We start from the raw sequence: 57,671 nt of genomic DNA, 5'->3' as shown, positions 1-57,671 counted from the left end.
CAGCGCCGGGTAATGGCGCATCGATTGGCGGCCTGAAGGTAATGACCGATAACGGCTGGTTCGCCGCGCGTCCATCCGGTACGGAAGACGCTTACAAGATCTATTGCGAAAGCTTCCTGGGGGAAGAACATCGCAAGCAGATTGAGAAAGAAGCCGTTGAAATCGTTAGCGAAGTATTGAAAAACGCCTGATGGGCGATATGGAAGAAAAAGGAGCCTTACGGCTCCTTTTTTGTATTAACGGCGCTGCGCTTATCAGGCCTGTAAACCGCCTCCAGGCCGGATAAGGCGCTTGTGATATCTGACTTATTCGCTCTGAGTCGCCAGATGTCGGCGGCAGGTGAGGGCGTCGCATTCAATACGCACCACGCAAACCGCTTTCATCATATCTTCCCGATAACTGAAGGTTTTTCCCGGATCGGTCTGACGCATAATGACGTCCAGGCCGTAGCGCATCTCCTCGCGTGTTTGCAATATCGATGCCAGTCCGGTGGCGAAAACGCTGGTGTAGGCGTAGCTATAATCACAGGGGTCATCGGCACGTAGTAATGCATGGTCGCCGTCCATTTCAATGCATACTGCCGGGTTCTTACGTAACAGACGCATCTTTTTCCCGGTGCGTGCGCCGTGAAAATAAAATATCCAGCGTCCGTTCTGATACTCGTAGCCAAAATTTACGGGGACAACATACGGACAGAGATTGTCGTTAAACCCTATCCGACACACTTCGTGTTTACTGAGAATAGCCAGTATTTCTGCTATATCAGTGAGTTCCCGTTCTGGATTACTCATTTCTATTATCTTATTCAAAGTGTGAAAATGCCCGGACTACCGTTACCGCAGCCCGGGCGCGCCATCAGCCGTGTTTATTTTTCAATTCAAAACGCGGTGAGACCAGGCCGTATAACGTCCAGCCGAGGAAGGTCACAATTGAGCCGTACAGCATGGCTTCTTCACCGGAGGAATAGAGCGCGTAGAAGCTATACATGGCACCAACGAAGGCCACGAAGTTAGCGACTTTCGCTTTTGATGACGGCACATTCGCCATTTTCTGAATGATAACCAACGCGGCCATCGACAGAATATACGGAATAATGTTCGTCACCACCGCCAGGTTAACCAGGACGTTAAACTGACTATTCAGCGACGGGCTAATGGTCATCAGCGACAGGCCAGTCTGAATAATCACAATAATCAGCATCCCCTGTACCGGCGCGTCGACTTTCGTTACACGAGAGAAGACTTTCGGGAAATAGCCTTCGTCAGCGGAGGATTTAAAGACCTGGGCGATAGTGAACTGCCAGCCCAGCAGCGAGCCGCAGCAGGACATTACCATCAGCGCCATGATCACTTTACCTACCGCAGGCGTGAACATCTGTGCAAACGCCAGACCAAACGGCGCCGTGGAGTTCGCCAGATCCATGTTCGGCACAATCCCGGCAATCACGTTAGTCGAAACGATATAGATGACCGCCGCGCCCAGCGTACCGCCCAGTACCGCAATGGGGACGTTCTTTTCCGGATTCTCGACCACGTCTGCGTTGGCGCAGGCGGATTCTAGTCCAAGAAATGCCCACAACGTCATGGCGATGGAAGAACCGACCGCGCTAAAGAACGGAACATGGTGCGGGTTCCATGACGCTACGTACATGCTGGGGCTAAACCAGAACCAGCCAATGATGCACAGGCCGACAACCGGAATGATGACGCCCCAAACGGTAACGCTACTGATCTGTCCGGTAATACGCGCGCCGCCAAAGTTTGCGATGGTACAAACCCACAATACGGCGATAGTCGCCAGACCGATCTGGAGCGGCGTCAGCGCGGCGCCGAACAGTTCGGTACCATAGCCGACAGCGGAGATGGCGATAGCCACGTTGGCGATCAGCAGCGAGACGCCGTAGGTATAGTTCGCCATAAAGTTGCCGGATTTACCGAAGGCATATTCGGCGTAACCGCCCATGCCGCCGGATTTACGGCTAAACATACCGCATTTCGCAAACGCCCAGGCCAGTGCCATCGAGCCGACGGCGGTGACCAGCCAGGAGATAATGGATATCGTGCCGACTTCAGACAGTTTGGTCGGTAGCATGATGATCCCGGAGCCCATCATGTTGACCATAGTCAGAATTGTGAGCTGCACGACACCCATTTTATTGGATTTAGGTTTACTCATAATTTTTCCTCCTTCAGCAGGGAGCGCTGCGCGTCACGAGGTTTAATGACGTAGCACCAGACCTGCTTACGGCCGTCGTGTTCTTCGATATAAACGCCCTGCAGTTCAGGCGCAAAGCCCGGCAGCAGGTTGATCCCTTCTTCCAGGGCGCTGAAGTAACGCAGGACAGAACCGCCCCAGATTTCACCCGGAACTACACACAGCACTCCCGGCGGGTAAGGCAGAGCGCCTTCAGCCGCGATACGACCTTCCGCTTCCGGCAGGCGAACCAGTTCGACCTCGCCGCGCAGATAGGCATAGTTGGCCTCTTGCGGATTCATACTGACTTTCGGGAAATGCGATTTACGGAACATCTCTTTTTGCAGCTGTTTCACGTTGTGCCGCGCATAGAGATCGTGCATCTCCTGGCAAAGCTGACGCAGGGTATAGCCGGCATAACGCGCTTCATGCTGTTTGTAGATGGACGGTAATACTTCCGCTAACGGCGCATCAGCTTCCAGCAGTTTTTCGAAACGAGCCAGCAGGGCGACAAGCTGTTGTAACTTCGCCATGTCTTCTGCCGGCGTCAGCAGGAACAGAATGGAGTTGAGGTCGCATTTTTCCGGCACAACGCCGTTCTCGCGCAGGAAGTTGGCGAGGATCGTGGCAGGAACGCCAAAGTCTTCATATTCGCCGCTCGCTGCATTAATGCCCGGTGTGGTGAGCAGCAGTTTGCAAGGGTCGACAAAGTACTGATGTTCGGCATAGCCTTCAAACGCATGCCAGTGTTCTCCCGGAACGAAGTGGAAGAAGCGCAGATCGCTGGCGATCTCTGACGTCGGGTATGACTGCCACGGCTTACCATCAATCAGTTCCGGTACGAACGGACGGATGTGATGACAGTTTTCGAGGATCAATTTACGGGCATCGATGCCGTTAACCACGCAATCCATCCACATATTGCGACCGCTGACGCCTTCGTGCATTTTGGCGTTAACGTCCAGCGCGGCGAACAGCGGATAGAACGGGCTGGTGGAGGCGTGCATCATAAAGGCGTTGTTCATGCGCTTATGCGGAACGTAGCGCGATTGCCCTTTGATATGGCTATCTTTTTTATGGATCTGCGAGGTCTGGGAGAAACCGGCTTGTTGTTTATGAACGGACTGCGTCACCAGAATACCCGGATCGTTTTCGTTCAGTTCCAGCAGCAGCGGCGAACAATCGGCCATCATCGGAATAAATTGTTCATAGCCGACCCAGGCGGAGTCAAACAGGATGTAGTCGCACAGATGACCAATTTTATCAACGACCTGACGGGCGTTATAAATGGTACCGTCGTAGGTGCCTAACTGGATGACGGCCAGACGGAATGGACGTGCTTCGCGGGCACGCTGCGGCGCGACTTCGCTAATCAGCTCGCGCAGGTAATCTTCTTCGAAGCAGTGAGCGTCGATCCCGCCGATAAAACCATACGGGTTACGCGCGGTTTCCAGATAAACTGGCGTTGCGCCCGCCTGCAATAATGCGCCGTGGTGGTTAGATTTGTGGTTGTTACGGTCAAACAGTACCAGATCGCCCGGCGTTAACAGCGCGTTGAGTACGACTTTGTTAGAGGAGGAGGTCCCGTTCAGCACAAAGTAGGTCTTATCGGCGTTAAAGACTTTCGCCGCATGTTGCTGCGCAATGCAAGGCGCGCCTTCGTGAATCAGCAGATCGCCCATCGCCACGTCCGCGTTGCATAGGTCGGAGCGGAAGAGCGTTTCGCCAAAGTATTCCACGAACTGATTACCGGCAGGATGACGGCGGAAGAATTCGCCGCCCTGATGCCCCGGGCAGTCAAATGCGCTGTTGCCCTGGTTGACATAATCCACCAGCGCGCGGAAAAACGGCGGACGTAACTGCGTTTCGTAGTGGCTTGCTGCGGTTTCCAACTGGCGACCATAGAAGGCAGTACGGGATTCATTATATTCGAATACACCAGAGATACGCGGCAAATACTCAGGCGGTACGCGCCCTTCGTCATGAGTCGCGACAAACACGGGAATACCGTAACCCGTTGCGTCGATTTCATCGAGTTTTCCGTGTTCAATGTCGTCAATGGATAACACGATGGCAGCCACGTCGATGAAACGACTCTCATCAACATTTACAATATTACGGTGTGTAGAAAAACAATCCGGGCAATGACGGCTAACGGCAATTTTTAATTCTGACATTTTTCATCTCTTTATTTCAGGTAATAGCAGGCCCTCAATTTCTCGCATGAGAAACTGATTCTTCCGGAAAAAATCAAAGCTATCCCGCTGATAAAAAAATCAGTAAATTAGCTTTATTTTAGATGTAATAAATCCCAACCCGTCCGGTTGCAGGAAATTCAGGATTTAAGGAGTTGAGTACTACGATATACAGGCAGAAACCGTGATAACTAAAATTGCGCTGAGTCGGAATTTCTTCTGTCAAACCACATAGTTAGCTGGCTGGACGTAAAGGAATTACCGTACTGTCGCTTTTAACAATTCGAGTTATTTAGGCAATAGACCTGAATGACATAAGGGTCGGAAAGACCTGTATGCTGAAGTACCCGTAGCAGAAAAACTACCGGGCATTAAAGAAATGAAAGTCGAAACTATTACGGTGGGCAAACATCATAATATGCGTTGTCCGCCTTATATGGGGCATAAAACGATTATTATTTTCCATTTTGAGGTCCTTTCATTGATTTATTGAAAGCATGGATATTTTATCCAGGAAGCGCCAGCAATCTGTGAACCAGATCAACAAAAAACGATCATTTGAAAAATAATTAGTCGGCGATTATGCATATCGTGCTGTGAAATAACGGATTGTTTCTTAAATGTTAATTATATGTTTTTTATATTCTCCATAAAATATAATATCGCCGCGAAAATAATTATTCGCGACGCCGAAAATAAATGACATAAAAATTAGAAGTTATTTAAAAATAATGAATAGCTATTCACGGCATAAAGCGATAGCCAATTCCGGTTTCGGTAATAAAATGGCGTGGGCGGGTGGGATCTTGTTCCAGTTTCTGGCGTAAATGGCCCATATAGATGCGCAAATAGTGGCTATGCTCCACGGCGTTAGGGCCCCAGACCTGGTTTAATAACTGCCGTTGGGTTAATACCTTGCCGGCATTATTGAGTAATACCGCCAGCAGGCGGAACTCAATGGGCGTCAGATGGATTTCTTCGTCGCCACGGTGGATCAACCGTGCGGCGAGATCGACCGTCACGCCGGAAAAGCGGACGATCGGATCGGCGCAAGGGCTGGCGGCGTGCCGTCGCAGCGCGACACGCAAACGCGCCTGCAACTCGCCAATGCCGAATGGCTTGCTCAGGTAATCATCAGCTCCGGCGTCAAGCGCGGCAATCTTATCGCTTTCTTCGCTGCGGGCGGAAAGGACAATCACCGGTATTGCGCTCCACTGACGCAGGTCGCGAATAAAATCGATTCCGTCGCCGTCCGGCAGGCCGAGATCGAGAATAATCAGATCGGGCTTTCGCGTGGCGGCTTCCAGTAAACCACGTTGTAATGTTTCAGCTTCATACACGCGCAGGCCGTCGCCCTCCAGCGCAGCGCGCAGAAAGCGGCGGATGGCCTGTTCATCTTCAACAATCAGAACGTTTGTCACATATCCTCATGAAAATCATCAAGTTCAGGTGGCTTTCCTTGCGGCAGCGTCACACGGAAACAGGCGCCGCCCTGCGGTCGATTATAGGCGGTAAGCGTGCCGCCGTGTACCTCTACGATAGCATGGCAAATCGCCAGCCCCAGCCCCACGCCGGGGACGGCGGACTCTTTGTTGCCGCGGGCGAACTTATCGAAAATCTTCTGTTCTTGCCCCGCAGGAATACCCGGCCCGTTATCCCAGACATCCAGTTGTAAACGATCGTCCTTAACCGCAGCATCAATGCCGATACTGGCCTGCGGCCCGGCGTACTTAACGGCGTTTTCCAGCAAGTTGATCAGGACGCGCTCAAATAAGGGGCCATCGACATGGATAAGCGTTAACTGTTGCGGCAGCGACAATGTAATCGGATGCAATAAACCCGGCTCTAACATCTGTAACGCGCTACCGACGACCTCTTCCAGCGTCAGCCACTCTTTTCTAAGATTAAACCCGCCGGACTGAATACGCGCCATATCCAGCAAATTATTCACCAGCCGGGTGGTGTTGAGAATATGCTGGCGGATTTCACTGGCCTGACGCGCGTGGGGCGATCCTGCGCTGGCTAAATCCAGCGTCAAAATTTCCGCCTGGCCGAACAATACCGTCAGTGGCGTGCGTAAATCATGCGACAGCGCCGCCAGCAGAGCGTTGCGAATACTTTCTCGCTCGCTGGCGAGACGCGCCTGTTCTTCGCTGGCGGTCAGCGTCAGTCGTTCCAGCGCGTTGGCGACAAGCAGAGTGAATGTTTCCAGCAGGCGTTGCTGCTCCGGCACCATTAACTGACGCAAATTACCCGGTTCGACGATAGCCAGACCGTACGTTTTATCGGCGCTTTTCAGCGGCAGGATTTGATAAGGTACGCCAGGGAGGGTATCGGTGCCTGCGCCGGCAGGCTGGCCTTTATCAAAACTCCAGCGCGCAATTGCGTCGTCCCACGGCGTCATGCCTTGCTGGTGGGTGAGAGGCAGCAACTTACCGTTAGTATCAGGTAATAAAATTTGGCTGCGCGCCTGAAACGTCGAGGCGATAAACCGCTCGCTGGTCGCGGCGATATCATGTTCGCTACGCCCGACGGCCAGCGCTTTAGACATTTCATATAAATGGCGGGTACGCTGTTCCCGATAACGGGCGACGCGCGCCTGATAGCGCACCCCGGCAGTAAGATTGCCAATCACCAGACCAACCGTCAGCATCACGGCAAAGGTCAGCAAATACTGCACGTCCGAAACGGCGAGCGTACCGCGTGGCGCGATAAAAAAGAGATCGAAACTCGCCACGTTAATCACCGTCGCCACCACCGACGGCCAGCGTCCGTAAAGCAGCGCAATCACCACTACGCCCAGCAAATAGAGCATCACCAGATTGGCGGCGTCAAAGGTGACAAGCCACTGCATAGCGATAAGCGTGGTGATGGCGCAAAGCGCTACGGCGACCAGACAGCCCTGAATCTGCCCACGCCATTTCTCTTTAAAAGGTCGGTTATCAGGCGTTTGCGCCAACGCGCGGGCAGGCGGCTCTTCCAGCGCGACGATCACCTGATCGAGATCCGGCGCGCGCCTGGCAAGACGGTCGGCGAAAGCGTCACGTCGCCACCAGCGTCGCGACGCCGGGCGGCCCATGACGATTTTCCCCAGATTATGCTCGCGGGCATAGCGCACGACCGCTTTCTCTTCGGCGGGATCGGACAGGGTGGCGGTTTCCGCGCCAAGCTCCTGCGCCAGGCGCAGCGCGCTTAAAATAGCCCGCCGTTGTTTTTCCGGTAAGCGGTGTAACGTTGGCGTTTCGACATAGACGGCGTGCCAGACGCTGCCAAGCCGGGAGGCCAGACGCGCCGCGGTACGCACCAGTTTTTCGCTGCCGGTGTTATGCCCGATACACAGCAAAATCGCATCGCGGGTATGCCATACTTTTTCTTCGCCCGGATGCGCGCGCCAGGCGCGCATCTGATCGTCCACGCGATCGGCTGTCCGGCGTAACGCCAGCTCGCGGAGGGCGATCAGATTGCCCTTGCGGAAAAAATGTTCAATAGCGCGTTCCGCCTGGCCGGCGATATACACTTTACCTTCGTTGAGCCGTTGGCGCAGATCGTCGGGCGGCAGATCGACCAGTACGACTTCATCAGCGGCATCAAAAAAGGGATCGGGGACGGTTTCGCGCACCTGAATTCCCGTGACGCCGCTCACCACATCATTCAGACTTTCCAGATGTTGTACGTTCACGGTGGTGAAAACGTCGATTCCCGCTTCCAGCAGCTCTTCAATATCCTGCCAGCGCTTAGGATGGCGTGAGCCAGGCGCGTTACTGTGCGCCAGCTCATCCATTAAAATCAGCGCCGGACGCCGGGCGAGGGCGGCATCCAGGTCAAATTCGCGGATTTGCCGCCCCCGGTGCGAGTGACGTTTTGGCGGCAGAATGGTCAGCCCGTCAAGTAGTGCGGCGGTCTCTTTACGGCCATGCGTCTCTACCACGCCGATCACCACATCCAGCCCCTGCGCTCGCAGCCGCTGCGCTTGCGCCAGCATCGCCCAGGTTTTTCCGACACCTGCGCAGGCGCCGAAGAAAATTTTCAACTTCCCCCGGTGGGGCGGGGGCGTTTGTTCCAACAAGCGATCCGGATCAGGACGCAAGGGTTCGTCGTTCATTTCGCTCTGTGTCCCTGTAGCGCATCCAGCGCCAGATTAAGCTCAACAATATTCACCACCGGTTGCCCAAGAAAGCGCGCCAGCGGCCTGTGCGTATATTCTGCAACCAGTTGCGCGACCTGTTCAACGGGAAGCTGGCGAGCCGCCGCTACGCGGGGGATTTGCCATGCCGCGGCGCCGGGCGTCAGATTATTATCCAGCCCGCTTGCCGAGGCCGTCGCCAGCTCAACCGGAACCGCGGAACTCGCCTGGGGGTTAGCGGCGCGTAGCGCGGCGACGCGGGCCTGTATTTGCGCATCCAGTTCGGGATTGCTGGCGGCCAGGTTGCTTCCGCCCGACGCCAGTGGATTATAAGGCGTATCGGCGGTGGCGGAGGGCCGGCCATGAAAATAGCCCGCGGCGGTAAACGATTGTCCGATAAGCGCTGAGCCGCGTATCACATTGTCTTTATGAATCAGCGAGCCATTAGCCTGCCAGGGAAACCACCACTGCCCCAGCGCCGTGGTCAGAAGCGGATACACGCCGCCAGTCAATAACAGCAGAAATAACATTGTCGAAAAAGCAGGACGTAAACCGATCATCATACACCTCACGCCAGACCCAGCAGGGTCAGCAGCACATCAATCACTTTGATGCCAATAAACGGCACCACCAGACCACCCAGACCATAGATCCATAAATTACGGCGCAGCATGGCCGATGCGGAAAGCGGCTTATAACTCACGCCTTTTAATGCCAGCGGGATCAGAAAAATAATAATCAGGGCGTTAAAGATTACCGCGCTCAGAATGGCGGAGTTCGGCGAATGCAGCCCCATCACGTTGAGCGCGTTTAGCTGCGGATAGGTAGCGGCAAACGCGGCGGGAATAATGGCGAAATATTTCGCTACATCATTCGCGATACTGAAGGTGGTGAGCGAGCCGCGCGTCATCAGCATCTGCTTACCGATATGCACCACTTCAATCAACTTGGTTGGGTTAGAGTCCAGATCCACCATATTACCGGCTTCTTTCGCCGCCTGGGTGCCGGAGTTCATCGCCACCGCGACGTCAGCCTGCGCCAGCGCCGGGGCATCGTTAGTGCCGTCGCCGGTCATGGCGACCAGCCGTCCTTCCGCCTGATATTGGCGGATCAGCGCCAGCTTGGCTTCCGGCGTGGCTTCGGCAAGAAAATCGTCCACACCGGCCTCGGCGGCAATCGCTGCCGCCGTCAGGCGGTTATCGCCAGTGATCATCACCGTTTTAATGCCCATCTTTCGTAGCTGGGCGAAACGTTCTTTAATGCCGCCTTTAACGATATCCTTGAGGGCGATAACACCCAGTACGCGCGCGCCTTCCACTACCACCAGCGGCGTCGCGCCCAGACGCGCCACGTTCTCGACGTTTTGCTCGACATCGGCGGGAAAATGGCCGCCATTGCTCTCGACATGACGCCGAATCGCGTCCACCGAGCCTTTACGGATCATCCGGTTATCGATATTAATCCCGCTCATACGGCTTTGTGCGGTAAACGGAACAAAGGTGGCATGAAGCGACTGCACATCGCGTTCACGCAGGTTAAAGCGCTGTTTGGCGAGGATCACAATGCTGCGACCTTCCGGCGTTTCGTCGGCCAGCGAAGCGAGCTGCGCGGCGTCAGCCAGCGTGCGTTCGTCCACCCCTCGGGCGGGTATAAAATCGGACGCCTGGCGGTTGCCGAGCGTGATAGTGCCGGTTTTATCCAGCAGCAGCACGTCGACATCGCCCGCGGCTTCTACGGCGCGGCCGCTGGTGGCGATGACGTTCGCGCCCAACATTCGGCTCATTCCGGCTACGCCAATGGCGGAGAGTAGCCCGCCGATGGTGGTGGGGATCAGGCACACCAGCAACGCCACCAACACGGTGACGCTGACCGCGTTACCGCCCCAGGCGGAGAAGGGCCACAGGGTGGCGGTCGCCAGTAAAAAGACAATGGTCAGGGCGATGAGCAAAATCGTCAGGGCAATCTCGTTAGGCGTTTTCCGCCGCTGCGCGCCTTCCACCATCGCGATCATCCGGTCAAGAAAGGTTTCGCCAGGATTGACGCTACAGGCAATCACCAGCCAGTCGGAAAGAATTCGCGTGCCGCCGGTGACAGAGGCGAAATCGCCGCCGGACTCGCGGATCACGGGCGCGGATTCGCCGGTAATCGCACTTTCATCCACCGAGGCGCCGCCTTCGATGACCTCGCCGTCGCAGGGAATAATATCGCCCGCTTTGACCAGGACAATGTCGCCTTTTCGCAGTTCAGCGGCGGGCACGTTATCGGCCTGCGCATCATGGCGCGGGGCGCGCAGGCGGCGAGCGAACGCGGTCTTTTTCACTCCTTTCAGACTGTTTGCCTGGGCTTTGCTGCGGCCTTCCGCCAGCGCTTCGGCAAAATTGGCGAACAGTACGGTGAACCATAACCACAGACTGATAATCCCTGTAAACAGGGCGCTTCCCGCTATTTGTCCTGTTACCATAGCGAGCGTTAACAGAGTGGTTAGCACGCTGCCGGCCCAGACCACAAACATCACCGGGTTACGCCACTGGGCGCGTGGGCTTAATTTTTTTACGGCATCCGTTAGCGCCTGTACGAGTAAAACAGGTTCAAACAGCGCCAGTTGCTTGCGACTCATATCAATGTACTCCACATCGCTCAAGGTAAAGAGAAATGTTCCGCTACCGGGCCAAGCGCCAGGGCAGGAATAAACGTCAGCGCGCCGACCAGCAGTACCGTGCCGATGAGCAGTCCAATAAATAGCGCGCCGTGGGTCGCCAGCGTTCCCTGACTGGCCGGCTGTACTTTTTTACTGACCAGCGATCCGGCGATGGCCATGACAGGAATAATCACGCCGAAACGTCCGACGAACATGCAGAACGCCAGCAAACAGTTCCAGAAAGGCGAGTTAGCGCTCAGACCCGCAAAGGCGCTACCGTTGTTGTTGGCGGCAGAGGAGACGGCATATAGCACTTCGCTAAAACCGTGCGGGCCAGGGTTCAGCATTGCGCTGCGTCCGGCATCCGTCATCATCGCCAGCGCCGAACCCAACAAGACCAGCATCGGCGTGACCAGAATCGCCAGCGCGGTCATTTTCATTTCGCGCACGTCGATTTTTTTCCCCAGATACTCCGGCGTGCGACCGATCATCAGCCCCGCGATAAACACCGCCAGCAGGACAAACAGCAACATGCCGTACAGGCCTGAACCGACGCCGCCAAAGACCACTTCGCCAATTTGCATCAGCCACATCGGCACCATACCGCCCAGAGCGGTAAACGAGTCGTGCATGGCATTTACCGCCCCGCAGGACGCCGCGGTCGTGACGACGGCAAACAGGCTGCTGGCCAGCACGCCAAAGCGTGTTTCTTTACCCTCCATGTTGACGCTACTGTCCGCGCCTGCCGCCAACAGATGTGGATTTCCCTGAACTTCCGCCCACATCACTACCGCTACGCAGACCACAAAAATGAATGACATTGCCCACAGTAGCGCGCGTCCCTGACGGCGATCGCCCGCCGCTTCGCCAAAGGCAAAACAGAGCGCGGCTGGAATCAAAAATATCGCCAGCATCTGCGCCAGATTAGTGAGCGCGGTGGGGTTTTCGAACGGATGCGAAGAGTTGGCGTTAAAGAAACCGCCGCCGTTGGTGCCAAGCATTTTGATCGCCTCCTGCGAAGCAACCGGCCCCATCGGCAAGAGTTGTTTAGCGCCTTCAAGGGTGGTGATGGGCTGATAAGCCGACAGGTTTTGCGGTACGCCTTGTTGGATAAAAAACAGCGCGATAATTAACGCGACAGGAAATAATATCCATAGCGTAATGCGTACCAGATCCTGCCAGGCATTACCCAGCGTGTGCACATTCTGGCGCGTAAAGGCGCGGATAAGCGCAAAAACCACCGCAATCCCGGTTGCCGCCGACAGGAAATTTTGCACCGTCAGCCCGGCCATCTGGCTAAAGTAGCTCAGCGTGCTTTCGCCGCTGTAGGCTTGCCAGTTGGTATTGGTGACAAAGCTGACGGCGGTATTCAGCGCCAGATCCCAGGACAGCCCCGGTAGCCGCTGCGGATTTAAGGGCAGCCACTCCTGCCAGAACAACAGGCAAAACAGGATGCCCAGTCCCAGCAGATTGAGCGTCAGTAGCGCCAGTAAATACTGACGCCAGTTCATTTCGTGGTCGGTAATGCCAAGAGTCCGCCAGAGGATACGCTCAACGCCAGCCACGCCCGGCAACGGAACGGCGGCGATGAGCCTTGCCAGGCCCGAACCCAACGGTTTCGCCAGTACCAATAAAATCAGTAAAAAACTGGCGATCAGTAAAAATCCTTGCGCGGCCATCAGAACGCCTCCGCATTAATCAGGGCATAGACCAGATAACCTAAAAGTAAGAAAACCAGCACGATGCCGGTTATCACGCCTGCACTCACAGAGCACCTCCAGTGGCATTGTTTTACTCCTGAGAAAGGTAATTTTTTGGCTGCAAAGATTTCGCAAAAATTGGCGGGCGGAGTGTAAAAAAAGTATAAAAATGGCAAAGACCATTATTTAACTAATGGTTAGTATTAATTTAACCTTTTTGTAACTAATTTACGCTTTGAATGTAAATCTGCTGGAAAAGCGTGAAAATAAGTGGTCGGATGAGTAGTAAAATTACACCGAAAGCGGTACTATTTTAATCAGGTAACGAGGTTCAATTTTTCGGTGCTATTCACCGATTCAATCTATACCGGGGCGGATAGCGTCGGTATAAAGGGGGGAAACGTATGGAACACTATAAAGACTATCCGGCGCATGTCATTTTTGCCCGTCGTGCTTTCGCGGTGATCGCAGGCGTGCTGGCGTTGCCGGTGATGCTCTTCTGGAAAGACCGCGCGCGTTTTTATAGTTATCTGCACCGTGTCTGGTCGAAAACCAGTGATAAACCGGTATGGATGGCGCAGGCTGAAAAAGCCACCTGCGACTTTTATTAATCGCGACCAGCCTGAAAAACCGTCAGCTGCCACGCTGGCGGTTTTTTTATGCGCCAGGGTCTACACTGTTTAACGCTATTCGCCGTGACGTTTCATCTTTCAGGAGTTGTATGCCCACCCATTTAGTCTGGTTCAGGCGCGATCTGCGTTTACAGGATAACCTTGCGCTGGCCGCCGCCTGCCGCGATGCATCCGCGCGGGTGCTGGCGCTTTATATTTCCACCCCCGCGCAGTGGCAGGCCCATGATATGGCGCCGCGGCAGGCGGCATTCATCAGCGCGCAGCTCAATGCGCTACAGGCGGCCCTTGCAGAGAAAGGCATTCCGCTGCTGTTTCATGAAGTGGCGGATTTTAACGCCAGTATTGAAACGGTCAAAAACGTTTGCCGACAGCATGACGTCAGCCATCTGTTTTATAACTATCAGTATGAGTTTAACGAGCGTCAGCGTGATGCGGCGGTGGAAAAAATGCTGCCCTCTGTCATCTGCGAAGGCTTTGACGATAGCGTGATTCTGGCGCCCGGCGCGGTGATGACCGGCAATCATGAAATGTATAAAGTTTTTACGCCGTTTAAAAATGCCTGGTTGAAACGGCTAAAAGAAGATATCCCGCCGTGCGTTCCGGCCCCGAAGATCCGGGTGAGCGGCGCGCTTTCTACACCCTTAACGCCAGTCTCGCTTAACTACCCGCAACAGGCGTTTGACGCCGAGCTTTTCCCGGTGGAAGAAAACGCGGTCATCGCGCAGCTACGTCAGTTTTGCGCGCAGGGCGCAGACGAGTACGCGTTACGGCGCGATTTCCCTGCGGTTGACGGCACCAGTCGGCTTTCCGCCAGCCTGGCGACGGGCGGCCTGTCGCCGCGACAGTGCCTGCACCGATTACTGGCGGAGCAGCCGCAGGCGCTGGACGGCGGGCCGGGAAGCGTCTGGTTGAATGAGCTCATCTGGCGGGAATTTTACCGTCATTTAATGACCTGGTATCCGGCATTATGCAAACACCAGCCGTTTATCCGCTGGACAAAACGCGTCGCGTGGCAGGAAAACCCGCACTATTTTCAGGCATGGCAGAAAGGCGAAACCGGTTATCCCATTGTCGATGCGGCGATGCGCCAGCTTAATGCGACGGGCTGGATGCATAACCGTTTACGCATGATTACCGCCAGCTTTCTGGTAAAAGATCTGTTGATTGACTGGCGGTTGGGGGAGCGCTATTTCATGTCGCAGCTTATTGACGGCGATCTTGCCGCCAATAATGGCGGCTGGCAGTGGGCCGCCTCAACCGGTACTGACGCCGCGCCTTATTTTCGTATTTTTAATCCCACGACTCAGGGAGAGAGGTTCGATCGCGACGGCGAATTTATCCGCCAGTGGCTACCGGCATTACGCGATATCCCTGGAAAAGCGATTCACGAGCCGTGGCGGTGGGCGGAAAAAGCGGGAGTCGTGCTTGATTATCCTCGGCCTATTATGGAGCACAAACAGGCGAGAATCGCAACGCTTTCCGCCTATGAGGCGGCGAGAAAAGGGGCGTGATACAGGCCCGGTAGCGCAAACTACCGGGCCTTCTGCTATCAGGATTCGACGGCCAGCGCGCGGCTTTTGAATTTGAAGGACTGATACAGCCAAATCAGCAGGACAACCCCTACGCAGGCTAACGCGCCCCAGGTGATCTGTTCAAAAACATCCACATAGGCGTTGATGGCGTAATTAACCGCGCCGCTGGCGTCGAAGGCGCTTTGCGAGGTCTGGTCAGCGATGACGCCTGCCAGATAGTTAGCTATCGCGCCGGACAGCAGCATATAAATTCCGGTTAATACGCCGGTGACGCCGGGGATATCAATGCGCGTAATTTGCGACATGGCGACCGGGTCGATAAACAGCTCGGCAAAGCCCATTACCGCCAGTCCCAGCACCATTAGCGGCATTGAAGAGTGTCCGTAAGCGGCGGACCAGCGTGCGCTCAGGGTCAGAATACAGAATCCGGCGCTCATCAGACCGAGACCCAGCGCGAATTTGCCCCAGATACGCACGGTGCGATTACCGCTTACGCTCTCTTTAACCAGCCAGGCCAGGACGACCCCACACAGCATCACGGCAAAGGCGTTCACCGACTGGAACATGGCGGTAGGAACGGAATAGCCCAGAATATCGCGGTTCACAAAGCGGTCGATATACAGGCTGATAGAACTGCCGCCCTGCTGGGCAAACGCCCAGAACAGCATACTGAACAGGGTCAGGGTGACAATCAGCCCCAGTTCTTTGCGCTGTTTGGCCGTTTGCGCCTGACGATAAATTTTTGCTAGCACGACCAGGCCGATCGCGGTCGCCACGATTAAGGCATAGACAGACCATTCTTTCCAGAACAGAACGGTAATCAGCAACGGCGCCGCTACCAGCAAAATTAACAGCCAGCCCCAGTTCGGCAGCAGGTAGTTTCTGGCGCACAACACGGCTTTATTAACGCCGGTGGTGTGGGTGAAATGACGATTTCCACACAGGAAGATCACTAACCCCGCAAGCATACCAATGGCAGCGAGCGCAAAGCCCATCGCCCAACTGTACTCCTCTTGCACATAGCCGCAGGCGATAGGCGCCACGATCGAACCAATATTGCCCGCTGCGTAAAGCAGCGAGAACCCGCCGTCGCGGCGCGGATCTTCCGGCTGGTACAGTTCGCCCAGCAGGCAGCTAATATTCGATTTAAACAGGCCGTAGCCGCAGACAATGATCGCCAGCGACAGATAAAGGAATGTCGGCGCGATCTCACTGGCGCCCAGCACTAAATGACCTATAGCCATTAAAAATGCGCCCAGCATGACTGCCATTCGGTTGCCAAGCACCTTATCCGCCAGATAGCCGCCAAGAATCGGCGTTACGTAGACCAGCGAACAATAAGCGCTGAATAACTCATAGGCGTGGTTATCGTCGTATTTTAGCTGATTGGTGAGATAAAGAATCAGTAGGGCGCGCATACCATAAAAGCTGAAGTACTCCCAAATTTGCAGGGCGACAACGTAGTAAATAGCGCGGGGTTGAGATGCTTGTTTATTCATCGTATTTCCGGGATAGAGGCGCTGCGGCAAGAAAGCGGCATTCTCAGATAATGCCTTTCTTTGTGGGCTTATTAAGCCTGCCGTATCGCCGTGTTTCCTTAAAGTTACCAACATGATACAGAACTGATTTTTTCTGCAATATGCGTTCTGATTGCATAAATATACATGAAACCGATCGTGTTTTGCTAAGTAATTTGCGCCAAACCCGGGGGGATTGTTTCTTGATGTGTCAAACAAATGTTTATCGACGAACGGCTAACGGGAGGCTATGTTAACGGAGGCTGAACCCGTAACGGGAAAGTAGAACGTGGGTTAAAGGGAGCGATGATGAAAAACACCGAGCTGGAACAACTGATTAACGACAAGCTGAACAGTGCGGCAATAAGCGATTATGCGCCGAATGGTTTACAGGTCGAAGGAAAAGAGACGGTACAGAAAATCGTTACCGGCGTGACCGCAAGTCAGGCGCTGCTCGATGAGGCGGTGCGTTTGCAGGCCGATGCGGTCATTGTTCATCATGGTTACTTCTGGAAAGGCGAGTCTCCGGTTATTCGCGGTATGAAACGCCGTCGCTTAAAAACGTTACTGGCAAATGATATTAACCTTTACGGTTGGCATCTGCCGCTGGATGCGCACCCTGAGCTGGGCAACAATGCGCAGTTGGCGGCGCTATTAGGCATTACCGTGAAAGGAGAAATTGAGCCGCTGGTGCCGTGGGGAGAGCTCTCAATGCCGGTGCCGGGGCTGGAACTGGCCTCATGGATTGAAGCGCGTCTGGGGCGTAAACCGCTATGGTGCGGCGATACCGGGCCAGAGAATGTGCAGCGTGTCGCCTGGTGTACCGGCGGCGGGCAAAGTTTTATTGATAGCGCCGCCCGCTTCGGCGTGGATGCTTTCATTACCGGCGAGGTGTCTGAACAGACCATTCATTCCGCGCGCGAACAGGGGCTGCATTTTTATGCCGCCGGGCACCATGCCACTGAACGCGGCGGTATTCGCGCCCTGAGCGAATGGTTGAACGAAAACACAGCGTTGGATGTGACGTTTATTGATATCCCTAACCCGGCATAACTGAGAGGTAATAAAGTGCAGCGAGCGCGTTGTTATCTGTTAGGCGAAACGGCGGTCGTCCTGGAACTTGAACCGCCGATTACGCTGGCGAGCCAGAAACGCATCTGGCGTCTGACGCAGCGTCTGGTCGATATGCCGAACGTGGTGGAAGCCATTCCCGGGATGAACAATATCACCGTGATCTTGCGGGAACCGCAAACCCTGGCGCTGGATGCGATTGAGCGTCTGCAGCGCTGGTGGGAAGAGAGCGAGGCGCTGGAGCCGGACTCGCGTTCGGTTGAGATCCCGGTGATCTATGGCGGCGCAGGCGGGCCGGATCTGGCGGCGGTGGCACGGCACAGCGGTTTGAGTGAAAAGCAGGTCGTGGAGCTACATGCCTCCGTTGAGTATGTCGTCTGGTTTTTAGGCTTTCAGCCCGGCTTTCCCTATCTTGGGAATTTACCAGAACCGCTCCATATGCCCAGACGCGCGGAGCCGCGCCTGCAGGTTCCGGCCGGTTCTGTCGGCATCGGTGGCGCGCAGACGGGTATTTATCCATTATCCACGCCGGGCGGCTGGCAGCTGATCGGCCTCACGCCGTTGAAGTTATTCGATCCGATGCGGGAGCCCCCGGTTCTGCTACGCCCTGGCGACAGCGTACGCTTTGTGCCGCAAAAGGAGGGAATATGCTGAATATTATTCGCGCGGGGATTTACACCTCCGTGCAGGATAGCGGGCGTCACGGCTTTCGTCAGTCGGGGCTGAGTCACTGCGGTGCGCTGGATAAACCCGCCTTTCAGACCGCTAATCTCCTGGTCGGGAACGATGCGAATGCCCCGGCGCTGGAAATCACTCTCGGTCAACTGGTTGTCGAATTTGAAAATGAGACCTGGTTCGCTCTTACCGGCGCAGGCTGCGAGGCGCAGTTGGATGATCAACCGGTCTGGACCGGCTGGCGATTGCCGGTAAAAGCGGGTCAGCGTCTTACGCTGCATCGACCGCTTCACGGGATGCGTAGCTATCTGGCGGTGGCGGGCGGTATTGCTGTGCCGGAGGTGATGGGATCGTGTAGTACCGATCTGAAGTCCGGCATCGGTGGGCTGGAAGGACGGCTGCTAAAAGATGGCGATCGGCTGGCGACGGGTAAACCACCGCGACAGTTTAGCGGGCCGCAGGGCGTGAAGCAGTTACTGTGGGGGAATCGCATCCGTGCGCTACCGGGGCCGGAATACCGTGAGTTCGATCGCGCCTCGCAAGAAGCGTTCTGGCGTTCGCCATGGCAGCTCAGTCCGCAAAGTAATCGCATGGGCTATCGTTTGCAGGGACAATCGTTAACGCGGACAACGGATCGCGAACTGCTGTCGCACGGTTTGCTGCCCGGTGTCGTGCAGGTGCCTTACAACGGCCAACCTATTGTGCTAATGAATGATGCCCAGACAACTGGCGGCTATCCGCGCATTGCCTGCATCATCGAGTCAGATATGTACCATCTGGCGCAGATCCCGCTAGGACAACCGATCCATTTTGTGCAATGTTCGCTGGAGGAGGCGCTCAACGCGCGCCGCGAGCGTCGGCGCTATCTGGAACAGCTTACCTGGCGACTTCAGCATGAACATTGATTTAAATGCGGATTTGGGCGAAGGTTGCGCCAGCGACAGCGAATTATTAACGCTGGTCTCCTCCGCCAATATCGCCTGTGGTTTTCACGCCGGTGATGCGCAAACCATGCTGACCTGCGTGCGCGAGGCGCTGAAAAACGGCGTGGCGATCGGCGCGCATCCCAGCTTTCCGGATCGGGATAATTTTGGGCGGACGGCGATGGTTTTGCCGCCGGAAACGGTATACGCCCAGACGCTGTACCAAATCGGCGCGCTGGGGGCGATTGTCCAGGCGCAAGGCGGCGTGATGCGCCATGTCAAACCGCACGGTATGCTCTATAACCAGGCGGCGAAAGATCCCCATCTGGCACAGGCGATTGCGAAAGCGGTACACGACTATGATCCGTCACTGATACTGGTTGGACTGGCGGGAAGTGAGCTGATCCGGGCCGGTGAACGCCATCGCCTGGTGACGCGGCAGGAGGTGTTTGCCGATCGCGGCTATCAGGCCGACGGTAGCCTGGTGCCGCGCATGCAACCTGGCGCGCTGATTCACGACGAAGAGCAGGCGCTGGCGCAAACGCTGGATATGGTACAAGCCGGGAGAGTGAAAAGCGTTACTGGCGTGTGGACGACTGTCACGGCGCAAACGGTGTGCATTCATGGCGACGGCGAGTATGCGCTTGCATTCGCTCGCAGGTTACGCGCCGCGTTCAATGCGCGTAATATACACGTTATTGCCTGAGAGCCCGACGATTGAAGCTATTATATTACGGCTGCTAAAAATTATCGTGTTCTGTTCTCTTAATGTCAGGAAGAGGGATTTATTCAATACTATATAAATCCCCTTATAATATATTATTTTAAAAATAACCAAGTGATGCTGTAATAGCCAGTATGATGAGCTTATTGCTGTTAGCAGCAGAGTTTTTGAAAATCACTATGATATTGTTAGCTATCGCCATCTAATCAAACCTCCGGGGCGGGTAAACTACCTGACTCTCTATTACCCCTTTCTGATTGATTTACCTCACGATAGCCTCATTTTTAGCATTTATATTCCTCGTCATGACAACTTATCAGGAGATTGAAGCCAGATTGATTCGCTGTTTCACTATCACGTCATGGATAGCGTGCCAGATTGCCAGCTATATGGATTTTAAGCTGTTTACGCATAGCAACTTTTTTAGCGAAAATTAAACTCATCTGATCAGTGATTTTTTAGTATATTACTCATTTTGTTATGATGGATTTGTTTTGTGAAAAGAAAATATCTTACGCAAGAAGAGATTGAAAAACTGCTGTCAGCGACCGACAGAATGCCCTTCCCGGAAAGAAACCGCTGCTTAATCCTGATGGCGTTTATTCACGGCTTCCGGGCCAGTGAGCTGCTGGGGCTGCGCTTGTCGGATATTGATCTTGCAGGAAGACAGCTTTATATCCGGCGCCTCAAAAATGGCTTTTCAACGTGTCACCCCCTCCTTCCCGATGAGTATAACGTACTGAAAAGCTGGCTCAGGGCCAGGAAGTATCTTGAGAAAGGGGCTGACGGAGACTGGCTGTTCCTGTCGCTACGACGGCATCCGCTCAGCAGGCAACAATTTTTTTACATACTTCGTGAGGCAGGGCGGTTGGCCGAATTAACGATAGCGCCACATCCTCATATGCTGCGACATGCCTGCGGCTACGCCCTTGCTGATAAAGGGATTGATACACGACTCATACAGGACTATCTGGGGCACAGGAATATCCAGCACACCGTAAGATACACCGCAAGTAACGCCGGGCGTTTTCATGGAATATGGCGAAAAAAACGTCGAGTATAACCGTACGTTCTGATTCAAAAAGTTAAGTCCGCTTCGCGCTTTCATCATCCTCTCAGATTTACCCCTTCCACACAAGAGTCATACAATCGTAATCTATTGCTTATTAAGGAGTTATCCATATAACAATAAAAAAACTAAGGGAAAATTTACCTGGTCCAACCAGCACTATGCTGTATCCATTTTTGTCCTGCCTGCACAAAATGTTAATTTTAAGTGTTAAAAAAACGTATTAAATAATACTTAATGCTGATTAATTATCATATCAAAGAATTAAATCCTTTATTTTACCTTTTGAATCATATTGTTAAATCACAGAGAAGTCTGTTCAGGGAAAGCTGATTTACATAATCAACATATAAATCAATAGATTACTGTGTTTTCTATTTGTCATTTTGTACTCCGCACAGGGCAGAATTACCCTGCGGCAGGAGCATGTACTACTAGGGGGACTGACGGCCTGTGCAGCCGAAAAGCAGAACCGGACAGGGTGTCAGAGAGCAGTGTTTAGATAGGGCCAGACGTCATTTTTCATACAGACATGGAATGGCTCCCGGTCCACGAAAGGGTGCGGACATGTTGTTTCCACAACACGAAGCTGCCGTTGCTGGCGCAGTGCCGGGTCGGCAATGGCCAGAGGAGAACAATCTGATGACGCAAGAATATGCGGAAATGTCCACCGGAAGGGGGGGGACCAGTAAGTGCCGGTACAGTATGGGCGCAAAAATATTTTTGCTCCTGCTGGCGGTCTCCACCGTCGCAGCGTTGTTCAGCCTGTACCAGGTTCTGACGTACTGATATGCAGACGTTAACCAGAGTACTGCCGCCTCTCCGGCTGATTATGTTTTGTCAGTCAGGCGAAAATCCTACGCAGTTTCCGGATACCGGCGGCCTTTGCGTGGAGGACTGCGTTCGTCTCAGGACACCAGAAGGGCTGCTGGATCGGTTGCGTCGGTGGCCCGGCGCGATGGTGATATCCGCCGGACGGCCATCAACCCAGCTTCTGCTGTGGCAACAGGTTTTTCTGCGTTATCCGCGGACAGTGGTTTTTTGCAGCAGTAACGCGTTTTTACCGGTTGACGTCAGCGTGGAAGGTTACTTCCGCCATCTGAGGCTGATTAAACGCGCCATGTCGGTAAGGGTTCTGGCCAGAATGGCTGAGCTTGCCATATGGTCATCACTACAGACATCGCCTTACGAGGAGGAGATGAAAAGCGCGTTGAGCGTGCCGGAGCTGGTGATGGAGATAAACAGCCGCACGCTGGTCAGGTTACTGTCAGAGCGTCTGCCAAAACAGGGACGGCGGGTGCTGGGATTACTGTTGTCAGGCTGTAGCCCGGAAATGACGGCCCGTATGCTGGGAACCGGCGTGAGGCAGGTCTGGCTCGCGGAGCAGACGCTGAAACAACGCTGGGATATCCCGACAGGAGTACCGCTATCTGATGCGGTAAGAATAAGGATACCGGACGTCGGTCCGGACATCAGTCAACAGAGTGGGTTGGTAAAAACTGGGGCCGGTAACGCACCGGATTTATGCTGACAGCATATTTACATCATGCCGCGCGGTATTCAGACCCATAATGTTGCGTTCTGAATGAGTTATCTTCACAAAATAAATATGGCAATCATCGTTGTCCGGAAATACCGCATAACGTGTGACATTAATGAATCTGTAATCAGTGCGAGGGTTTACGCGCTGTGGCGGTAGCGTGGAATTATCTGGATGCGTTGAGTAAATTTCACTTTACCCTTCTGATATAAATGAAAATGGTTCTGGATAAACTATCTAATATTATCTGTGTCTGCGAACAGAGTGACAAAAATAATGCAACGTAAAAAGATACTAATTGTAGGTGCGGGCCTTTCAGGCGCAGTAATAGCACGCCAGTTAGCCGAGCAGGGACATGTAGTCAATATTATTGATCAACGTTCGCATATCGGTGGTAACGCTTATGATGCCCGAGATGAGCACACGGGTATTATGGTGCACGTTTATGGTCCTCATATTTTTCATACTGATAATGAAACTGTATGGAATTATGTAAATAAATACGCTGAGATGATGCCTTATATCAATAAAGTTAAGGCCACAGTAAATGGTCAGGTATTTTCTTTACCTATCAATCTTCATACCATCAATCAATTTTTTGGTGTCGCCTGCTCACCTGATGATGCCAGGAAATTACTGCTTCAAAAATGTGATAGCACCATTCTGGAACCACAAAATTTTGAGCAACAGGCCTTGCGTTTCATTGGTGAAGAGTTATATGAAGCCTTTTTTAAAGGTTATACCATTAAACAATGGGGGCTTCATCCTTCCGCGTTACCCGCTTCTGTATTGAAACGTATCCCTGTTCGCTTTAATTATGATGATAACTATTTCAATCATAAGTTTCAGGGAATACCAAAATTTGGTTATACACAAATGGTCAAGTCCATTGTCGAACACGAAAATATCGCTGTTGAACTATGTCGCTCCTTCACTCAGGAAATGCGGACAGATTATGATCATGTTTTTTTTAGTGGCGCGCTGGATGCCTTTTACTCCTGTCAATATGGCCGACTGGAATATCGTACATTAGACTTTAAAAAAATAATTTGCCAGAGTGATTATCAAGGATGCGCAGTAATGAATTATTGTTCAATAGATACTCCTTATACTCGGATTACTGAGCATAAATATTTTTCTCCGTGGGAGAGACATGAAGCTTCAATATGTTATCAAGAATATAGTCGGGAATGTGAAGCTGGTGATATACCCTACTATCCTGTTCGCAGGGCAGATAAAATGGATTTACTGAATAAATATCTGTCGCGGGCTAAAAAAGAAAAAAATATTACTTTCATTGGTCGTCTTGGCACTTATCGTTATCTCGATATGGACATCACGATAGCTGAAGCATTACAGACGGCGGATGTATACTTAACGTCGCTATATGAACAAAAAGAAATGCCAGCTTTTACAGTTACCGTTTGATGAAGTGTACAGCGCTAATCGTAACTTTTAACCGTCTTGAAAAATTAAAAAAAAGTGTGCGAGAGACTGTTAAGGCGGGTTTTTCCTCTATTGTTATCGTTAATAATGGCTCAAGCGACGGTACCAGGGAATGGCTTTCTTCATTAAGTGAACCTGGCATCACGATACTTAATCTTAAAGATAATCTTGGTGGTGCTGGCGGATTTAAAGTAGGTAGTCAATATATATGCTCATATAGTAATGCCGATTGGGTATTTTTCTATGATGATGATGCTTACCCGGAAATTAATATTTTAAAGCATTTCTCGTTATTAGATACCTCAAGATACCGTATATTTGCGTCGCGAGTTCAGGACACCTATGGGCGGTCTTGTCGGATGAATTTGCCTTTCATTAGGGTCCCATCTACGGTGTTTGAGACTATTTATTATGCGATGCGCCCAGAGAGGTTTTCTCCAGTAAGAACTCAGGTTACTGATGTTCAAACTGTGTCATTCGTTGGTATGATTATTGATCGAAAGGTATTGAATAACCATCTTAACGATATCCATGATGAACTTTTCCTTTATTATGATGATTTTTTCTTTGGTTATAAGCTAGTATTGTCCGGGCAGAAAATTCGTTACTCCCCAGAAATTAAATTTATTCATGATATCTCTATTCATGGAAAGTGTATCTGCCCCGAATGGAAAGTATATTATCTTTGTAGAAATTTGTTGCTGCTGAGAAAACTTTTACCCGTTCCCAGGATATTCAGTGTTCTTTCTATAGTGTTACGCCTCTCTAAATATCTCGCCATATTACCATGGCAGCGTAAGAAATTTCGTTATCTATATTTTATCTGGCAGGGAATACTTCATGGACTTAAAGGTATTAGTGGGAAATATCATTAGCAGGACGAAGAGATGAAAAGGTTATGTTATTTTGTAAATTCAGACTGGTACTTTGATTTACATTGGACAGAACGTGCGATAGCGGCAAGGGATGCGGGTTATGAAATTCATATCATAAGTCATTTTATTGGTGAAGAGATTATAAAAAAATTCAAAACGCTTGGTTTTATTTGTCACAATGTGTCTCTTGTTGCTCAGTCATTTAATATGTTTGTTTTTTTTAGAGCATTCCTTAACGCTCGGAAAATTATTAAAGAGATTAATCCTGACTTATTGCATTGTATTACGCTCAAACCTTGCCTGATTGGTGGGGTTAGCGCCAGGAGAAGTAATAGTCCAGTTGTTATCAGCTTTGTCGGACTTGGTCGAATCTTTTTATATAATACCGTGCCAATGAGAATATTGCGTGCGTTAACCGTTTTGGTTTACAAATATATTGCCGGTAATAAGCGTGGTGTTTTTATTTTTGAACATGATAAAGATCGACGAAAAATATCGCGTTTAGTAGGTATTGATTATCATAAAACTATCGTTATCGAAGGTGCTGGAATTAACCCGGATATTTATAAATTCTCTATAGAGAAAAAACATGAGATACCGATAGTCCTTTTTGCAAGCCGAATGTTATGGAGTAAAGGTCTTGGCGATCTCATTGAAGCAAAAAAGATCCTCAGACAAAAAAATATTCATTTTGTTTTAAATGTTGCAGGTATATTGGCCGAGGACGATAAAGATGCTATCCCTTTGGAGCTCATTCATCACTGGCATAATGAAGGACTAATTAACTGGCTGGGACGCTCTTCGAATGTATATGAGCTTATTCAGAAATCGAATATCGTTGCATTACCATCTATTTATCCGGAAGGAGTACCACGGCTTTTATTAGAGGCATCATCTGTAGGACGTGCATGTATTGCTTATGATACCGGCGGATGTGATAGCTTAATTATTCATAACTATAATGGGTTGATCGTGAAAAGTAATTCAGCTCAGGAGTTAGCGGTAGAATTAGAGTATTTGTTAAAAAATCCACAGATTCGCTTAGAGATGGGGGCGAATGGAAGAAAACGTGTAAAGGAATTGTTTTCCAGCATATTAGTCATTAATAAGACATTGCAAATTTATAAAGACACTATTGGTTGCTAACACCATAAAGTGCTTATGAAGTAGGTCAGTGTTTAGATAAATAGTATGTAAATATTATAGAAAATAAATAAGTTATATTTTCATATCGTTAAAGAATAAGTTCTTCAGGTAAAGGTGACACGGAAACAATGAATGATTTGAAAGAAGCTCTGGCCAGGCACCAACTTTGGATTTCGCTAGGTTGGAATGATGTCCTGGGACGATACCGGCGATCGGTGTTAGGGCCTTTTTGGATAACGATTTCGATGGGGGTCACCATATCAGCGATGGGACCTCTTTACGGTTCGCTGTTCAGTTCTGGTTCCGAAAATTTTATCATGCATCTTACTTTAGGTATGATCTTTTGGGCCTTTCTATCAGCAACTATTAATGAGTCATGCGGAATATTTAATGAGTCCGCATCAATTATTAAACAATCTGACCTTCCGCTATATTTATATATATTACGTGTTTTCTATCGGCAGTTTATGATTATGTTGCATAATTTTATCATTATACCTTTCGTGATTTTTTTTACCAATACATCGGTAAATCTTGATATTCTCCTTTTTATACCTGCAATTGTAATAACATCCATCTCATTAATTTCTACAGGTATGATTCTCGCCATTTTTTGCACAAGATATCGTGATATGGGACCGGTTGTTCAAAGTGTGGTAACGTTGTGTTTTTTTATAACTCCCATCATTTGGACATCGGAACAATTACCAAAGGGAAGAAAGGAATTTGTTGATTATAATATTTTTTATTACTTTATGGAGATGCTCAGGAAACCATTAATGGGAACTGTACCAGATGTAACTATATGGTTTTACACAATAATAACCTCTATTATTATGTTGATGGTCTCAACCTTAGTGTTGACTAAATATCGCTCAAGAATCGTATACTGGTTATAATTAATGAAAATCTCTTGCAAAAACGTTGGCGTAATACTCCCTATATTTAACTCCAGCCACCGTTCATTTAAAAAAACTTTTCTACAGGCTGCTTCAGGTGGACGAATTGGCTCATCGAATACCGGGATTATTGAAGTAGAGGCATTAAAAAAAATTGATTTTACGCTTACCGAAGGTAACCGTCTTGCGCTTATCGGACACAATGGTTCGGGCAAAACAACTCTTCTGAGAGTACTTGCAGGGGCCTATAAACCAACTTCAGGGAAATATGAATGTATTGGTCGAGTCACCAGCCTCATTGATCCCATGATGGGAATGGATGGTGAGCTTACCGGCCTGGAAAATATAAAACTGAGGGGACTATTTCTCGGTCTGTCAAAAAATGAAATAAAAAATATTACAGAAGATGTCATCGAGTTCAGCGAGTTAGGTGATTTTATTAAAATCCCCGTTAGAACGTATTCTAGTGGTATGGTTCTGAGGCTTGGTTTTTCTATTTCTACTGCAATTAATCCTGAAATTTTACTGATGGATGAATGGATGAGCGTGGGTGATAGTGATTTTAAAAGAAAAGCAGAGATGAGATTAAATAGCTTTATCTCTAAAGCGGGCATTATGGTAATGGCCACTCACGATGATGAACTGGCTAAATCTGTATGTAATAAGTTCATCAGGCTTGAGCACGGTGAGATAGTTAGCAAAGGCGGATTTTAATATTCTTATTGCAGTATTTATATCACTACGCGGTGAGAAATTTACTATTTTATAATAGCGTTACCCCAGATAATATAAATTTATAGGTTCGTTATGTATTTTTTACTTCAAAAAGTAATTTTACCAAACATTGATCTATGCACGGAAGAGCAGCTTTATTTCAGAACTCAGGGCGGGAAGTATAACTATACCTCACGTAACTTACTTGTTCCGCGTCATAAGGTTGCATATTTTGATACTTTTTTTAATGCATTCTCAATTAAGAAATGGAAAAAATATACAACCTTAACATCACTTTTTTTGCGGGTTAATATAATTGGTCGCGGAACTATAACTGTAAGGCATAAAGAGAATGGTGTCATTAGAGTATTAAAGCAAATTGATTTTAAATCGTCATGTAATATTAGTGATGAGATTGAGATTGATATATCAAAAATAAATTTTGGATATATCTATGTGGAGTGGCAATCAGACGAAGACTCTGTTTTAAATGGATTTGAATTTCTGACTAAAGATCATGTTAGTAAATCATCTATGGCTTTAGTTATAACAACTTATAATAGAAAAGAAGCTGTTACTAAAACAATCAATAGAATTAATAAAACACTCTTAACCCAGAGCGAATTTAAAGATCGTTTTAAATTGATTGTCGTTAATAATGGCGAGGCGATTAATCACCCGTCAGGAAACGGCATTATAGTTATCAATAATGAAAACCTCGGTGGGTCAGGCGGGTTTATGAGAGGTTTGATAGAGGCAGGGAAAATCAACGATGTCAAACATGTCATATTTATGGATGACGACGGCTCATGTGAAATTGAATCGATTTGTCGAACTCATGCTTTTTTACTGATGGCTAAAGACAAAAATACAGTTGTTACTGGCTGTATGCTTTTTGAAGATAACCCGGCAATCATACATGAATCTGGTGCCATATGGCATAGAGATTTTTTACATTACCCGGATAAACATTATCTGGATGCTCGGGAAATAGATTCTTTAGATACTTTTGATAATGAAAGAAAAATAGGCTACGGTGGATGGTGGTTTTTTGCCTTTAATATTAACGCTATTGAATATTACTCATTTCCTTTCTTTGTTCGTGGTGATGACCTGCTATTTGGATATATGCATAAAAAACATAATATTGTCACACTTAATGGTGTGGCTTCGTGGCAAATGGATTTTGAAAGAAAAATATCGGTTCTAAATAGCTATTTGAACTTCAGGACTGTTGCTGTACCTGCATTAATTAGTAAAAGAAAGTTTGCTGCACTACTGTTAAGTGTTTTCTTTGTGCGGGAAGTCTTTCTTGCGAGTTTTTCATGCCGCTATGAACTTGCCAGAGCAATGATTATGTCATATAACGATTGTCTTTCTGGACGGGAGTTTTGGGAAGATAATGTAGATCTTCTGGAGATAAGAAAAAGAATTAATGCAATAACTCATAATGAAAAATTCAATGTAGAAGGTATTGATATTGTTAATGGTTGTGTTGATTACCCATGTTCTGGTAAAGAAAAAGCCATCTACAAATTTTTTAGATGCATAACCCTTAATGGACACTTAATTCCAGCTTTCTTTTTAATTAAAAAACCAATCGTGGTTGATTATCGTCATTATCACCCTACTAAGTTTTCATTCCGGAGAATTACTATCTATCATTTAAATATAGAAAATGGCAAATTATTAAAACTTACCCACTCAAAAATGGAGTTTTTTAAAGTTATTATTAATGGTTTGTTTACGGCAGTCAAAAATTTTTATCGGTTTAAATCTGCAAAAAAAGAGATGAAAAATAGTTTGCCCTATCTTACCTCAAAGCTCTTTTGGTATAAAAAATTCAATAAAAAATCTGAAGATAAATATTAAACATGATGTAAGTGGTGTTGATGAGAATTATACCGATTTTTTAATTATATGACTATGATAATCTTAGGTATGGTTCTGTTGCTACACCTTATCTGGTGTCAGTCTAATAAAATATTATAATCCTTACCCAATGTCAGCATTTATTCATAGGGTGTTAATTTTTATATATACCGTAAAACGCGAAATCAGAATATGGAAAAGAGTCTTTTAGTTATTGTCCGACATAAACCTGGGCGTACTCGTCTATTAATGCGGGCCTTGCAATCCATTAATGACCAGACGTTCAAAAAAATAAATATCATCATTTTCTGCATGGAGGAAGAATTGAAATGTCACAATGTGGATGATTTTTATCTGAAAGAACTGTCAAATATATATAGTGTTATCTACGACGAAAGCTGTATCTTTAATGCTATTAAGATGTCTGAATCTAATTATTTATGCTTTATGGATGATGACGATTCCTGGGCCCCTGAATATGTGTCAAGGCTACTCAGTGTTTTGGCGAATATACAGTCAACGTATTCATCTGTAAATGCAATAGCATGCCATACAAATAAAGTTGCTGAGATTGCGGAAAATAATAGAATAATTATAAATTCAACGCAACCATGGAACCACTATTTAAATGCTGGCCCTGTTAGTTTTGATGTTATTTATTACAGGAATTCTATTCCACTTTCCTCGTGTTTATTCGATAAAAATTCTGTTATCGATATGATTGAAAGTCATAAATTATCCTCTCCTGCATTTTTCTGGCCTTTTTTTATTCATTACCTTGCAGAAAATGATGTTTGGATCTTACCTGAAGCACTGGCATTTTATCATTTCAGAGAAAATGATGACTTTGAATTTGGCAATTATACCGTAATTAACAATGAGTTATTTGATATAGAATGCAAAATTGCAGAAAATAAAATGATGAGAAGTATTGATGACTCATTATTGCTCAATGTGTTACTTTCAAATATTGCTAACAATAGTCTTTTTCATAAAATTTCTTATATTGAAAATAAGATTAAATAAAATATGGATATGAACTTTAAAAAATACAAGACCGTAAGCTTTGATATCTTTGATACATTGGTTAGCCGGAGGATTTACCGTCCCAGAGATTTGTTTTCATTAATGCAATCAACTTTAGCAACTGAGAAATTTTTTATATCAGCGTACGAGATTGGTATTATTGATAATTTCCCAGAGATAAGAGTTCAGGCGGAAGTAAGTGCCAGAGAGAATAGGGTCAGGCGTTTTGGCGGCGAGCCGGAAATACTTATATCTGAAATATACGATGAAATTTTAAAAAAGCATCCGCAGCTTTCACCAGCGACAGTAAAAAAGATAATCGATCTGGAAATACAAATGGAGAAGATTGTTTTATATAAAAATGCGCGTGGAAGCTGTTTGTTTGAAAAGGCTATTAGTGATGGTTGCAAAGTCATTTTAATTAGTGATATGTACCTTCCATCAGCAATATTAAAGGAGTTGTTAACATCATGTGGCTATGATATCAGTAACATTCCAGTTTATTCATCTGGCGAAGAGCGGTACTCTAAAAATAGTGGTAAATTATTTTCAATAGTCAAGAAAAATGAAAATGTAGATATTGCATCGTGGATACATGTTGGCGACAATGTTCATGCTGATATACTGAATGCTAAAAAACTCGGCATAAATACTCTCCATGCTGATTGGTCAGAGTATAATCATGGGATATCTAATCATTGGAAAGCTAAAGATATTATTGGTGAATCTATTTGTAAGACTTTATTACTTAAACAAGTTTCTGCTTTCCATCAAAATGATCCTTTAAACGAGATAGGATTTAAAGTATTTGGTCCGTTATTATTAGGTTATGTATCCTGGTTAGCGAATCAGTTAAAGATTCATAAAATTGATAAAGCGCTTTTTTTAGCACGCGATGCTCACTTAATCTATAAAATTTATAATGAATACTTTTCAGAAGAACATGTAAAATGTGAATATTTATATATATCCCGCGCATCAGCTTATATGGTGGGGATGACTGATTGGCCGATGCACAGGATTTGGCATCTTTTTGGTGGTAAGAATAAGAAAAGTATTAAAAAGATACTTGCTATCGCGGGGTTAGATGCGAGTGAGCATATTTCAGATATACATCATGTTGGTTTTCCTGACGAGGAGTATATTCCTGTTTCAGGAGAGGAACATAAGGTTCACTGGCTTATAAATAAATTATTTCCATATATTTTATTAAAAAATACTCAGCACAGGGAAGTTTACGCTGATTACTTTAAAACGGCCTGTGAAGGTTTTAAAAATATAGCACTTATCGATGTAGGATGGATGGGTAATATTCAATCAGTATTTGCTCGTTCTTTAGGTGCGCAATGGGCAGAAAAACAAATTCATGGGTTTTATTTGGCAACTTTTTCTGGCGCCAATGATAACCGATCTATTTATAATAAGATGTTTGGTTGGCTAACCAACTATGGCCATCCCCACGATAAGTGTGAACTTTTCTTATCAGGAGGGGTGGAAATAATGGAGTTCGCTATGGCTGATAATACTGGGTCAACAATTGGCTATAAAAAAACGGATAATGGAATAATTCCTGTACGTGAAGATAGCAGTGGTTCTGAAATTGAGTATTTAAAAAAAGCGGCAAGATTGCAATCAGGGATTATTTCTTTTTTTGAGTACGTCAAACCGCTCATACAAAAAGGAAATTATGCAGCACTTAGTAGTGTTGTATTGTCAGAACCTTTTTTTGAATTGATAGCCAGACCCTCAAGCGCTCAACTGGACGCCTTATCTTCCCTCACACATTCAGAGTCCGCGGGATCTAACGCAGAAAGAATCGTGCTAGCCAAGAAACTGCCTTTAAAGGATAAACTTTTTCCCGGAGAAAATTATATCAAAGAGTTGAATGCCAGTTATTGGAAAGAAGGCTTTAAAAGGATCAACAGAAAAAAATTTTGGGCAAAATATAACTAAGCGTCATTTAATTCCGGTAGGCAGACAATCATTATTGGGCGCTCGCCCGACAAGGGCTGAGTCGATTATGCCCTGGCGCGATCATGTTAACCCTGACGGGGAAGTGGTCTCGTGCTGCGATAATGTTATTATCACTGGATACCACCGCCTGTTTGTCCATCCGCTGTGGATGTTCATTATGGCGTTCGATGTGCATTCCAGACAGTCAGAGGCGGTGTAGTCCATTAATCAACTGTTAACAAAGGATATTATCATGCCTGAAGGCCCGGAAATTCGTCGTGCGGCGGATAATCTGGAGGCGGCAATCAAAGGCAAACCCTTAACCGATGTCTGGTTTGCCTTTGCACAGTTAAAACCGTATGAATCGCAGCTTACCGGTCAACTTGTTACCCGGATAGAGACGCGGGGAAAAGCGTTATTGACCCACTTTTCAAATGGCCTGACGCTCTACAGCCACAACCAACTCTATGGCGTATGGCGGGTGATCGATACTGGTGAAATACCGCAGACCACGCGTATATTGCGCGTCAGGCTACAAACGGCGGATAAAACTATTCTGCTTTATAGCGCGTCTGATATCGAAATGCTGACAGCAGAGCAGCTCACGACGCACCCCTTTTTACAGCGAGTCGGTCCGGATGTGCTGGACGCGCGTCTCACTCCGGAAGAGGTTAAAGCTCGATTGCTGTCGCCGCGTTTTCGCAACCGACAATTTTCCGGGCTGTTGCTGGATCAGGCCTTTCTGGCGGGACTGGGGAATTATCTGCGCGTTGAAATCCTCTGGCAGGTAGGGTTAACCGGACAGCATAAAGCGAAAGATCTCAACGAGGCGCAACTGAATGCGCTTTCTCACGCGCTGTTGGATATTCCGCGCCTTTCCTACACTACTCGCGGTCAGGCGGATGAGAACAAGCATCATGGCGCACTGTTTCGCTTTAAGGTTTTCCACCGTGACGGCGAAGTGTGCGAGCGGTGCGGCGGCATTATTGAAAAGACAACACTGTCCTCACGCCCGTTTTACTGGTGCCCGCATTGCCAGAAATAGCCGGAACCGCCATCGGCGAGCGGCTATTGCCTGATGGCGCGACGCTTATCAGCCCTACAAAGGTTGTTTGGGCGCATAGGTTGATATAAAACGGGCCACTGCTGGCCCAGTTAACAGAATGCTGAACAGCCGTAGGGTTTGCATTGCCATGATGAGCGCCATATCGGCACTGCTTCCTGCCGCGATCGCGGCAACCGTATCCAGACCACCGGGACTGGTGGCAAGATAAGCCGTCATAAAATCAATCTGCATGTAGTAAGCCATTCCCCACGCCATCGCGGCGCAAATCGCCATCAGCGCGAAAATTGACAATAAGATTTGCGGCAATGGCCGCAGCGCCATAAAAAACACCTGTCTGTCAAAACCCAGCCCAATACGCCAGCCTATCGCCATATACGCCACGGCCAGCAGCCATTCGGGTAATTCAATCTCAATGATGCCTTGCGAATGGAGAAGCGCGCCTGCCAACATGGGGAGCAGCATCGTGCCGGAAGGGATACGCATCAGGCGACCGGCAATGCCCGCCACGATCGCTAATAACAGCGTCGTCAATACATTACCGCTAAGCGGCGGAAACCAGATCACCTGTTGGCTGACCGCTGCCGCGCTGTCGCCGAGTATCAGGCGTGTCACCAGCACCGCCGCGCCAGCCACAAACAGTACCCGTAGATACTGCATAAACGCCACCAGGCGGATATCCGCCCCGTAATCTTGCGCCATCGCTACCATTGCCGCCGCGCCGCCCGGCGAAGACCCCCATGCGCCGGTGTTGCCGGGCAGCGAGCTGTAACGTACCAGCAGCCAGCCGACTACCGCGCTGGAAAGCAGCGTCACCAGCAACACTAAAAGCACGACCGGCCAGTAGAGGGCGAGGGTGGTCAATATCGAACCGGTTAGATTTTGGGCGATCATACAGCCGAGAATTGCCTGCGCGGCGAGAAAAATACCGCGCGGAAGTTGTAGCGTACTACCTCGCAAACTCAACACGATACCCGCAATCATTGGACCGAGCAGCATTGCCGCCGGAAGGTGCAGATAGAGAAAAATAAGGGAAATGAGCAGCGATAACAGGAACAACAAAAACCACTGCAGAATCGGCATTCCATGCTCCCTGAATGATATTTAGCGAAACCTTAATTAATCATAGAGAGTAACGGGGTAAGAATAAAATAATGAGGATAAGAAAAAAGGGAAAATGTACCGGATGGCGAGGGTTGCCTCGCCATCCGGTTGTCAATTAACGCTTCAGCGCCGATTTAAAATCGCGTTTATCGTAGCCGGTATACAGCTGACGAGGACGGGCGATTTTCATGCCGTCAGTGTGCATTTCATTCCAGTGTGCAATCCAGCCAACGGTACGCGCCATGGCGAAGATCACGGTGAACATCGAAGATGGAATGCCCATCGCTTTCAGAATGATGCCGGAGTAGAAGTCTACGTTCGGGTACAGTTTCTTCTCGATGAAGTACGGGTCGTTGAGCGCAATGTGCTCAAGCTCCATCGCCACTTCCAGCAGATCGTCTTTGGTGCCCAGCTCTTTCAGCACTTCGTGGCAGGTTTCACGCATCACGGTGGCGCGCGGATCGTAGTTTTTGTAAACACGGTGACCGAAGCCCATCAGGCGGAAAGAATCATTCTTGTCTTTCGCACGGCGAACAAATTCCGGAATGTGTTTAACAGAGCTGATTTCTTCCAGCATTTTCAGCGCGGCTTCGTTGGCGCCGCCGTGCGCGGGTCCCCACAGGGAGGCGATCCCGGCGGCAATGCAGGCGAACGGGTTGGCGCCGCTTGAACCTGCGGTACGTACCGTTGACGTAGAGGCGTTCTGCTCATGGTCAGCGTGCAGGATCAGAATACGGTCCATTGCGCGCTCCAGTACCGGATTCACTTCATAGGTTTCACACGGCGTGGAGAACATCATGTTCAGGAAGTTACCGGCGTAGGAAAGGTCGTTGCGCGGATAAACAAACGGCTGACCGATGGAATATTTGTAACACATCGCCGCCATGGTCGGCATTTTGGACAGCAGGCGGAACGCCGCGATTTCACGGTGGCGCGGATTGTTCACATCCAGCGAGTCGTGGTAGAACGCCGCCAGCGCGCCAGTGATCCCGCACATTACCGCCATCGGATGTGAGTCGCGACGGAAAGCATGGAACAGGCGAGTGATTTGCTCATGGATCATCGTATGGCGGGTGACTGTCGTTCTGAACTCGTCATACTCTTCCTGCGTCGGTTTTTCGCCATACAGCAGGATGTAACAGACTTCCAGATAGTTGGAATCGGTAGCAAGCTGGTCAATCGGGAAACCGCGATGCAACAAAATGCCTTCGTCGCCGTCGATGAAGGTGATTTTAGATTCGCAGGATGCGGTAGAGGTGAAACCAGGGTCAAAAGTAAAAACTCCTTTTGAACCGAGACTACGAATATCAATAACATCTTGACCGAGTGTACCTTTTAGCACATCCAGTTCAATAGCAGTATCACCAGTAAGGGTGATTTTTGCCTTTGTATCAGCCATTTACGGTCTCCTTAGCGCCTTATTGCTTAAGACTGCCGGAACTCAGACTTGCCTTCTACACGTCATCTTCCTCGTCGTTAGTGCAGGGAAGATTCTGTGTATGCATCAATCAACCGTTACCAGTTTGTTATTTGGCTCGCCGCTCTGTGAAAGAGGGGATGACCTGGGTACAGAGCAATGGGCGCTTGCAGGTAACGGCTTGATTAATTTCGAATTAGCAGCAAATCAGGAACGTAGCAATCCGAGTAATGTAACCTGTCTATCACTAATAACTGTCCTGAAAGAATGGGTCAATATCATTGTACTGTTGCATAACTTATTAACAGGTGAAAGAGTGACCCCATAACTTTTACGCATTATATGCTTTTTCTGGTGTTGTTTGTAACAATTTTGTTTAATGTTTGTCAAATCAGATGATTGAAAATTAAAAAAATGTTGTTATCGTGACCTGTGTCACTGTTCAGGATAAAACCCGACAAACTATATGTAGGTTAATTGTAATGATTTTGTGAACGTCCTATACTGCCGCCAGGTCTCCGGAATACCCTGCAATCCCGAGCCACCCAGCGTTGTAACGTGTCGTTTTAGCTACTGGAAGCAGTGTTTTACATGACGCGCAGTTATAGAAAGGACGCTGTCTGACCCGCACGCAGACCGGAGGAAGGAAATCCCGTCGTCTTTCTGGCTACAGGTAGATTCACCTCTGTAACCGAAGTCTTAAGGGAATAATAAGAACAGCATGTGGGCGTTATTCATGATAAGAAATGTGAAAAAACAAAGACCTGTCAATCTGGATCTACAAACGATTCGGTTCCCCATCACAGCGATAGCGTCCATTCTCCATCGCGTATCCGGTGTGATTACTTTCATCGCAGTCGGCATACTACTGTGGCTACTGGGCACCAGCCTCTCTTCTCCGGAAGGATTCCAGCAGGCCGCCGATATCATGGACGGCTTCATCGTTAAATTTATCATGTGGGGCATCCTTACCGCGCTGGCGTATCACGTCATCGTGGGAATTCGTCACATGTTAATGGATTTTGGCTATCTGGAAGAAACATTCGAAGCGGGTCAACGCTCTGCCAAAATCTCTTTTGTTATCACTGTCGTGCTTTCACTTCTCGCAGGAGTCCTCGTATGGTAAGCAACGCCTCCGCATTAGGACGCAATGGCGTACATGACTTCATCCTGGTCCGTGCTACCGCTATCGTTCTGACGTTATACATCATCTACATGGTGGGTTTTTTCGCCACGAGCGGCGAACTGACCTTTGAAGCCTGGACCGGTTTCTTCTCATCGGCCTTCACCAAAGTCTTCACCCTGCTGGCGCTTTTTTCCATCTTGATTCATGCCTGGATCGGCATGTGGCAGGTGTTAACCGACTACGTTAAACCACTGGCAGTGCGTCTGATACTGCAACTCGTTATTGTTGTTGCGCTGGTGGTTTACGTCATCTATGGATTTGTTGTGGTGTGGGGTGTGTAATGAAACTGCCAGTCAGAGAATTTGATGCTGTTGTGATTGGTGCCGGTGGCGCAGGTATGCGCGCGGCGCTGCAAATTTCCCAGAGCGGCCAAACCTGTGCGCTGCTCTCGAAAGTCTTCCCGACCCGTTCCCATACCGTTTCCGCGCAGGGCGGTATCACCGTGGCGCTCGGCAATACCCATGAAGATAACTGGGAATGGCACATGTACGACACCGTAAAAGGGTCGGACTACATTGGTGACCAGGATGCCATCGAATATATGTGTAAGACCGGACCGGAAGCGATTCTGGAACTGGAGCACATGGGGTTACCGTTCTCCCGTCTTGATGATGGACGTATCTATCAGCGCCCGTTCGGTGGCCAGTCGAAAAACTTTGGCGGCGAGCAGGCGGCACGTACCGCGGCAGCGGCTGACCGTACCGGTCACGCCTTGCTACATACGCTGTATCAACAGAATTTGAAAAACCACACCACGATTTTCTCCGAATGGTATGCGCTGGATCTGGTGAAAAACCAGGATGGCGCGGTGGTAGGGTGTACCGCACTGTGCATCGAAACCGGTGAAGTGGTGTACTTCAAAGCTCGCGCGACGGTGCTGGCGACCGGCGGCGCAGGCCGTATCTACCAGTCCACCACCAACGCTCATATCAATACCGGTGACGGTGTCGGTATGGCGCTGCGTGCCGGTGTCCCGGTGCAGGATATGGAAATGTGGCAGTTCCACCCGACCGGCATCGCCGGGGCGGGTGTGCTGGTGACAGAAGGCTGCCGCGGCGAAGGCGGTTACCTGTTGAACAAACACGGCGAGCGCTTTATGGAGCGTTATGCGCCGAACGCCAAAGACCTGGCGGGTCGTGACGTGGTGGCGCGTTCCATCATGATCGAAATCCGTGAAGGCCGCGGCTGCGATGGTCCGTGGGGGCCGCACGCTAAACTGAAACTGGATCACCTGGGTAAAGAGGTGCTGGAATCTCGCCTGCCGGGTATCCTGGAGCTGTCCCGCACTTTCGCCCACGTTGACCCTGTGAAAGAGCCGATTCCGGTTATCCCGACCTGCCACTACATGATGGGCGGTATTCCGACTAAAGTGACCGGTCAGGCGCTAACCGTGAACGAGCAGGGCGAAGACGTGGTGATTCCGGGGCTGTTTGCGGTAGGCGAAATCGCCTGTGTATCGGTTCACGGCGCCAACCGTCTGGGCGGTAACTCACTGCTGGATCTGGTGGTCTTTGGCCGCGCGGCGGGGCTGCATTTACAGGAATCCATCGCCGAGCAGGGCGTGCTGCGCGACGCCAGCGAGTCTGACGTTGAAGGTTCTCTGGAGCGCCTGAATCGCTGGAACAATAACCGCAATGGCGAAGATCCGGTGGCTATCCGCAAAGCGTTGCAGGAGTGTATGCAGCATAACTTCTCCGTATTCCGTGAAGGCGACGCGATGGCGAAAGGGCTTGAGCAGTTGAAAGTGATCCGCGAGCGTCTGAAAAACGCCCGTCTGGATGACACGTCCAGCGAGTTTAATACCCAGCGTGTTGAGTGTCTGGAGCTGGATAACCTGATGGAAACCGCCTACGCCACTGCCGTATCAGCCAACTTCCGAACGGAAAGCCGCGGCGCGCATAGCCGCTTCGATTTCCCGGAGCGTGATGATGCCAACTGGTTGTGTCATACCCTGTATCAGCCGCAAACGGAATCCATGACGCGCCGAAGCGTCAATATGGAGCCGAAACTGCGTCCGGCGTTCCCGCCGAAGATTCGTACTTATTAATTGCGGAGACAGGATGATGAAACTCGAATTTTCGATTTATCGTTATAACCCGGATGTCGATAACGCTCCGCGTATGCAGGATTACACCCTGGAAGGCGAAGAAGGGCGCGACATGATGCTGCTGGATGCGTTAATCCAGCTTAAAGAAAAAGATCCCAGCCTTTCTTTCCGCCGTTCCTGCCGCGAAGGTGTGTGCGGTTCTGATGGTTTGAATATGAACGGTAAGAATGGTCTGGCCTGTATTACCCCTATTTCGGCGCTGACTCAGCCGGGTAAGAAGATTGTGATTCGCCCGCTGCCCGGTTTGCCGGTGATCCGCGATTTGGTGGTAGACATGGGGCAATTCTACGCACAATATGAGAAGATTAAGCCTTACTTATTGAATAATGGGCAAAATCCACCGGCTCGTGAGCATCTGCAGATGCCGGAGCAGCGTGAAAAACTCGATGGGCTGTATGAATGTATTCTTTGCGCCTGTTGCTCAACATCCTGCCCGTCATTCTGGTGGAACCCGGATAAGTTTATCGGTCCGGCGGGGCTGCTCGCGGCGTATCGATTCCTGATCGATAGTCGTGATACCGAGACCGACAGTCGTCTGGAAGGGATGAGCGATGCATTCAGCGTATTCCGCTGTCACAGCATTATGAACTGCGTCAGTGTATGTCCTAAGGGACTGAACCCGACGCGCGCTATCGGCCATATTAAGTCGATGCTGTTGCAGCGTAGCGCATAAGTAGTTGTAGTGGTTGCCGGATGGCGACGTACCGTCTTATCCGGCCTACAGGTTACGTATTCTGTAGGCCTGATAAGCCAGGCGCCATCGGGCAATAGAAGTGCAGGAAACCTCTAAAAACTGCCATATGATTAGTAATAATCGAGATGTTCAGAGCGAGACAAGGCGCGGTCTGAACGAATCTTCGGGAGCATAGTTAACTATGTGACCGGAGTGAGCGAAGGCCGCAACGCAGTCGTAGCCTGAACAGCGAAGATTATTAGACAGTTTTTAAAGGTTCCTTAGCGGACGCAGATGACACGACAGTCCGCAACAAGTGAACCCCGGCACGCATACAGCGTATGCGTGGTTAGTATCCACGGCGAAATACTCGTCATAGTTCACGTTGCATGTGCGTTGGCTGCACTTGCTCACCCCGGTCACTTACTGGATGTAAGCTCCCAGGGATTCGCAAGCTTGCCGCCTTCCTGAAACGTGACCTATTTAGAGTATTAAATAAGCAGAAAAGATGCTTAAGGGATCACGATGCAGAACAGCGCTTTGAAAGCCTGGTTGGACTCTTCTTACCTCTCTGGTTCGAATCAGAGCTGGATAGAACAGCTCTATGAAGACTTCTTAACCGATCCTGACTCGGTAGACGCTAACTGGCGTTTGACGTTCCAGCAGTTACCTGGTACCGGAGTCAAACCGGATCAACTCCATTCAAAAACACGTGAATATTTCCGGCGGCAGGCGTTGGCTGGCTCACGTCACTCTTCTACGATTTCCGACCCTGACACCAATGTGAAGCAGGTTAAAGTCCTGCAGCTTATCAACGCTTATCGTTTCCGTGGCCATCAGCATGCAAACCTCGATCCGCTGGGACTGTGGAAGCAAGAACGCGTGGCGGATCTGGACCCTTCTTTCCATGATTTGACCGAGGCCGATTTCCAGGAAACCTTCAATGTCGGCTCCTTTGCCAGCGGCAAAGAGACGATGAAGCTGGGCGAGCTGCTCGACGCGCTCAAACAGACCTACTGCGGCCCGATTGGCGCTGAGTATATGCACATCACCAGCACCGAAGAGAAACGCTGGATCCAACAGCGCATCGAATCCGGTCGTGCGGCTTTTAGCGCTGACGAGAAAAAACGTTTCCTGAACGAACTGACCGCCGCTGAAGGGCTGGAACGTTATCTGGGCGCCAAATTCCCGGGTGCGAAACGTTTCTCGCTTGAGGGGGGAGATGCGCTGATACCCATGCTGAAAGAGATGGTTCGCCATGCGGGTAACAGCGGCACTCGCGAAGTGGTGCTGGGGATGGCGCACCGCGGTCGCCTGAACGTGCTGATCAACGTACTGGGTAAAAAACCGCAGGATCTGTTCGACGAATTTGCCGGTAAGCATAAAGAACATCTGGGTACCGGCGACGTGAAGTATCACATGGGCTTCTCGTCAGATATCGAAACCGAAGGCGGTCTGGTTCACCTGGCGCTGGCGTTTAACCCATCGCATTTGGAAATTGTGAGCCCGGTGGTGATGGGCTCCGTGCGCGCCCGTCTGGACAGACTGGACGAACCGAGCAGCAACAAAGTGTTGCCGATCACTATTCACGGCGACGCCGCGGTGACCGGCCAGGGCGTGGTTCAGGAAACTCTGAACATGTCGAAAGCGCGCGGTTACGAAGTGGGCGGTACGGTACGTATCGTTATCAACAACCAGGTGGGCTTCACCACCTCTAACCCACTGGATGCGCGTTCAACGCCTTACTGCACCGATATCGGTAAAATGGTCCAGGCGCCGATTTTCCACGTCAATGCGGACGATCCGGAAGCCGTCGCTTTTGTGACCCGTCTGGCGCTGGACTTCCGTAACACCTTTAAACGCGATGTGTTCATCGATCTGGTGTGCTACCGCCGTCACGGCCACAACGAAGCCGACGAGCCAAGCGCAACCCAGCCGCTGATGTACCAGAAAATCAAAAAGCATCCGACGCCGCGTAAAATCTACGCCGACAAACTGGAAGCTGATAAGGTCGCAACGCTGGAAGATGCCACCGAAATGGTCAACCTCTATCGCGATGCGCTGGATGCAGGCGAATGCGTGGTGAAAGAGTGGCGTCCGATGAATATGCACTCGTTCACCTGGTCGCCGTATCTAAACCACGAATGGGACGAAAGCTACCCGAACAAAGTTGAGATGAAGCGTCTGCAGGAGCTGGCAAAACGTATCAGCACCGTGCCGGAAGCCATTGAAATGCAGTCTCGCGTGGCGAAAATTTATGGCGACCGTCAGGCAATGGCGGCAGGCGAGAAATTGTTTGACTGGGGCGGTGCGGAAAATCTGGCTTACGCCACGCTGGTCGATGAAGGCATTCCGGTGCGCCTGTCCGGGGAAGACTCCGGTCGCGGCACCTTCTTCCATCGTCATGCGGTGATCCACAACCAGACGAACGGCTCAACGTATACGCCGTTGCAGCATATTCACAGCGGTCAGGGACAGTTTAAAGTCTGGGACTCCGTGCTGTCTGAAGAAGCGGTACTGGCTTTTGAATACGGTTATGCCACGGCGGAACCACGTACCCTGACTATCTGGGAAGCGCAGTTTGGCGATTTTGCCAACGGCGCGCAGGTAGTGATTGACCAGTTCATCTCCTCCGGCGAGCAGAAATGGGGCCGGATGTGCGGTCTGGTGATGCTGTTGCCGCACGGCTATGAAGGGCAGGGGCCGGAGCACTCTTCCGCGCGTCTGGAACGTTATCTGCAACTTTGCGCCGAGCAGAATATGCAGGTTTGCGTGCCGTCCACCCCGGCGCAGGTCTACCATATGCTGCGCCGTCAGGCGCTGCGCGGGATGCGTCGTCCGCTGGTGGTGATGTCGCCGAAATCGCTGCTGCGTCACCCGCTGGCGGTTTCCACGCTTGATGAACTGGCGAACGGTTCCTTCCAGCCGGCCATTGGCGAAATTGACGAGCTGGACCCTAAAGCCGTAAAACGCGTGGTAATGTGTTCTGGTAAGGTTTATTACGACCTGCTGGAACAACGTCGCAAAAACGACCAGAAAGATGTCGCTATCGTGCGCATCGAACAGCTCTATCCGTTCCCGCATAAAGCGGTGCAGGAAGCGCTGCAACCATACGCTCACGTCCATGATTTTGTCTGGTGCCAGGAAGAGCCGCTCAACCAGGGCGCATGGTACTGCAGCCAGCATCATTTCCGTGAAGTGATTCCGTTTGGGGCCGCTCTGCGTTATGCAGGTCGCCCGGCCTCCGCCTCTCCGGCGGTAGGGTATATGTCCGTTCACCAGAAACAGCAACAAGATCTGGTTAATGACGCGCTGAACGTCGATTAAATAAAGGATAAATAATGAGTAGCGTAGATATTCTTGTTCCCGACCTGCCTGAGTCCGTAGCGGACGCGACCGTCGCCACCTGGCATAAAAAACCGGGCGATGCGGTTGTTCGTGACGAAGTGCTGGTAGAAATCGAAACTGACAAAGTGGTACTGGAAGTACCGGCATCAGCGGACGGCATTCTGGATGCGGTTCTGGAAGAGGAGGGGACGACTGTCACCTCTCGCCAGATCCTGGGTCGCCTGCGTGAAGGCAACAGCGCGGGTAAAGAGACCAGCGCGAAATCTGAAGAGAAAGCGTCTACGCCGGCACAGCGCCAGCAGGCGTCGCTGGAAGAACAAAACAACGATGCGCTCAGCCCGGCGATCCGTCGCCTGCTGGCTGAACACAATCTGGAAGCCAGCGCCATTAAAGGCACTGGTGTGGGTGGGCGTCTGACCCGTGAAGATGTGGAAAAACATCTGGCGAAAGGCGAGTCTAAAGCACCCGCTGTTGAACCTGCAGCGCAACCCGCTCTGGGCGCGCGCGGCGAAAAACGCGTGCCAATGACCCGCCTGCGTAAGCGCGTGGCCGAGCGTCTGCTGGAAGCGAAAAATTCCACCGCCATGCTGACGACCTTCAATGAAGTCAACATGAAGCCGATTATGGATTTGCGTAAGCAGTATGGCGAAGTGTTTGAAAAACGTCATGGTATCCGCCTGGGCTTTATGTCCTTCTACGTGAAAGCGGTAGTGGAAGCGCTGAAGCGTTATCCGGAAGTGAACGCCTCTATCGACGGCGATGACGTGGTGTATCACAACTACTTTGATGTGAGCATGGCGGTGTCTACGCCGCGCGGCCTGGTCACGCCGGTATTACGTGACGTGGATACGCTGGGCATGGCTGACATCGAGAAAAAAATTAAAGAACTGGCTGTCAAAGGCCGCGACGGCAAGCTGACCGTAGAAGACCTGACCGGCGGTAACTTTACCATTACCAACGGCGGCGTATTCGGTTCGCTGATGTCTACCCCGATCATCAACCCGCCGCAGAGCGCGATTCTGGGAATGCATGCTATTAAAGACAGGCCGATGGCGGTGGATGGCAAGGTGGAAATCCTGCCGATGATGTACCTGGCGCTCTCTTACGATCATCGCCTGATCGATGGTCGTGAATCCGTGGGCTTCCTGGTCACCATCAAAGAGTTGCTGGAAGATCCGACCCGTCTGCTGTTGGACGTGTAGTCAGCAAGAGCATCACCTGCTACCTGTAGGCCGGATAAGGCGTTCACGCCGCCATCCGGCGATGGTGTAATGCCTGATGGCGCGTAGCTTTCAGGCCTACAGGTCTAAAGATAACGATTACCTGAAGGATGGACAGAACACATGAACTTACATGAATATCAGGCAAAACAACTTTTTGCCCGCTATGGCTTACCGGCGCCGGTGGGTTATGCCTGTACTACTCCGCGTGAAGCCGAAGAAGCCGCGTCTAAAATCGGTGCCGGCCCGTGGGTAGTGAAATGTCAGGTTCACGCTGGCGGCCGCGGCAAAGCGGGCGGTGTGAAGGTAGTAAAAAGCAAGGAAGAGATTCGCGCCTTTGCGGAAAACTGGCTGGGCAAACGTCTGGTGACCTATCAAACAGACGCTAATGGCCAACCGGTAAACCAGATTCTGGTTGAAGCGGCGACCGACATCGGCAAAGAACTGTACCTCGGCGCGGTAGTTGACCGTAGTTCTCGTCGCGTGGTCTTTATGGCGTCTACCGAAGGCGGCGTAGAGATCGAAAAAGTTGCGGAGGAAACCCCGCATCTGATCCATAAAGTCGCGCTCGATCCGCTGACCGGCCCGATGCCGTATCAGGGACGGGAACTGGCGTTCAAATTGGGTCTGGAAGGTAAACTGGTGCAGCAGTTCACCAAAATCTTTATGGGCCTGGCAACCATTTTCCTTGAGCGCGACCTGGCGCTAATCGAAATTAATCCGCTGGTGATCACTAAGCAGGGCGATCTGATTTGCCTCGACGGCAAGCTGGGCGCTGACGGCAACGCGCTGTTCCGCCAGCCGGATCTGCGCGAAATGCGCGACCAGTCTCAGGAAGACCCGCGTGAAGCGCAGGCGGCACAGTGGGAACTGAACTACGTCGCGCTGGACGGCAACATCGGTTGCATGGTGAACGGCGCGGGCCTGGCGATGGGCACCATGGACATCGTTAAGCTGCATGGCGGCGAACCGGCTAACTTCCTTGACGTAGGCGGCGGCGCAACCAAAGAGCGCGTCACCGAAGCGTTTAAAATTATCCTCTCGGATGACAACGTGAAAGCGGTTCTGGTTAACATCTTCGGCGGTATCGTCCGTTGTGACCTGATTGCCGACGGTATCATCGGCGCGGTGGAAGAAGTGGGCGTGAACGTTCCGGTGGTGGTGCGCCTGGAAGGCAACAACGCCGAACTCGGCGCGAAGAAACTGGCTGACAGTGGCCTGAATATTATTGCAGCGAAAAGTCTGACGGATGCAGCTCAGCAGGTTGTTGCCGCAGTGGAGGGGAAATAATGTCCGTTTTAATTAATAAAGATACCAAGGTTATCTGCCAGGGCTTCACCGGTAGCCAGGGGACTTTCCACTCCGAACAGGCGATTGCTTACGGTACGCAAATGGTCGGCGGCGTAACGCCGGGCAAAGGCGGCACCACGCATCTGGGTCTGCCGGTGTTCAACACCGTGCGCGAAGCGGTAGAAGCCACCGGTGCGACCGCATCCGTTATCTACGTCCCGGCGCCGTTCTGTAAAGACTCCATTCTGGAAGCGATTGACGCAGGCATCAAACTGATTATCACCATCACCGAAGGTATTCCGACGCTGGATATGCTGACCGTGAAAGTGAAGCTGGACGAAGCAGGCGTGCGCATGATCGGCCCGAACTGCCCAGGTGTGATCACCCCGGGCGAATGCAAAATCGGCATCATGCCGGGTCACATTCATAAGCCGGGTAAAGTGGGTATCGTTTCCCGTTCCGGCACGCTGACCTATGAAGCGGTTAAGCAGACCACCGACTACGGTTTCGGCCAGTCCACCTGCGTGGGTATCGGCGGTGACCCGATTCCGGGCTCTAACTTCATCGACATCCTGAAATTGTTCCAGGAAGATCCGCAGACTGAAGCGATCGTGATGATCGGCGAGATCGGCGGTAGCGCAGAAGAAGAAGCGGCGGCTTATATTAAAGACCACGTGACCAAGCCAGTTGTTGGCTATATCGCGGGTGTTACCGCGCCGAAAGGCAAGCGTATGGGCCACGCTGGCGCCATCATTGCCGGTGGTAAAGGCACTGCGGATGAAAAATTCGCCGCGCTGGAAGCCGCGGGCGTGAAAACCGTTCGCAGCCTGGCCGATATCGGCGAAGCGCTGAAAGCAATTATAAAATAAAACTCGCTGTTCCTGCGGGAACAGATAAATGTCCGTTTTCGACATGGTTGGCCACCTTTACGGTGGCCTTTTTTATGGCTTTATTGTTTGTGGCAAAGTACGGGTGAAGCATCCGGGATATAAAATTATTGGCTTTGTAAATATTGAACTATAGGAAAATGATGCCTCATTAAAAAAACATGGTGGAGTCTAAAAATAATTGATAATAACCGTCTGGCAGCGGCAGTAAATTTACTCAGATTGCTGGTTAACTCTTTTTCAGCAAATACAGATGCTGTCTTAGTGAAAGACCTGCCGACCTCACTGGAGACGGATTATGCGCTTTCCGCCATGAAAAAAACGCATCGCAGCATTACACTATGTTGACGCTAACCTCTATAGTAAATTGACGCTTGACTCTGTGGCCGCGCATGTTTGCCTGAGCGCGAACTACATGTCTCCTCAGATGTATCGCGCTTACACAGACTGCTTGTTTAATGGCAGAATAAAACAGCTATTTTAATCATAAGAGTACCGACATTATTTCCATGAAGTATTAAAGATATCGTTTAATAAATCATATGAACTTTTGCTGGTTAAAAGAGGTTAACTTTAAAAATTATTAAGAACTTATTGGCACTATTCGTTCGTGATTAATCATGTTTAAAGGGTATTTATGGCTGCGAATAAACAGAATTATCACTATGAGTGACGTAGATATTGAGGGTAAATCTGTGAAGGTGATAACAGAATCTTCACTATAATAATTATAGAGAGGCAAATACGGTGTTAGCGAATAAAATGTTTGTTTCTGGCTATCTGGAAAGCTTATTAGCGATAATTAAGGCGATAACCTGGCAAGATGATCCTGGCCGTTAGTCGTCGGGAAAGGGAAGTTGGGGCAGGGTAATCCCGGTGGGATGATGGCGCGTGTGCAATGAGATAGTTTCTTTGCGGTGTTAATTATAAGTAAAATAAAAATAGACTAAATGTATAAAATAATAAGTGTTGATAACCTACAGAAAAAATCTGTGAGCTATTTAGCAATAATTGAACATCAATGTGGAATGTTTTTTACGGGATGCGGGGCAGTAAAAAACGCACAAAATGTTTAGCCTTACCGAATAAGCCTCTTTTTACAGGGAGTTTGAAATTACTCTTTGCAAAAACAAAAAGTTAACAAAAAATTCACCATGCATTCAATGAATAAACATTATTAACATTAACTTCAAAAATTGATTTTAATCAATATTTAAATGTTGGAAAAGAGCATCAAAACTGGTTAAATTGTCCGTGATCAAATTCCCTGAAAAGCGATAGATTAGCCATAAATTGATCGCTGTCGAAAAAAGCAAATCTGACCCACTAAAAACCTGTTTATTGTAAGGGTTTTACGGCGTAATATATTTGCGGGATCAATTTGGGTTTTTTATTAACATGTTTGTAACTTTTCATCATTACTGTTTCCTTCCCGAGGGGATAGTACGATGGAAGGCCGCAAATAAATTTGTATTGGGGCATGCGTGTGACCCTTTCTAACGGGGTTCACTCTCGGAGTCTTCATGCGATGAGCAAGGAGTCATGATGTTAGATATAGTCGAACTGTCGCGCTTACAGTTTGCCTTGACCGCGATGTACCACTTCCTGTTTGTGCCGCTAACGCTCGGTATGGCGTTCCTGCTGGCCATTATGGAAACGGTATACGTCCTTTCCGGCAAACAGATTTATAAAGATATGACCAAGTTCTGGGGCAAGTTGTTTGGTATCAACTTTGCTCTGGGTGTGGCTACCGGTTTGACCATGGAGTTCCAGTTCGGGACAAACTGGTCGTACTACTCCCACTATGTTGGGGACATCTTCGGTGCGCCGCTGGCCATCGAAGGTTTGATGGCCTTCTTCCTCGAATCCACCTTTGTAGGTCTGTTCTTCTTCGGCTGGGATCGTCTGAGTAAAGTTCAGCATATGTGCGTCACCTGGCTGGTGGCTCTGGGGTCCAACCTCTCCGCGTTGTGGATTCTGGTAGCGAACGGCTGGATGCAAAACCCAATCGCTGCGGATTTCAATTTCGAAACCATGCGTATGGAAATGGTGAGCTTCTCTGAACTGGTACTGAACCCGGTAGCACAGGTGAAATTTGTTCACACTGTGGCGTCCGGCTATGTCACCGGCGCGATGTTCATCCTCGGTATCAGCGCTTACTACATGCTGAAAGGTCGTGACTTCGCCTTTGCTAAACGCTCCTTTGCTATTGCTGCCAGCTTCGGTATGGCTGCCGTACTGTCCGTTATCGTACTCGGTGACGAATCCGGTTACGAAATGGGCGACGTGCAGAAAACCAAGCTCGCTGCGATTGAAGCAGAATGGGAAACGCAACCTGCTCCGGCCTCCTTTACCCTGTTCGGCATTCCTGACCAGGACAAACAGGAAAACCATCTGGCGATTCAGATCCCTTATGCGCTCGGCATTATCGCTACGCGTTCCGTGGACACGCCGGTTATTGGTCTGAAAGATCTCATGGTTCAGCATGAAGAGCGTATCCGTAACGGGATGAAAGCCTATGAACTGCTGGAACAACTGCGCGCCGGTTCTACCGACCAGGCCGTTCGCGACCAGTTCAACAGCATGAAGAAAGATCTCGGTTACGGCCTGCTGCTGAAACGCTATACGCCTAATGTGACTGACGCGACCGAAGCGCAGATCCAGCAAGCGACGAAAGATTCCATTCCTCGCGTTGCGCCGCTGTACTTCGCTTTCCGTATCATGGTGGCGTGCGGCTTCCTGCTGCTGGCGATTATCGCACTTTCCTTCTGGAGCGTGATTCGTAACCGCATCGGTGAGAAAAAATGGCTGTTGCGTGCGGCGCTGTACGGTATTCCACTGCCGTGGATTGCGGTTGAAGCAGGTTGGTTCGTCGCCGAGTATGGTCGTCAGCCGTGGGCGATCGGCGAAGTGTTGCCGACAGCCGTGGCGAACTCATCGCTGACCGTGGGCGATCTGCTGTTCTCCATGTTCCTGATTTGCGGCCTGTATACCCTGTTCCTGGTGGCAGAATTGTTCCTGATGTTCAAATTTGCACGCCTTGGCCCAAGCAGCCTGAAAACCGGTCGCTATCACTTTGAGCAGTCCACCGTGACTTCTCAGCCGGCACGCTAAGACAGGAGTCGTCAAATGATCGATTATGAAGTACTACGTTTTATCTGGTGGCTGCTGGTTGGCATTTTGCTAATTGGTTTCGCTGTCACTGATGGGTTCGACATGGGGGTGGGGATGCTCACCCGTTTCCTCGGTCGTAACGACACCGAACGTCGAATTATGATTAACTCTATCGCCCCGCACTGGGACGGTAACCAGGTGTGGTTGATCACCGCGGGCGGCGCGTTGTTTGCTGCCTGGCCGATGGTTTACGCCGCGGCGTTCTCCGGTTTCTATGTGGCGATGATCCTGGTGCTGGCGTCTTTGTTCTTCCGTCCGGTCGGTTTTGATTACCGTTCCAAGATTGAAGACCCGCGCTGGCGCAACATGTGGGACTGGGGCGTGTTCATCGGTAGCTTTGTGCCGCCGCTGGTGATTGGCGTGGCCTTTGGCAACCTGTTGCAGGGCGTACCGTTCCATGTGGATGAGTATCTGCGTCTGTACTATACCGGTAACTTCTTCCAGTTGCTGAACCCGTTTGGTCTGCTGGCGGGTATCGTAAGCGTAGGGATGATCATCACGCAGGGGGCGACTTACCTGCAAATGCGCACCGTTGGCGAACTGCACCTGCGCGCGCGCGCCACCTCGCAGATTGCGGCGCTGGTGACATTAGTGTGCTTTGCGCTGGCGGGCGTTTGGGTAATGTATGGTATTGATGGTTATGTCGTGACATCCGCGATTGACCATCATGCCGCCTCTAACCCGCTGACTAAAGAAGTGGCGCGTGAAGCTGGCGCCTGGCTGGTGAACTTTAATAATGCTCCGATCCTGTGGTTGGTTCCGGCTCTGGGCGTGGTTCTGCCGCTGCTGACTATCCTGACTTCCCGTATGGAGAAAGGCGCGTGGGCATTCCTGTTCTCTTCGCTGACCTTGGCCTGCATTATTCTGACGGCGGGTATCGCTATGTTCCCATTTGTGATGCCGTCCAGCACGATGATGAATGCCAGCCTGACCATGTGGGATGCGACATCCAGCCAGATGACGCTGAACCTGATGACCTGGGTTGCGGCGGTGTTCGTACCGATCATTCTGATCTACACCAGCTGGTGTTACTGGAAAATGTTCGGTCGTATCACTAAAGAACATATTGAAAGCAACACCCACTCTCTGTACTAAGTAAGGAGCTTAAAATGTGGTATTTCGCATGGATTCTGGGAACGCTTCTTGCCTGTGCATTCGGGATCATTACCGCCCTGGCGCTTGAGCACGTTGAAGCGGGTAAAACCGGTCAAGAAGAAAGCTAATGACCCATATTATCGCAAAACTGTATGCGGTAATGGACAAGCGCCCGTTAAGGGCGCTTTCCTTCGTGATGGCGATAGTGCTGGCAGGATGTATGTTCTGGGACCCGTCACGGTTTGCCGCCAGGACCAGCACGCTTGAAATCTGGCACGGATTATTGCTGATGTGGGCGGTTTGCGCAGGCATAATCCACGGCGTGGGTTTTCGCCCTGAATCCGTACACTGGCAAGGGATTTTTTGTCCGCTCCTTGCGGATATCGTCCTTATCGTCGGCCTGATTTTCTTCTTCTTGTGAATAAGAAACCTCCTTAAAAATATAGGGGCTTGCATAAGCCCATATATTTTTACTCTCCCTTAACTTCCCCCCATTCCCAAGCCTCATTCCCACGCGTATAGTAGCAACGTTTAAAAGCTCTACTTTTGTTGCATTACCGGGATGTAAAGTGAATACAAGGCGATATACAACGGCATTCTTGAGGCATTACGGCGGCAAGCGGATGACGCCAACAAAGAGGCTGCAGGGATGAATAAGTATATGTTTCGATGGCCAATTCGAGTTTATTACGAAGACACGGACGCCGGCGGTGTGGTTTATCACGCCAGCTATGTCGCTTTTTATGAAAGAGCGCGCACGGAGATGCTGCGTCACCATCACTTCAGCCAACAGGTGCTGCTGGCGGAGCGGGTCGCCTTTGTGGTGCGCAAGATGACGCTGGAATACTATGCGCCTGCGCGGCTCGACGATATGCTTGAAGTTCAAACAGAAATTACGTCAATGCGTGGCACCGCTTTGGTTTTCACGCAACGCATTGTCAACGCAGAGAACACGCTGCTAAATGAAGCAGAGGTTCTGATTGTTTGCGTTGATCCACTCAAAATGAAGCCTCGTGCGCTTCCTAAGTCTATTGTCGCGGAGTTTAAGCAGTGACTGACATGAATATCCTTGATTTGTTCCTGAAGGCAAGCCTTCTGGTTAAACTTATCATGTTGATTTTGATTGGTTTTTCAATAGCATCCTGGGCCATCATTATCCAGCGAACGCGTATCCTGAACGCCGCTGCGCGTGAGGCGGAAGCGTTTGAAGATAAATTCTGGTCCGGAATCGAACTATCGCGTCTGTACCAGGAAAGCCAGGGGAGACGCGATAGTCTGTCGGGCTCGGAACAAATCTTTTATAGCGGGTTCAAAGAGTTTGTCCGGCTCCATCGCGCCAACAGCCATGCGCCGGAGGCAGTGGTAGAGGGGGCGTCGCGTGCGATGCGCATCTCCATGAACCGAGAGCTGGAAACGCTGGAAACGCATATCCCGTTTCTTGGCACGGTAGGCTCTATCAGTCCTTATATCGGTCTGTTTGGCACCGTATGGGGGATTATGCATGCGTTTATCGCCCTGGGCGCGGTGAAACAGGCGACTCTGCAAATGGTTGCGCCGGGTATTGCCGAAGCATTGATTGCCACGGCGATTGGTCTGTTTGCCGCTATCCCTGCGGTTATGGCTTACAACCGACTGAATCAGCGCGTGAACAAGCTGGAACTGAATTACGACAACTTTATGGAAGAGTTCACCGCGATTCTGCACCGCCAGGCGTTTACCGTAAGCGAAAGCAACAAGGGGTAAGCCATGGCCAGAACGCGTGGACGAGGTCGTCGCGAACTTAAGTCCGAAATCAATATCGTACCGCTACTCGACGTACTGTTGGTGCTGCTGCTGATCTTTATGGCAACCGCGCCGATCATTACCCAGAGCGTGGAAGTCGACTTACCGGAGGCGAATCAGTCGCAGGCGGTCAGTAGTAACGACGATCCACCGGTCATTATTGAGGTTTCCGGAGTAGGGCAATACAGCGTAGTGGTTGATAAAGATCGAATGGATCAACTGCCGTCTGAACAGGTGATCGCAGAAGTAAAGCGTCATCTGCAGGCTAATCCGAAAACAGTCTTTTTAATCGGCGGCGCGAAAGAGGTGCCGTACGATGAAATAATTAAAGCGCTGAACTTGTTACACAGCGCGGGCGTAAAATCGGTTGGCTTAATGACGCAGCCAATCTGAAGTCTGCGTCCCGTTGGCTTGAAAGACGGCGAGTAACAGGCGAACAGTTTTTTGGGAACCGAGAGTGTCAAAGGCAACCGAACAAAACGACAAGCTCAAACGGGCGATAATTATTTCAGCCGTGCTGCATATCATCTTATTTGCAGTGCTGATCTGGAGTTCGTTTGATGAGCATATAGAGGCTTCTGCCGGCGGCGGCGGTGGTTCCGCTATCGACGCGGTGATGGTCGATCCTGGCGCCGTTGTGCAGCAGTACAACCGTCAGCAGGATCAACAGGCCAGCGCCAGACGCGCGGAAGAAGAGCGTAAAAAGCTGCAACAGCAGCAAGCAGAGGAGCTGCAGCAGAAGCAGGCTGCCGAACAGGAGCGGTTGAAACAACTTGAGAAAGAACGTTTAGCGGCTCAGGAGCAGCAAAAGCAGGCTGAAGAAGCGGCAAAACTGGCGCAACAGCAGCAGCAACAGGCCGAAGAAGCGGCGAAAGCGGCGGCGGACGCGAAGAAAAAAGCGGAGGCCGAAGCGGCGAAAGCGGCGGCGGACGCGAAGAAGAAAGCGGAGGCCGAGGCGGCGAAAGCGGCGGCGGACGCGAAGAAGAAAGCGGAAGCCGAGGCGGTAAAAGCGGCAGCGGACGCGAAGAAGAAAGCGGAAGCCGAAGCGGCGAAAGCGGCGGCGGAGGCGAAGAAGAAAGCGGAAGCCGAAGCGGCGAAAGCGGCGGCGGAGGCGAAGAAGAAAGCGGATGCCGAGGCGGCGAAAGCGGCGGCGGAGGCGAAGAAGAAAGCGGATGCCGCGGCGGCGAAAGCAGCGGCGGACGCTAAGAAGAAAGCGGCTGCCGAAAAAGCGGCTGCCGCAGAAGGCGTCGACGATCTGCTTGGCGATCTCAGCTCGGGTAAGAATGCGCCGAAAACCGGCGGCGGCGCGAAAGGGAATGGCCAGCCATCAAAAGATAGCGGTACATCGGGCGCTAACGGTGGGGCGACAGGCGCTGATATCAGCGCCTACGCGAAACAGATTCAGGTCGCCATTCAGAGCCGTCTGTATGATGCGAGCCTGTATCAGGGCAAACAATGTGTCTTGCATATTAGCCTGGCGCCGGATGGCTCATTAAAAAGCATTACGTCTGAGGGCGGCGATCCGGCGCTTTGTCAGGCGGCGTTAATGGCGGCAAAAACCGCGAAAATTCCTAAACCGCCAAGCCAGGCTGTTTATGAGAAAATAAAGGATGCCAAACTAGACTTTAAACTGTAGATACTTTTCTTTATGGAAGTTAGAGCAGTTGAGTTGTTACTGGTCCTGGTGGTTTTGTGTATTTGAGTTTGTTAACATTCTGCTAAATTATCGTGGGTCGCAGGCCCAGGTATGGGAGATATGATGAAGCAGGCATTACGAGTAGCATTTGGTTTTCTGATGCTGTGGGCGGCGGTGCTGCACGCAGAAGTCCGTATCGAGATCACCCAGGGGGTGGACTCGGCGCGACCGATTGGCGTTGTGCCTTTTAAATGGGCCGGACCGGGCGCTGCGCCTGAAGATATCGGTGGCATCGTGGCGGCAGATTTACGCAATAGCGGTAAATTTAATCCGTTAGACCGGTCCCGACTGCCGCAGCAGCCAGCCACCGCTCAGGAAGTTCAGCCTACCGCATGGTCTGCGCTGGGTATTGATGCCGTCGTCGTTGGACAGGTCACGCCGAATCCGGACGGTTCCTACAATGTTGCTTATCAGCTGGTTGACACTGGCGGCGCGCCGGGTACCGTACTGGCGCAAAACTCTTATAAAGTGAACAAGCAGTGGCTGCGTTATGCAGGCCATACCGCCAGTGACGAAGTCTTTGAAAAACTGACGGGCATTAAGGGCGCGTTCCGTACTCGTATCGCCTATGTGGTACAGACTAATGGCGGTCAGTTCCCGTATGAACTGCGTGTGTCGGATTACGATGGTTACAATCAGTTTGTGGTGCACCGTTCTCCGCAGCCGTTGATGTCTCCGGCGTGGTCTCCGGACGGCTCAAAACTGGCTTACGTGACATTTGAAAGTGGTCGCTCCGCGCTGGTTATCCAGACGCTGGCAAACGGCGCAGTGCGTCAGGTTGCGTCCTTCCCGCGTCACAACGGCGCGCCGGCCTTCTCGCCGGATGGGACGAAACTGGCGTTCGCGTTATCGAAAACCGGAAGTCTGAACCTGTACGTTATGGATCTCGCCTCCGGTCAGATTCGTCAGATAACGGACGGCCGTAGCAACAATACGGAGCCGACCTGGTTCCCGGACAGCCAGACTCTGGCCTTTACCTCTGACCAGGCTGGACGTCCGCAAGTGTATAAAATGAACATTAACGGCGGTGCGGCGCAGCGTATTACCTGGGAAGGTTCGCAAAACCAGGATGCGGATGTCAGCAGCGACGGTAAATTTATGGTAATGGTAAGCTCAAATAACGGGCAGCAGCACATTGCCAAACAAGATCTGGTGACGGGTGGCGTACAGGTTCTGTCGTCAACGTTCCTGGATGAAACGCCAAGTCTGGCACCTAACGGCACGATGGTAATCTACAGCTCTTCTCAGGGGATGGGATCTGTGCTGAATTTGGTTTCTACAGATGGGCGTTTCAAAGCGCGTCTTCCGGCAACTGATGGTCAGGTGAAATCGCCTGCCTGGTCGCCGTATCTGTGATAATAATTAATTGATTACTAAAGGAATTAAAGAAATGCAACTGAACAAAGTGCTGAAGGGCCTGATGATTGCCCTGCCTGTTATGGCAATCGCGGCATGTTCTTCCAACAAGAACGCCAGCAATGACGGTAGCGAAGGCGGTATGCTGAACGGCGCCGGCACTGGTATGGACGCTAACGGCAACGGCAACATGTCATCTGAAGAGCAAGCGCGTCTGCAGATGCAGCAGCTGCAGCAGAACAACATCGTTTACTTCGATCTCGACAAGTACGATATCCGTTCTGACTTCGCGGCAATGCTGGATGCGCACGCTAACTTCCTGCGTAGCAACCCGTCTTACAAAGTCACCGTAGAAGGTCACGCGGACGAACGCGGTACTCCGGAGTACAACATCTCCCTGGGTGAGCGTCGTGCTAACGCCGTTAAAATGTACCTGCAGGGTAAAGGCGTTTCCGCTGACCAGATCTCCATCGTTTCTTACGGTAAAGAAAAACCTGCCGTACTGGGCCACGACGAAGCGGCTTACGCTAAGAACCGTCGCGCTGTACTGGTTTACTAAGAGAATTGCATGAGCAGTAACTTCAGACATCACCTGTTGAGTCTGTCGTTACTGGTTGGCATAGCGGCCCCCTGGGCCGCTTTTGCTCAGGCGCCAATCAGTAGTGTCGGCTCAGGCTCGGTCGAAGACCGCGTCACTCAACTTGAGCGTATCTCTAACGCTCACAGCCAGCTTTTAACCCAACTTCAGCAGCAGCTCTCCGATAATCAGTCCGATATCGATTCTTTGCGCGGCCAAATCCAGGAAAATCAGTATCAACTGAATCAGGTGATGGAGCGCCAGAAGCAAATTATGCTGCAGCTGGGGAGCTTAAATAATGGCGGCGCAGCGCAGCCAGCAGCTGGTGACCAGAGCGGGGCGGCAACCACTGCGACCCCCGCCCCGGATGCCGGTACGGCAACCTCAGGGGCGCCGGTACAAAGTGGCGATGCGAATACCGATTACAATGCGGCAATTGCGCTGGTGCAGGATAAGTCTCGCCAGGATGATGCGATTGTGGCGTTTCAGAACTTCATCAAGAAATACCCTGATTCTACTTATCAGCCGAACGCCAATTATTGGCTGGGCCAGTTGAATTACAACAAGGGTAAAAAAGATGACGCCGCCTATTATTTCGCCTCGGTAGTAAAAAACTATCCTAAGTCGCCGAAGGCTGCGGACGCGATGTACAAAGTTGGCGTTATCATGCAGGACAAAGGTGATACGGCAAAAGCGAAAGCAGTTTATCAGCAGGTGATTAACAAATATCCTGGCACTGATGGCGCGAAACAGGCGCAGAAGCGTCTTAACGCGATGTAATGCGTACCATGCGACCAGAAAACGCCTTTTTTCTGGTCGCGTCGTGCGATTCCTAAGCAGTTGAGCCCTCTGCGTCGAAATTTTTGTTGCGCTCAAATCTGAAATCAGTAATATATGCCGCCGTTGCCACGGGATATTAAACAACTCGAAAGCGACGCAAAAGTGGGTCGTTAGCTCAGTTGGTAGAGCAGTTGACTTTTAATCAATTGGTCGCAGGTTCGAATCCTGCACGACCCACCAATCGTTCGGTGGAAACGAGAATAAAACGTGAAGGATAACGTTGCGTCAGCAACGACCCGTAGGGCGAGGCAAAGCCGAGTCATCCTGCACGACCCACCACTAACTTCGGTTAGTCAGTAATATCCAGCGTAGTATCGGGTGATTAGCTCAGCTGGGAGAGCACCTCCCTTACAAGGAGGGGGTCGGCGGTTCGATCCCGTCATCACCCACCAC

The 57,671-nt window shown here is 50.4% G+C and carries 54 protein-coding genes and 2 tRNA genes (1 of these 56 running past the window's edge); 43 read left to right on the top strand and 13 right to left on the bottom strand.

The window, feature by feature from the left end:
• A protein-coding gene (gene pgm, locus ACLJNW_RS11395) for a phosphoglucomutase (alpha-D-glucose-1,6-bisphosphate-dependent) (protein WP_023204349.1) crosses the window boundary here: on the top strand, positions 1 to 191 show its 3' end. 1,450 nt of this gene lie to the left of the window's left edge; only the last 191 of its 1,641 coding nucleotides appear in the window; its start codon lies off the left edge, out of view; it ends in the stop codon at positions 189 to 191.
• Positions 192 to 305: 114 nt separating this feature from the next.
• Here the strand turns inward: pgm and ACLJNW_RS11390 are convergent, their stop codons facing one another.
• The 10 genes from ACLJNW_RS11390 to kdpF form a co-directional block, all read right to left on the bottom strand.
• On the bottom strand, positions 306 to 791 hold the full coding sequence (locus ACLJNW_RS11390) for a pyridoxamine 5'-phosphate oxidase family protein (RefSeq protein ID WP_023204348.1): 486 nt from the start codon (positions 789 to 791) through the stop codon (positions 306 to 308).
• A gap of 64 nt (positions 792 to 855) precedes the next feature.
• Entirely contained in the window at positions 856 to 2,175 is a 1,320-nt protein-coding gene (gene potE / locus ACLJNW_RS11385) for a putrescine-ornithine antiporter (protein ID WP_000042658.1), read from the bottom strand.
• Positions 2,172 to 4,370: an ornithine decarboxylase SpeF gene (gene speF, locus ACLJNW_RS11380; RefSeq protein WP_001292402.1), complete on the bottom strand. Its 2,199-nt coding sequence runs from the start codon at positions 4,368 to 4,370 to the stop codon at positions 2,172 to 2,174. The genes potE and speF overlap by 4 nt, the downstream gene beginning before the upstream one ends.
• Before the next feature lie 379 nt (positions 4,371 to 4,749).
• Positions 4,750 to 4,854 carry a leader peptide SpeFL gene (gene speFL / locus ACLJNW_RS11375; protein ID WP_015632840.1) on the bottom strand — a complete coding sequence of 35 codons (105 nt, stop codon included), beginning with the start codon at positions 4,852 to 4,854 and terminating at the stop codon, positions 4,750 to 4,752.
• 277 nt (positions 4,855 to 5,131) lie between these two features.
• Entirely contained in the window at positions 5,132 to 5,809 is a 678-nt protein-coding gene (kdpE, locus tag ACLJNW_RS11370) for a two-component system response regulator KdpE (RefSeq protein ID WP_000186053.1), read from the bottom strand.
• The gene (kdpD, locus tag ACLJNW_RS11365) at positions 5,806 to 8,490 is read right to left on the bottom strand and encodes a two-component system sensor histidine kinase KdpD (protein ID WP_023204347.1); all 2,685 of its coding nucleotides are present in this window, start codon (positions 8,488 to 8,490) and stop codon (positions 5,806 to 5,808) included. The genes kdpE and kdpD overlap by 4 nt, the downstream gene beginning before the upstream one ends.
• Positions 8,487 to 9,071: a potassium-transporting ATPase subunit KdpC gene (gene kdpC, locus ACLJNW_RS11360; protein WP_000579804.1), complete on the bottom strand. Its 585-nt coding sequence runs from the start codon at positions 9,069 to 9,071 to the stop codon at positions 8,487 to 8,489. Before kdpC ends, kdpD begins: the two co-directional genes overlap by 4 nt.
• Positions 9,072 to 9,079: 8 nt before the next feature.
• On the bottom strand, positions 9,080 to 11,128 hold the full coding sequence (gene kdpB, locus ACLJNW_RS11355; protein ID WP_000088026.1) for a potassium-transporting ATPase subunit KdpB: 2,049 nt from the start codon (positions 11,126 to 11,128) through the stop codon (positions 9,080 to 9,082).
• Between the two features lie 20 nt (positions 11,129 to 11,148).
• Positions 11,149 to 12,828, bottom strand: a complete 1,680-nt coding sequence (kdpA, locus tag ACLJNW_RS11350) for a potassium-transporting ATPase subunit KdpA (protein WP_000730078.1) — start codon at positions 12,826 to 12,828, stop codon at positions 11,149 to 11,151.
• Positions 12,828 to 12,917: a K(+)-transporting ATPase subunit F gene (kdpF, locus tag ACLJNW_RS11345; protein ID WP_001670793.1), complete on the bottom strand. Its 90-nt coding sequence runs from the start codon at positions 12,915 to 12,917 to the stop codon at positions 12,828 to 12,830. Before kdpF ends, kdpA begins: the two co-directional genes overlap by 1 nt.
• 336 nt (positions 12,918 to 13,253) lie before the next feature.
• Here kdpF and ACLJNW_RS11340 point away from each other — a divergent pair, with 336 nt between their 5' ends.
• The gene (locus ACLJNW_RS11340) at positions 13,254 to 13,460 is read left to right on the top strand and encodes a YbfA family protein (RefSeq protein ID WP_000401433.1); all 207 of its coding nucleotides are present in this window, start codon (positions 13,254 to 13,256) and stop codon (positions 13,458 to 13,460) included.
• 110 nt (positions 13,461 to 13,570) lie between these two features.
• On the top strand, positions 13,571 to 14,992 hold the full coding sequence (phrB, locus tag ACLJNW_RS11335) for a deoxyribodipyrimidine photo-lyase (RefSeq protein ID WP_023204345.1): 1,422 nt from the start codon (positions 13,571 to 13,573) through the stop codon (positions 14,990 to 14,992).
• A 38-nt stretch (positions 14,993 to 15,030) separates the two neighbouring features.
• Here the strand turns inward: phrB and ACLJNW_RS11330 are convergent, their stop codons facing one another.
• Positions 15,031 to 16,512, bottom strand: a complete 1,482-nt coding sequence (locus tag ACLJNW_RS11330; RefSeq protein ID WP_001041123.1) for an MFS transporter — start codon at positions 16,510 to 16,512, stop codon at positions 15,031 to 15,033.
• A gap of 327 nt (positions 16,513 to 16,839) precedes the next feature.
• On the opposite strand from ACLJNW_RS11330, the gene ybgI reads away from it, so the two are divergent.
• The 18 genes from ybgI (at position 16,840) to nei (ending at position 33,508) form a co-directional block, all read left to right on the top strand.
• Positions 16,840 to 17,583, top strand: a complete 744-nt coding sequence (ybgI, locus tag ACLJNW_RS11325; protein ID WP_000798844.1) for a radiation resistance protein YbgI — start codon at positions 16,840 to 16,842, stop codon at positions 17,581 to 17,583.
• A gap of 15 nt (positions 17,584 to 17,598) precedes the next feature.
• On the top strand, positions 17,599 to 18,255 hold the full coding sequence (gene pxpB / locus ACLJNW_RS11320; RefSeq protein WP_001188371.1) for a 5-oxoprolinase subunit PxpB: 657 nt from the start codon (positions 17,599 to 17,601) through the stop codon (positions 18,253 to 18,255).
• A complete protein-coding gene (gene pxpC, locus ACLJNW_RS11315; protein WP_023204344.1) occupies positions 18,249 to 19,181 on the top strand; it encodes a 5-oxoprolinase subunit PxpC in 933 nt (310 codons plus the stop codon). The genes pxpB and pxpC overlap by 7 nt, the downstream gene beginning before the upstream one ends.
• On the top strand, positions 19,171 to 19,905 hold the full coding sequence (pxpA, locus tag ACLJNW_RS11310; RefSeq protein ID WP_001017909.1) for a 5-oxoprolinase subunit PxpA: 735 nt from the start codon (positions 19,171 to 19,173) through the stop codon (positions 19,903 to 19,905). The genes pxpC and pxpA overlap by 11 nt, the downstream gene beginning before the upstream one ends.
• 323 nt (positions 19,906 to 20,228) lie before the next feature.
• Positions 20,229 to 20,360, top strand: coding sequence for a hypothetical protein (locus ACLJNW_RS11305; protein WP_001521652.1), 132 nt, complete (start codon positions 20,229 to 20,231; stop codon positions 20,358 to 20,360).
• A 59-nt stretch (positions 20,361 to 20,419) separates the two neighbouring features.
• Positions 20,420 to 20,986 carry a tyrosine-type DNA invertase gene (locus ACLJNW_RS11300; RefSeq protein ID WP_000824704.1) on the top strand — a complete coding sequence of 189 codons (567 nt, stop codon included), beginning with the start codon at positions 20,420 to 20,422 and terminating at the stop codon, positions 20,984 to 20,986.
• A gap of 459 nt (positions 20,987 to 21,445) precedes the next feature.
• Positions 21,446 to 21,781, top strand: a complete 336-nt coding sequence (locus ACLJNW_RS11295) for a membrane protein (protein ID WP_010988980.1) — start codon at positions 21,446 to 21,448, stop codon at positions 21,779 to 21,781.
• Position 21,782: 1 nt separating this feature from the next.
• A complete protein-coding gene (locus ACLJNW_RS11290; protein ID WP_001194239.1) occupies positions 21,783 to 22,523 on the top strand; it encodes a hypothetical protein in 741 nt (246 codons plus the stop codon).
• 285 nt (positions 22,524 to 22,808) lie between these two features.
• Positions 22,809 to 23,960 (top strand): UDP-galactopyranose mutase, encoded by a 1,152-nt coding sequence (gene glf / locus ACLJNW_RS11285; protein ID WP_001521816.1) that lies wholly within the window; start codon positions 22,809 to 22,811, stop codon positions 23,958 to 23,960.
• Positions 23,957 to 24,853 (top strand): glycosyltransferase, encoded by an 897-nt coding sequence (locus ACLJNW_RS11280; RefSeq protein ID WP_000973916.1) that lies wholly within the window; start codon positions 23,957 to 23,959, stop codon positions 24,851 to 24,853. Before glf ends, ACLJNW_RS11280 begins: the two co-directional genes overlap by 4 nt.
• A gap of 12 nt (positions 24,854 to 24,865) precedes the next feature.
• Positions 24,866 to 25,999: a glycosyltransferase family 4 protein gene (locus ACLJNW_RS11275; protein WP_000824901.1), complete on the top strand. Its 1,134-nt coding sequence runs from the start codon at positions 24,866 to 24,868 to the stop codon at positions 25,997 to 25,999.
• Between the two features lie 128 nt (positions 26,000 to 26,127).
• Positions 26,128 to 26,898: an ABC transporter permease gene (locus tag ACLJNW_RS11270; RefSeq protein WP_000998823.1), complete on the top strand. Its 771-nt coding sequence runs from the start codon at positions 26,128 to 26,130 to the stop codon at positions 26,896 to 26,898.
• Positions 26,899 to 26,901: 3 nt separating this feature from the next.
• On the top strand, positions 26,902 to 27,612 hold the full coding sequence (locus ACLJNW_RS11265; protein ID WP_000702849.1) for an ABC transporter ATP-binding protein: 711 nt from the start codon (positions 26,902 to 26,904) through the stop codon (positions 27,610 to 27,612).
• 93 nt (positions 27,613 to 27,705) lie between these two features.
• Positions 27,706 to 29,484, top strand: coding sequence for a glycosyltransferase (locus tag ACLJNW_RS11260; RefSeq protein WP_000273737.1), 1,779 nt, complete (start codon positions 27,706 to 27,708; stop codon positions 29,482 to 29,484).
• Positions 29,485 to 29,676: 192 nt separating this feature from the next.
• On the top strand, positions 29,677 to 30,510 hold the full coding sequence (locus ACLJNW_RS11255; RefSeq protein WP_024154498.1) for a glycosyltransferase family A protein: 834 nt from the start codon (positions 29,677 to 29,679) through the stop codon (positions 30,508 to 30,510).
• Between the two features lie 57 nt (positions 30,511 to 30,567).
• The gene (locus ACLJNW_RS11250; RefSeq protein ID WP_077905583.1) at positions 30,568 to 32,463 is read left to right on the top strand and encodes an HAD family hydrolase; all 1,896 of its coding nucleotides are present in this window, start codon (positions 30,568 to 30,570) and stop codon (positions 32,461 to 32,463) included.
• Positions 32,464 to 32,530: 67 nt separating this feature from the next.
• On the top strand, positions 32,531 to 32,683 hold the full coding sequence (locus tag ACLJNW_RS11245) for a hypothetical protein (protein WP_001145918.1): 153 nt from the start codon (positions 32,531 to 32,533) through the stop codon (positions 32,681 to 32,683).
• A gap of 33 nt (positions 32,684 to 32,716) precedes the next feature.
• Complete coding sequence (gene nei / locus ACLJNW_RS11240; protein WP_001113968.1) at positions 32,717 to 33,508, top strand: endonuclease VIII; 792 nt, start codon at positions 32,717 to 32,719, stop codon at positions 33,506 to 33,508.
• Positions 33,509 to 33,562: 54 nt separating this feature from the next.
• Here the strand turns inward: nei and ACLJNW_RS11235 are convergent, their stop codons facing one another.
• The gene (locus ACLJNW_RS11235; RefSeq protein WP_001122057.1) at positions 33,563 to 34,609 is read right to left on the bottom strand and encodes an AbrB family transcriptional regulator; all 1,047 of its coding nucleotides are present in this window, start codon (positions 34,607 to 34,609) and stop codon (positions 33,563 to 33,565) included.
• A gap of 136 nt (positions 34,610 to 34,745) precedes the next feature.
• Positions 34,746 to 36,029, bottom strand: coding sequence for a citrate synthase (locus ACLJNW_RS11230; RefSeq protein WP_000785811.1), 1,284 nt, complete (start codon positions 36,027 to 36,029; stop codon positions 34,746 to 34,748).
• 100 nt (positions 36,030 to 36,129) lie between these two features.
• Here ACLJNW_RS11230 and ACLJNW_RS11225 point away from each other — a divergent pair, with 100 nt between their 5' ends.
• From ACLJNW_RS11225 to ACLJNW_RS11120, 22 genes are all read left to right on the top strand, one after another.
• Complete coding sequence (locus ACLJNW_RS11225) at positions 36,130 to 36,375, top strand: hypothetical protein (protein WP_001539488.1); 246 nt, start codon at positions 36,130 to 36,132, stop codon at positions 36,373 to 36,375.
• Positions 36,376 to 36,768: 393 nt separating this feature from the next.
• Positions 36,769 to 37,173 (top strand): succinate dehydrogenase cytochrome b556 subunit, encoded by a 405-nt coding sequence (gene sdhC, locus ACLJNW_RS11220; RefSeq protein ID WP_000263340.1) that lies wholly within the window; start codon positions 36,769 to 36,771, stop codon positions 37,171 to 37,173.
• On the top strand, positions 37,167 to 37,514 hold the full coding sequence (sdhD, locus tag ACLJNW_RS11215) for a succinate dehydrogenase membrane anchor subunit (RefSeq protein WP_000254356.1): 348 nt from the start codon (positions 37,167 to 37,169) through the stop codon (positions 37,512 to 37,514). Before sdhC ends, sdhD begins: the two co-directional genes overlap by 7 nt.
• The gene (gene sdhA, locus ACLJNW_RS11210; RefSeq protein ID WP_000775561.1) at positions 37,514 to 39,280 is read left to right on the top strand and encodes a succinate dehydrogenase flavoprotein subunit; all 1,767 of its coding nucleotides are present in this window, start codon (positions 37,514 to 37,516) and stop codon (positions 39,278 to 39,280) included. The genes sdhD and sdhA overlap by 1 nt, the downstream gene beginning before the upstream one ends.
• 16 nt (positions 39,281 to 39,296) lie before the next feature.
• Positions 39,297 to 40,013, top strand: coding sequence for a succinate dehydrogenase iron-sulfur subunit SdhB (sdhB, locus tag ACLJNW_RS11205; protein WP_001537859.1), 717 nt, complete (start codon positions 39,297 to 39,299; stop codon positions 40,011 to 40,013).
• A 525-nt stretch (positions 40,014 to 40,538) separates the two neighbouring features.
• Positions 40,539 to 43,340 carry a 2-oxoglutarate dehydrogenase E1 component gene (gene sucA, locus ACLJNW_RS11200; RefSeq protein WP_001181504.1) on the top strand — a complete coding sequence of 934 codons (2,802 nt, stop codon included), beginning with the start codon at positions 40,539 to 40,541 and terminating at the stop codon, positions 43,338 to 43,340.
• 14 nt (positions 43,341 to 43,354) lie between these two features.
• The gene (gene odhB / locus ACLJNW_RS11195; RefSeq protein WP_000099858.1) at positions 43,355 to 44,563 is read left to right on the top strand and encodes a 2-oxoglutarate dehydrogenase complex dihydrolipoyllysine-residue succinyltransferase; all 1,209 of its coding nucleotides are present in this window, start codon (positions 43,355 to 43,357) and stop codon (positions 44,561 to 44,563) included.
• A 141-nt stretch (positions 44,564 to 44,704) separates the two neighbouring features.
• On the top strand, positions 44,705 to 45,871 hold the full coding sequence (sucC, locus tag ACLJNW_RS11190) for an ADP-forming succinate--CoA ligase subunit beta (RefSeq protein ID WP_001048590.1): 1,167 nt from the start codon (positions 44,705 to 44,707) through the stop codon (positions 45,869 to 45,871).
• Positions 45,871 to 46,740, top strand: coding sequence for a succinate--CoA ligase subunit alpha (gene sucD / locus ACLJNW_RS11185; protein WP_000114631.1), 870 nt, complete (start codon positions 45,871 to 45,873; stop codon positions 46,738 to 46,740). The genes sucC and sucD overlap by 1 nt, the downstream gene beginning before the upstream one ends.
• 1,563 nt (positions 46,741 to 48,303) lie before the next feature.
• Entirely contained in the window at positions 48,304 to 49,872 is a 1,569-nt protein-coding gene (gene cydA / locus ACLJNW_RS11180) for a cytochrome ubiquinol oxidase subunit I (protein ID WP_000884369.1), read from the top strand.
• A gap of 15 nt (positions 49,873 to 49,887) precedes the next feature.
• Positions 49,888 to 51,027, top strand: a complete 1,140-nt coding sequence (cydB, locus tag ACLJNW_RS11175) for a cytochrome d ubiquinol oxidase subunit II (RefSeq protein ID WP_000568258.1) — start codon at positions 49,888 to 49,890, stop codon at positions 51,025 to 51,027.
• Positions 51,028 to 51,041: 14 nt separating this feature from the next.
• Positions 51,042 to 51,155: a cytochrome bd-I oxidase subunit CydX gene (cydX, locus tag ACLJNW_RS11170; RefSeq protein ID WP_000270278.1), complete on the top strand. Its 114-nt coding sequence runs from the start codon at positions 51,042 to 51,044 to the stop codon at positions 51,153 to 51,155.
• A complete protein-coding gene (gene ybgE / locus ACLJNW_RS11165; protein WP_000148790.1) occupies positions 51,155 to 51,448 on the top strand; it encodes a cyd operon protein YbgE in 294 nt (97 codons plus the stop codon). The genes cydX and ybgE overlap by 1 nt, the downstream gene beginning before the upstream one ends.
• A 228-nt stretch (positions 51,449 to 51,676) precedes the next feature.
• On the top strand, positions 51,677 to 52,081 hold the full coding sequence (gene ybgC / locus ACLJNW_RS11160) for a tol-pal system-associated acyl-CoA thioesterase (protein WP_001046240.1): 405 nt from the start codon (positions 51,677 to 51,679) through the stop codon (positions 52,079 to 52,081).
• Positions 52,078 to 52,770 carry a Tol-Pal system protein TolQ gene (gene tolQ, locus ACLJNW_RS11155; RefSeq protein WP_000131318.1) on the top strand — a complete coding sequence of 231 codons (693 nt, stop codon included), beginning with the start codon at positions 52,078 to 52,080 and terminating at the stop codon, positions 52,768 to 52,770. The genes ybgC and tolQ overlap by 4 nt, the downstream gene beginning before the upstream one ends.
• 3 nt (positions 52,771 to 52,773) lie before the next feature.
• Positions 52,774 to 53,202, top strand: coding sequence for a colicin uptake protein TolR (gene tolR / locus ACLJNW_RS11150; RefSeq protein ID WP_000124676.1), 429 nt, complete (start codon positions 52,774 to 52,776; stop codon positions 53,200 to 53,202).
• A gap of 64 nt (positions 53,203 to 53,266) precedes the next feature.
• A complete protein-coding gene (gene tolA / locus ACLJNW_RS11145) occupies positions 53,267 to 54,445 on the top strand; it encodes a cell envelope integrity protein TolA (protein ID WP_000030577.1) in 1,179 nt (392 codons plus the stop codon).
• A 123-nt stretch (positions 54,446 to 54,568) separates the two neighbouring features.
• A complete protein-coding gene (tolB, locus tag ACLJNW_RS11140) occupies positions 54,569 to 55,861 on the top strand; it encodes a Tol-Pal system beta propeller repeat protein TolB (RefSeq protein ID WP_001562341.1) in 1,293 nt (430 codons plus the stop codon).
• Between the two features lie 34 nt (positions 55,862 to 55,895).
• Positions 55,896 to 56,420 carry a peptidoglycan-associated lipoprotein Pal gene (gene pal / locus ACLJNW_RS11135; RefSeq protein WP_001176621.1) on the top strand — a complete coding sequence of 175 codons (525 nt, stop codon included), beginning with the start codon at positions 55,896 to 55,898 and terminating at the stop codon, positions 56,418 to 56,420.
• A 9-nt stretch (positions 56,421 to 56,429) separates the two neighbouring features.
• The gene (gene cpoB, locus ACLJNW_RS11130) at positions 56,430 to 57,218 is read left to right on the top strand and encodes a cell division protein CpoB (protein ID WP_000097552.1); all 789 of its coding nucleotides are present in this window, start codon (positions 56,430 to 56,432) and stop codon (positions 57,216 to 57,218) included.
• 164 nt (positions 57,219 to 57,382) lie between these two features.
• A tRNA-Lys gene (locus ACLJNW_RS11125) sits at positions 57,383 to 57,458 on the top strand.
• A 136-nt stretch (positions 57,459 to 57,594) separates the two neighbouring features.
• Positions 57,595 to 57,670 (top strand) — tRNA-Val (locus ACLJNW_RS11120).
• The last annotated feature ends 1 nt before the right edge of the window (position 57,671 follow it).

The sequence above is a fragment of the Salmonella sp. SAL4457 genome, assembly GCF_046548235.1.
GTDB lineage: Bacteria > Pseudomonadota > Gammaproteobacteria > Enterobacterales > Enterobacteriaceae > Salmonella > Salmonella enterica.
This window is presented reverse-complemented; position numbering and strand designations above follow the sequence as displayed.

Bases quoted from the DNA above. Each gene is read 5' to 3' on its own strand.
- ACLJNW_RS11390 (WP_023204348.1), bottom strand. From the start codon at position 791: ATGAGTAATCCAGAACGGGAACTCACTGATATAGCAGAAATACTGGCT.
- potE (WP_000042658.1), bottom strand. From the start codon at position 2,175: ATGAGTAAACCTAAATCCAATAAAATGGGTGTCGTGCAGCTCACAATT.
- speF (WP_001292402.1), bottom strand. From the start codon at position 4,370: ATGTCAGAATTAAAAATTGCCGTTAGCCGTCATTGCCCGGATTGTTTT.
- speFL (WP_015632840.1), bottom strand. From the start codon at position 4,854: ATGGAAAATAATAATCGTTTTATGCCCCATATAAGGCGGACAACGCAT.
- kdpD (WP_023204347.1), bottom strand. From the start codon at position 8,490: ATGAACGACGAACCCTTGCGTCCTGATCCGGATCGCTTGTTGGAACAA.
- kdpC (WP_000579804.1), bottom strand. From the start codon at position 9,071: ATGATCGGTTTACGTCCTGCTTTTTCGACAATGTTATTTCTGCTGTTA.
- kdpB (WP_000088026.1), bottom strand. From the start codon at position 11,128: ATGAGTCGCAAGCAACTGGCGCTGTTTGAACCTGTTTTACTCGTACAG.
- kdpA (WP_000730078.1), bottom strand. From the start codon at position 12,828: ATGGCCGCGCAAGGATTTTTACTGATCGCCAGTTTTTTACTGATTTTA.
- ACLJNW_RS11340 (WP_000401433.1), top strand. From the start codon at position 13,254: ATGGAACACTATAAAGACTATCCGGCGCATGTCATTTTTGCCCGTCGT.
- phrB (WP_023204345.1), top strand. From the start codon at position 13,571: ATGCCCACCCATTTAGTCTGGTTCAGGCGCGATCTGCGTTTACAGGAT.
- ACLJNW_RS11330 (WP_001041123.1), bottom strand. From the start codon at position 16,512: ATGAATAAACAAGCATCTCAACCCCGCGCTATTTACTACGTTGTCGCC.
- ybgI (WP_000798844.1), top strand. From the start codon at position 16,840: ATGAAAAACACCGAGCTGGAACAACTGATTAACGACAAGCTGAACAGT.
- pxpC (WP_023204344.1), top strand. From the start codon at position 18,249: ATGCTGAATATTATTCGCGCGGGGATTTACACCTCCGTGCAGGATAGC.
- pxpA (WP_001017909.1), top strand. From the start codon at position 19,171: ATGAACATTGATTTAAATGCGGATTTGGGCGAAGGTTGCGCCAGCGAC.
- ACLJNW_RS11305 (WP_001521652.1), top strand. From the start codon at position 20,229: ATGACAACTTATCAGGAGATTGAAGCCAGATTGATTCGCTGTTTCACT.
- ACLJNW_RS11290 (WP_001194239.1), top strand. From the start codon at position 21,783: ATGCAGACGTTAACCAGAGTACTGCCGCCTCTCCGGCTGATTATGTTT.
- glf (WP_001521816.1), top strand. From the start codon at position 22,809: ATGCAACGTAAAAAGATACTAATTGTAGGTGCGGGCCTTTCAGGCGCA.
- ACLJNW_RS11275 (WP_000824901.1), top strand. From the start codon at position 24,866: ATGAAAAGGTTATGTTATTTTGTAAATTCAGACTGGTACTTTGATTTA.
- ACLJNW_RS11270 (WP_000998823.1), top strand. From the start codon at position 26,128: ATGAATGATTTGAAAGAAGCTCTGGCCAGGCACCAACTTTGGATTTCG.
- ACLJNW_RS11265 (WP_000702849.1), top strand. From the start codon at position 26,902: ATGAAAATCTCTTGCAAAAACGTTGGCGTAATACTCCCTATATTTAAC.
- ACLJNW_RS11260 (WP_000273737.1), top strand. From the start codon at position 27,706: ATGTATTTTTTACTTCAAAAAGTAATTTTACCAAACATTGATCTATGC.
- ACLJNW_RS11255 (WP_024154498.1), top strand. From the start codon at position 29,677: ATGGAAAAGAGTCTTTTAGTTATTGTCCGACATAAACCTGGGCGTACT.
- ACLJNW_RS11245 (WP_001145918.1), top strand. From the start codon at position 32,531: ATGCCCTGGCGCGATCATGTTAACCCTGACGGGGAAGTGGTCTCGTGC.
- nei (WP_001113968.1), top strand. From the start codon at position 32,717: ATGCCTGAAGGCCCGGAAATTCGTCGTGCGGCGGATAATCTGGAGGCG.
- ACLJNW_RS11235 (WP_001122057.1), bottom strand. From the start codon at position 34,609: ATGCCGATTCTGCAGTGGTTTTTGTTGTTCCTGTTATCGCTGCTCATT.
- ACLJNW_RS11230 (WP_000785811.1), bottom strand. From the start codon at position 36,029: ATGGCTGATACAAAGGCAAAAATCACCCTTACTGGTGATACTGCTATT.
- ACLJNW_RS11225 (WP_001539488.1), top strand. From the start codon at position 36,130: ATGCATCAATCAACCGTTACCAGTTTGTTATTTGGCTCGCCGCTCTGT.
- sdhC (WP_000263340.1), top strand. From the start codon at position 36,769: ATGTGGGCGTTATTCATGATAAGAAATGTGAAAAAACAAAGACCTGTC.
- sdhD (WP_000254356.1), top strand. From the start codon at position 37,167: ATGGTAAGCAACGCCTCCGCATTAGGACGCAATGGCGTACATGACTTC.
- sdhA (WP_000775561.1), top strand. From the start codon at position 37,514: ATGAAACTGCCAGTCAGAGAATTTGATGCTGTTGTGATTGGTGCCGGT.
- sdhB (WP_001537859.1), top strand. From the start codon at position 39,297: ATGAAACTCGAATTTTCGATTTATCGTTATAACCCGGATGTCGATAAC.
- sucA (WP_001181504.1), top strand. From the start codon at position 40,539: ATGCAGAACAGCGCTTTGAAAGCCTGGTTGGACTCTTCTTACCTCTCT.
- odhB (WP_000099858.1), top strand. From the start codon at position 43,355: ATGAGTAGCGTAGATATTCTTGTTCCCGACCTGCCTGAGTCCGTAGCG.
- sucC (WP_001048590.1), top strand. From the start codon at position 44,705: ATGAACTTACATGAATATCAGGCAAAACAACTTTTTGCCCGCTATGGC.
- sucD (WP_000114631.1), top strand. From the start codon at position 45,871: ATGTCCGTTTTAATTAATAAAGATACCAAGGTTATCTGCCAGGGCTTC.
- cydA (WP_000884369.1), top strand. From the start codon at position 48,304: ATGTTAGATATAGTCGAACTGTCGCGCTTACAGTTTGCCTTGACCGCG.
- cydB (WP_000568258.1), top strand. From the start codon at position 49,888: ATGATCGATTATGAAGTACTACGTTTTATCTGGTGGCTGCTGGTTGGC.
- cydX (WP_000270278.1), top strand. From the start codon at position 51,042: ATGTGGTATTTCGCATGGATTCTGGGAACGCTTCTTGCCTGTGCATTC.
- ybgE (WP_000148790.1), top strand. From the start codon at position 51,155: ATGACCCATATTATCGCAAAACTGTATGCGGTAATGGACAAGCGCCCG.
- ybgC (WP_001046240.1), top strand. From the start codon at position 51,677: ATGAATAAGTATATGTTTCGATGGCCAATTCGAGTTTATTACGAAGAC.
- tolR (WP_000124676.1), top strand. From the start codon at position 52,774: ATGGCCAGAACGCGTGGACGAGGTCGTCGCGAACTTAAGTCCGAAATC.
- tolB (WP_001562341.1), top strand. From the start codon at position 54,569: ATGAAGCAGGCATTACGAGTAGCATTTGGTTTTCTGATGCTGTGGGCG.
- pal (WP_001176621.1), top strand. From the start codon at position 55,896: ATGCAACTGAACAAAGTGCTGAAGGGCCTGATGATTGCCCTGCCTGTT.
- cpoB (WP_000097552.1), top strand. From the start codon at position 56,430: ATGAGCAGTAACTTCAGACATCACCTGTTGAGTCTGTCGTTACTGGTT.